Source organism: Lachnoanaerobaculum saburreum DSM 3986 (assembly GCF_000185385.1).
Lineage (GTDB): Bacteria > Bacillota > Clostridia > Lachnospirales > Lachnospiraceae > Lachnoanaerobaculum > Lachnoanaerobaculum saburreum.
On record NZ_GL622296.1, the window covers coordinates 2,821,895 to 2,879,565 of the forward strand.

General features: G+C 35.5%; 46 protein-coding genes (2 of these 46 running past the window's edge). 5 read left to right on the forward strand and 41 right to left on the reverse strand.

Features of this window, described 5'->3' with window-relative positions:
- The 4 genes in view from HMPREF0381_RS13040 to HMPREF0381_RS13055 are tightly spaced (at most 4 nt apart) and all read right to left on the reverse strand, a layout consistent with a single transcriptional unit that may run on beyond the window.
- Nucleotides 1-2,089, reverse strand: the 5' portion of a protein-coding gene (locus HMPREF0381_RS13040) for a glycoside hydrolase family 65 protein (RefSeq protein ID WP_008752477.1). 191 nt of this gene lie to the left of the window's left edge; only the first 2,089 of its 2,280 coding nucleotides appear in the window; it begins with the start codon at nt 2,087-2,089; the stop codon falls past the left edge of the window.
- Nucleotides 2,089-2,910 (reverse strand): carbohydrate ABC transporter permease, encoded by an 822-nt coding sequence (locus tag HMPREF0381_RS13045; protein ID WP_008752478.1) that lies wholly within the window; start codon nt 2,908-2,910, stop codon nt 2,089-2,091. The genes HMPREF0381_RS13040 and HMPREF0381_RS13045 overlap by 1 nt, the downstream gene beginning before the upstream one ends.
- Nucleotides 2,911-2,912: 2 nt before the next feature.
- Complete coding sequence (locus tag HMPREF0381_RS13050) at nt 2,913-3,821, reverse strand: carbohydrate ABC transporter permease (protein ID WP_008752479.1); 909 nt, start codon at nt 3,819-3,821, stop codon at nt 2,913-2,915.
- A gap of 4 nt (nt 3,822-3,825) precedes the next feature.
- Nucleotides 3,826-5,055, reverse strand: a complete 1,230-nt coding sequence (locus tag HMPREF0381_RS13055) for an ABC transporter substrate-binding protein (RefSeq protein WP_008752480.1) — start codon at nt 5,053-5,055, stop codon at nt 3,826-3,828.
- 258 nt (nt 5,056-5,313) lie between these two features.
- Between HMPREF0381_RS13055 and HMPREF0381_RS13060 the strand changes: the two genes are divergently transcribed.
- From HMPREF0381_RS13060 to HMPREF0381_RS13070, 3 genes are read left to right on the forward strand one after another with little or no spacing between them, the layout of a single operon-like run.
- On the forward strand, nt 5,314-8,310 hold the full coding sequence (locus HMPREF0381_RS13060) for a glycoside hydrolase family 2 TIM barrel-domain containing protein (protein ID WP_008752481.1): 2,997 nt from the start codon (nt 5,314-5,316) through the stop codon (nt 8,308-8,310).
- A 17-nt stretch (nt 8,311-8,327) separates the two neighbouring features.
- Nucleotides 8,328-9,191: a DMT family transporter gene (locus tag HMPREF0381_RS13065; protein WP_008752482.1), complete on the forward strand. Its 864-nt coding sequence runs from the start codon at nt 8,328-8,330 to the stop codon at nt 9,189-9,191.
- 19 nt (nt 9,192-9,210) lie between these two features.
- Nucleotides 9,211-10,200, forward strand: coding sequence for a LacI family DNA-binding transcriptional regulator (locus HMPREF0381_RS13070; protein ID WP_008752483.1), 990 nt, complete (start codon nt 9,211-9,213; stop codon nt 10,198-10,200).
- A 48-nt stretch (nt 10,201-10,248) separates the two neighbouring features.
- On the opposite strand, the gene HMPREF0381_RS13075 is transcribed toward HMPREF0381_RS13070, so the two are convergent.
- The 36 genes from HMPREF0381_RS13075 to HMPREF0381_RS13250 form a co-directional block, all read right to left on the reverse strand.
- A complete protein-coding gene (locus HMPREF0381_RS13075) occupies nt 10,249-10,965 on the reverse strand; it encodes a HEAT repeat domain-containing protein (protein WP_040461499.1) in 717 nt (238 codons plus the stop codon).
- Nucleotides 10,966-11,312: 347 nt separating this feature from the next.
- Nucleotides 11,313-12,356 carry a Fic family protein gene (locus HMPREF0381_RS13080; protein WP_040461502.1) on the reverse strand — a complete coding sequence of 348 codons (1,044 nt, stop codon included), beginning with the start codon at nt 12,354-12,356 and terminating at the stop codon, nt 11,313-11,315.
- Nucleotides 12,357-12,609: 253 nt separating this feature from the next.
- Nucleotides 12,610-13,791 (reverse strand): electron transfer flavoprotein subunit alpha, encoded by a 1,182-nt coding sequence (locus HMPREF0381_RS13085; protein ID WP_008752487.1) that lies wholly within the window; start codon nt 13,789-13,791, stop codon nt 12,610-12,612.
- Nucleotides 13,792-13,803: 12 nt separating this feature from the next.
- The gene (gene etfB / locus HMPREF0381_RS13090; RefSeq protein ID WP_008752488.1) at nt 13,804-14,592 is read right to left on the reverse strand and encodes an electron transfer flavoprotein subunit beta; all 789 of its coding nucleotides are present in this window, start codon (nt 14,590-14,592) and stop codon (nt 13,804-13,806) included.
- Between the two features lie 12 nt (nt 14,593-14,604).
- Nucleotides 14,605-15,753, reverse strand: a complete 1,149-nt coding sequence (locus tag HMPREF0381_RS13095; protein ID WP_008752489.1) for an acyl-CoA dehydrogenase family protein — start codon at nt 15,751-15,753, stop codon at nt 14,605-14,607.
- Complete coding sequence (locus HMPREF0381_RS13100; protein ID WP_008752490.1) at nt 15,717-17,264, reverse strand: class I adenylate-forming enzyme family protein; 1,548 nt, start codon at nt 17,262-17,264, stop codon at nt 15,717-15,719. The genes HMPREF0381_RS13095 and HMPREF0381_RS13100 overlap by 37 nt, the downstream gene beginning before the upstream one ends.
- A gap of 83 nt (nt 17,265-17,347) precedes the next feature.
- Nucleotides 17,348-18,580 (reverse strand): CaiB/BaiF CoA transferase family protein, encoded by a 1,233-nt coding sequence (locus HMPREF0381_RS13105; protein ID WP_008752491.1) that lies wholly within the window; start codon nt 18,578-18,580, stop codon nt 17,348-17,350.
- A gap of 23 nt (nt 18,581-18,603) precedes the next feature.
- The gene (locus tag HMPREF0381_RS13110; RefSeq protein ID WP_008752492.1) at nt 18,604-19,755 is read right to left on the reverse strand and encodes a YkvI family membrane protein; all 1,152 of its coding nucleotides are present in this window, start codon (nt 19,753-19,755) and stop codon (nt 18,604-18,606) included.
- Between the two features lie 12 nt (nt 19,756-19,767).
- On the reverse strand, nt 19,768-20,874 hold the full coding sequence (locus HMPREF0381_RS13115) for a 2-hydroxyacyl-CoA dehydratase subunit D (protein ID WP_008752493.1): 1,107 nt from the start codon (nt 20,872-20,874) through the stop codon (nt 19,768-19,770).
- A gap of 11 nt (nt 20,875-20,885) precedes the next feature.
- The gene (locus HMPREF0381_RS13120; RefSeq protein ID WP_008752494.1) at nt 20,886-22,115 is read right to left on the reverse strand and encodes a 2-hydroxyacyl-CoA dehydratase subunit D; all 1,230 of its coding nucleotides are present in this window, start codon (nt 22,113-22,115) and stop codon (nt 20,886-20,888) included.
- 34 nt (nt 22,116-22,149) lie between these two features.
- A complete protein-coding gene (locus tag HMPREF0381_RS13125) occupies nt 22,150-22,920 on the reverse strand; it encodes an acyl-CoA dehydratase activase (protein WP_008752495.1) in 771 nt (256 codons plus the stop codon).
- Between the two features lie 281 nt (nt 22,921-23,201).
- A complete protein-coding gene (locus tag HMPREF0381_RS13130; protein ID WP_008752496.1) occupies nt 23,202-23,903 on the reverse strand; it encodes a GntR family transcriptional regulator in 702 nt (233 codons plus the stop codon).
- Nucleotides 23,904-24,316: 413 nt separating this feature from the next.
- The gene (locus HMPREF0381_RS13135) at nt 24,317-25,642 is read right to left on the reverse strand and encodes an ABC transporter substrate-binding protein (RefSeq protein WP_008752497.1); all 1,326 of its coding nucleotides are present in this window, start codon (nt 25,640-25,642) and stop codon (nt 24,317-24,319) included.
- Nucleotides 25,643-25,718: 76 nt separating this feature from the next.
- Nucleotides 25,719-27,518 (reverse strand): glycoside hydrolase family 43 protein, encoded by a 1,800-nt coding sequence (locus tag HMPREF0381_RS13140; RefSeq protein WP_008752498.1) that lies wholly within the window; start codon nt 27,516-27,518, stop codon nt 25,719-25,721.
- A 3-nt stretch (nt 27,519-27,521) separates the two neighbouring features.
- Complete coding sequence (locus HMPREF0381_RS13145; protein WP_008752499.1) at nt 27,522-28,322, reverse strand: carbohydrate ABC transporter permease; 801 nt, start codon at nt 28,320-28,322, stop codon at nt 27,522-27,524.
- A gap of 4 nt (nt 28,323-28,326) precedes the next feature.
- Complete coding sequence (locus HMPREF0381_RS13150; RefSeq protein ID WP_008752500.1) at nt 28,327-29,199, reverse strand: carbohydrate ABC transporter permease; 873 nt, start codon at nt 29,197-29,199, stop codon at nt 28,327-28,329.
- Nucleotides 29,200-29,267: 68 nt separating this feature from the next.
- Complete coding sequence (locus HMPREF0381_RS13155; RefSeq protein WP_040461506.1) at nt 29,268-30,809, reverse strand: response regulator transcription factor; 1,542 nt, start codon at nt 30,807-30,809, stop codon at nt 29,268-29,270.
- Nucleotides 30,806-32,515 (reverse strand): cache domain-containing sensor histidine kinase, encoded by a 1,710-nt coding sequence (locus HMPREF0381_RS13160; protein WP_008752502.1) that lies wholly within the window; start codon nt 32,513-32,515, stop codon nt 30,806-30,808. Before HMPREF0381_RS13160 ends, HMPREF0381_RS13155 begins: the two co-directional genes overlap by 4 nt.
- Before the next feature lie 77 nt (nt 32,516-32,592).
- Nucleotides 32,593-33,687 (reverse strand): GntR family transcriptional regulator, encoded by a 1,095-nt coding sequence (locus HMPREF0381_RS13165; protein ID WP_008752503.1) that lies wholly within the window; start codon nt 33,685-33,687, stop codon nt 32,593-32,595.
- Nucleotides 33,680-35,275 carry a xylulokinase gene (locus tag HMPREF0381_RS13170; RefSeq protein ID WP_008752504.1) on the reverse strand — a complete coding sequence of 532 codons (1,596 nt, stop codon included), beginning with the start codon at nt 35,273-35,275 and terminating at the stop codon, nt 33,680-33,682. Before HMPREF0381_RS13170 ends, HMPREF0381_RS13165 begins: the two co-directional genes overlap by 8 nt.
- A gap of 3 nt (nt 35,276-35,278) precedes the next feature.
- On the reverse strand, nt 35,279-35,986 hold the full coding sequence (locus HMPREF0381_RS13175) for an L-ribulose-5-phosphate 4-epimerase (RefSeq protein WP_040461509.1): 708 nt from the start codon (nt 35,984-35,986) through the stop codon (nt 35,279-35,281).
- Between the two features lie 10 nt (nt 35,987-35,996).
- The gene (gene araA, locus HMPREF0381_RS13180) at nt 35,997-37,427 is read right to left on the reverse strand and encodes an L-arabinose isomerase (RefSeq protein ID WP_008752506.1); all 1,431 of its coding nucleotides are present in this window, start codon (nt 37,425-37,427) and stop codon (nt 35,997-35,999) included.
- Nucleotides 37,428-37,452: 25 nt separating this feature from the next.
- Nucleotides 37,453-38,370, reverse strand: coding sequence for an ABC transporter permease (locus HMPREF0381_RS13185; RefSeq protein WP_008752507.1), 918 nt, complete (start codon nt 38,368-38,370; stop codon nt 37,453-37,455).
- An 8-nt stretch (nt 38,371-38,378) separates the two neighbouring features.
- A complete protein-coding gene (locus tag HMPREF0381_RS13190) occupies nt 38,379-39,878 on the reverse strand; it encodes a sugar ABC transporter ATP-binding protein (RefSeq protein ID WP_040461512.1) in 1,500 nt (499 codons plus the stop codon).
- A 35-nt stretch (nt 39,879-39,913) separates the two neighbouring features.
- A complete protein-coding gene (locus HMPREF0381_RS13195) occupies nt 39,914-40,882 on the reverse strand; it encodes an ABC transporter permease (protein WP_008752509.1) in 969 nt (322 codons plus the stop codon).
- A 100-nt stretch (nt 40,883-40,982) separates the two neighbouring features.
- Nucleotides 40,983-42,173 carry a sugar ABC transporter substrate-binding protein gene (locus HMPREF0381_RS13200; RefSeq protein ID WP_008752510.1) on the reverse strand — a complete coding sequence of 397 codons (1,191 nt, stop codon included), beginning with the start codon at nt 42,171-42,173 and terminating at the stop codon, nt 40,983-40,985.
- A gap of 431 nt (nt 42,174-42,604) precedes the next feature.
- Nucleotides 42,605-43,888, reverse strand: coding sequence for a SipW-dependent-type signal peptide-containing protein (locus HMPREF0381_RS13205; RefSeq protein WP_008752512.1), 1,284 nt, complete (start codon nt 43,886-43,888; stop codon nt 42,605-42,607).
- Between the two features lie 215 nt (nt 43,889-44,103).
- Complete coding sequence (gene nox / locus HMPREF0381_RS13210; protein WP_008752513.1) at nt 44,104-45,438, reverse strand: H2O-forming NADH oxidase; 1,335 nt, start codon at nt 45,436-45,438, stop codon at nt 44,104-44,106.
- Nucleotides 45,439-45,639: 201 nt separating this feature from the next.
- Nucleotides 45,640-46,935, reverse strand: a complete 1,296-nt coding sequence (locus tag HMPREF0381_RS13215) for a TRAP transporter large permease (RefSeq protein ID WP_008752514.1) — start codon at nt 46,933-46,935, stop codon at nt 45,640-45,642.
- Nucleotides 46,932-47,468 carry a TRAP transporter small permease gene (locus tag HMPREF0381_RS13220; protein ID WP_040461900.1) on the reverse strand — a complete coding sequence of 179 codons (537 nt, stop codon included), beginning with the start codon at nt 47,466-47,468 and terminating at the stop codon, nt 46,932-46,934. The genes HMPREF0381_RS13215 and HMPREF0381_RS13220 overlap by 4 nt, the downstream gene beginning before the upstream one ends.
- 54 nt (nt 47,469-47,522) lie before the next feature.
- Entirely contained in the window at nt 47,523-48,629 is a 1,107-nt protein-coding gene (locus HMPREF0381_RS13225; protein WP_008752516.1) for a TRAP transporter substrate-binding protein, read from the reverse strand.
- A gap of 123 nt (nt 48,630-48,752) precedes the next feature.
- Nucleotides 48,753-49,469: a response regulator transcription factor gene (locus HMPREF0381_RS13230; RefSeq protein WP_008752517.1), complete on the reverse strand. Its 717-nt coding sequence runs from the start codon at nt 49,467-49,469 to the stop codon at nt 48,753-48,755.
- Nucleotides 49,470-49,482: 13 nt separating this feature from the next.
- Nucleotides 49,483-50,949 (reverse strand): sensor histidine kinase, encoded by a 1,467-nt coding sequence (locus tag HMPREF0381_RS13235; protein ID WP_008752518.1) that lies wholly within the window; start codon nt 50,947-50,949, stop codon nt 49,483-49,485.
- Nucleotides 50,950-51,039: 90 nt separating this feature from the next.
- Entirely contained in the window at nt 51,040-51,678 is a 639-nt protein-coding gene (locus tag HMPREF0381_RS13240; RefSeq protein ID WP_008752519.1) for a hypothetical protein, read from the reverse strand.
- A gap of 4 nt (nt 51,679-51,682) precedes the next feature.
- The gene (gene nrdG / locus HMPREF0381_RS13245; protein WP_008752520.1) at nt 51,683-52,231 is read right to left on the reverse strand and encodes an anaerobic ribonucleoside-triphosphate reductase activating protein; all 549 of its coding nucleotides are present in this window, start codon (nt 52,229-52,231) and stop codon (nt 51,683-51,685) included.
- Entirely contained in the window at nt 52,231-53,259 is a 1,029-nt protein-coding gene (locus HMPREF0381_RS13250; RefSeq protein ID WP_008752521.1) for a 3-deoxy-7-phosphoheptulonate synthase, read from the reverse strand. Before HMPREF0381_RS13250 ends, nrdG begins: the two co-directional genes overlap by 1 nt.
- Nucleotides 53,260-53,492: 233 nt before the next feature.
- Between HMPREF0381_RS13250 and tyrS the strand changes: the two genes are divergently transcribed.
- Nucleotides 53,493-54,719 carry a tyrosine--tRNA ligase gene (gene tyrS, locus HMPREF0381_RS13255; protein WP_040461516.1) on the forward strand — a complete coding sequence of 409 codons (1,227 nt, stop codon included), beginning with the start codon at nt 53,493-53,495 and terminating at the stop codon, nt 54,717-54,719.
- A gap of 115 nt (nt 54,720-54,834) precedes the next feature.
- On the opposite strand, the gene nrdD is transcribed toward tyrS, so the two are convergent.
- Nucleotides 54,835-57,003, reverse strand: a complete 2,169-nt coding sequence (nrdD, locus tag HMPREF0381_RS13260) for an anaerobic ribonucleoside-triphosphate reductase (RefSeq protein WP_008752523.1) — start codon at nt 57,001-57,003, stop codon at nt 54,835-54,837.
- A 536-nt stretch (nt 57,004-57,539) separates the two neighbouring features.
- Between nrdD and HMPREF0381_RS13265 the strand changes: the two genes are divergently transcribed.
- Nucleotides 57,540-57,671, forward strand: the 5' end (the start) of a protein-coding gene (locus tag HMPREF0381_RS13265) for a DUF421 domain-containing protein (protein WP_008752524.1). 507 nt of this gene lie beyond the right edge of the window; 132 of the gene's 639 nt are visible here — the first part of the coding sequence; its start codon is at nt 57,540-57,542; its stop codon lies beyond the right edge, outside the window.

The window sequence follows — 57,671 nt, forward strand, 5'->3', positions numbered from 1 at the left end:
TTGCCGCATGTATACCTTCTCTTGTATTTTTTTGCAAGTTAAGTAAATCGATAAAGGCAGCTCTCCTTAAATATCTGTATGCCTTACCCTTATCCCCCGTTCTTAACCCAACAATAGAGTATATAGCGGGACTAAGTGATGAACCATGTAATGTCCTTTTTTCATAGTAATGATAATTATCTTTAATCTCCTCTGCACTAAATTCATTTTCCAAAAGATACATAAGCATAACTACATCCGCCTGCTTTATCAAAGATGTCTTATCAACGGTAAGTTCTTTTAAAATATCCGGTCTTATAGGCCAATCATTTTCATCATATTTCTCTATAATACAATCCTTCAAATCAAAGTATCCTTCAAATTGCTCAAGTATATTTCTACCTGCCATTTTTGGAAGATATATCTTATCCGCAATTGCTTGAAGTTTTGCAGCCTCTTTATCCGAAAACTCTGTCTTTTCAAGAACATGACTGTAAAGACTGTAATTATCTTTTTTCAGCTCATCAAGCTTTCTCTTTACATACAGCAAGTTCCAACGTGCCAAATAATTTGTATAAACATTATTATCCACCGGTTCATGCCATTCATCAGGTCCTGTCACTTTGCGAATCTCATACCTGTCTTCTTTTTCTATATACTCACAGCGACTCGCCCAAAATCTTGCGGTTTCTATAAGTATATAAATTCCTTTATTATAGAAAAATTCCAAATCACCTGTAATACGCGTATAATTATAAATACCGTATGCCACCGCCGCACTCACATGGTGTTCATAATCCGCCACATAGCATCTGTAACAGCTTCCATCAGGCTCTATAGTATAAGCAGGACATTGCTCTGTTCCGTCATCTGCTGATTCCCATGGATATTGCGCACCTTTATATCCGTTTTTTTGCGCATTTTCCTTAGCCGCATCAAGAAGATTAAATCTATATCTTACGAGATTCTTTGCAATATCCGGAAAAACATACGAAAAGAAAGGCAGCATAAAAAGCTCGGTATCCCAAAAAGTATGACCACCATACTCTTCTCCGGTCAACAGCTTTGCCCCTATATTTATACTGTCATTTGTAGAACTTCCGGTACTCATAAGGTGGAATATATTAAATCTTATCGCCTTATTAAGTTCTTTGTCGCAATCAATTTTAATATCTGCCATATCCCACAACTTACTATACTCTAAGCAGTGGTCTACAATCTCTTTGTAAAATCCTTTTTCTGTAAAGTCTGTAATTTCTTTCGTTACATATTTCTTTATCTCTTCTTTGTGTACATCATTCTCTGTGTATACAGCTATATATTTTACAAAGTTTATCTTCTCTCCGGCTTTTACTTTTACATCGGCAAATTCCAGACTCTTTTCTCCGAAAGAATTAAAATTGCGATTGCCAAGTACCGATTCCCCATCTTTGAACGCATCTATATAGCTGCCTACACCAATATGAAGATTTCTGTCTCTTGTAGAAACTTCAATATAGTTTCCGGCAAAATCACTTAGCTTCTCATTTTTTAAAGTCACGGTATGCTTAACTTTAAATCTTGGTGCGTCCGCAAAGTTTATTATACTTCCATCGGTTTCACTCTCCACCTCTATTATTCCGTCATAATTTATCGGTGTAAGATTATATATTATACCAATCCTATGTATGTTTTTTCTGCTTGCAAAACGGCAGCCCTCTATTTTTGTCTCTCTTCCCTTGCTGTCTCTAAGAATCAGACTTTTCCATAGAATACCGTTTTTTATATCAAACTCCCTTAAATATTCCAAGATTTCACAATCTTCTATTCCTATAAGCTCTTTTTCTATATAGAATCTAATTCCCAAAGGATTTGGTAATGTAGCAAGTTCTCTCATAAATGTTTCGGATTTATCGAAAACTCCGTTTATATAAAAGTAAGGCAGAGAAATTTTTGTTCCTTCCTCATGACTTCCCCTTATCCCCAGGTAGGAATTTGACAAAGCAAATAAGCTTTCAAATTTAAGATTCTCTTTCTCATTATACAGACTTTCGGGAATAATGAACTCATTCTCACTCTTAAGTGCTTTTATTTTATCTTCAAAAATATTTATACTATCTTTTATTTCCATTACTTTACACCTCCACCTGTACTTTCAACTATATGCTTTCCCGAGAATATAAATGTAAGCACCGGAGGTATTATCATAATAATCGTAATACAAAGCATAGGTATTATCTTTGTGGAATGTACTCCCTTAAATGCCGCCAAACCAAGGGCAAGAGTATATTTATTTCTTTCCTGTAAAAATATTAACGGCCCTAAATAATCATTCCATACAGTAATCATATTTAATACAGCAACAAGTATCAAAGAAGGCTTAAGTATGGGCATAAACACTTTTAAATATATCTGGAAAGCATTTGCCCCGTCTATTCTTGCCGCCTCCTCAAAGTCCTTGGGTACACTAAGCAAAAATTGTCTCATCAAAAATATATAATAAGCCGATCCGAACCACGCAGGTACAATAAGAGGTTTAAGAGTATTTATCCAGCCAAACATATTAATTTCCATATACTGCGGAATCATTGTAACATCCCAAGGAATCATCATTGTAGCCATAAGTATCATAAAAAGTATATCTCTGCCTTTAAACTCAAATCTTGCAAATCCGTATGCAACCAATGAACAGGAAATGACCTGCCCCAATGTTGTAAGTACTGTTACAAGAACTGAATTAAACAAGTATGTACCAAAGGGCTGCGAATTCCATGCATTTATAAAATTTTCAAAATGCCATTTTGACGGTAAAAACTTAGGTGGATAAGCAATAGCCTCAGCTTCTGTTTTAAATGCAGAAAAAACCATATAAATAAAAGGAGCAGTAAAATAAATTGTAAATAATATCAAAATAAAGTAGATAATAAATTTTGTTTTTTTAGATAGATGCATATTTACGGCTTCCTCCTTTTTTTATTTTTGGCGTTTTCCGATTGGTAAAATACCCAGCTTGATGAAGTTTTGAAAACAAGCATAGTTAATATTAGAATAATAACAAACATAACCCATGCATTCGCACTTGCATAGCCAAGTTTATGATGTTTAAATGCATTGTTATATGTATATAATCCATAGAAATATGTTGATTTTAAAGGTCCTCCACCTGTTAAAAGCATTACCAGAGTTACCTGCTGGAATGAGCTTATTATAGAAGTTATCAAGTTAAATAAAAGTGTCGGAGTTATAAGCGGCAAGGTTATTGAAAAAAACTGCCTGAAAGAAGAGGCTCCGTCAAGCGAAGCCGCCTCATAAAGGGTTGATGGAATACCCTTAATATCTGTATAGAATATAAGCATCATCGAGCCTACTCCGAATGCACTTGCTATTATAACCGCAAGTATTGCATACCCCGGATCCACAAGCCACTTTGGTCCTTTTATACCCAAAAGGGAAAGCAAATAGTTTAAAATTCCGTAGTCACTGTTAAGTATCCAGCTCCAAATTATAGAAACAGCCACCCCTGATATTACAGACGGAATATAAAAAATTGTTCTGAATATCTTTGTGTGTTTTACAGGCTGAGCTATAAGCATGGCTAAAAACAAAGCTATTGCCATATTAAGCGGTACAAAAACCGCCGCATATTTTAAACTTATAATCAAGGATTTTGAGAACTGTTTATCTCTTGTAAACATCTCTATATAGTTTCCAAATCCTACAAACTGAGGTTTACCTGTAAGCGACCAATTATAAAAACTCATTATAAGAGAAAATATTAAAGGTCCCAATGTAAATACCAAAAAACCTATTATCCAGGGTAGAATAAATAAATACGGTGTTATTTTTTTTATTGATTTTTGCATAATATTATTGTTGTGCTGCTTGTTCAAGTGTTTCTTTTACATCTCTGTATGTGCTTGGATTGAACATTTCTTCAAAGCTTAAAGAAAGATTTTCAGAAACCTCAGACCAGTTTTTCTGAATAAAACTTGCAGGAGTATATCCGGCACTTTGCTTAAGCATCTCATAAAATGGTGCATAGGTGCTGTCATCCATTATCTTTTCAGACTCTATTACAGTTTCAAGAACCGGAAGTTCAAGACCTATCCTTGCCTTATTAGCTTCTTCACCTGTCCAATACTTCATAAACTCCCAAGCTGCATCCTTATTCTTACTGTCTTTTGACATTGCAATGCCTGACGAACTGAGTATGCTTACAGACGGCTTTGAACCGAAGTTTGGAAGCTTAGTTATGCCATAGTTCATATTATCTTCATTTAAAGAATTTATAGACCATGAACCGTATATATACATAGCAACCTGTCCTGCTCTGAATTCATCTGTACCATTTCCCTCAGTCACAGCCGCAATCTCTTCTTTTGCCATATCTTGGAACATCTTAAATACTTCCTGAGAACCTTCAGAGTCTATTTTACCCTTCATATCTCCTTTACCATCACAGTAAGCTGTCCCGTTACTCCATAAATACATTTCAAAATCATATGGATCCGGCTTCATTTGGAAGGCAAATCCCTTTGCATTTGTTTTCTCGGAAATTGTCTTAGCTGTAGCTCTTAAGTCATCCCATGTAAAGTTTTCACCCGGCAAGTCAACCCCTGCCTCTTCAAATAAATCCTTATTATAGAATAACGCATGTGTAGTAAATCCTACAGGCATGCCGTAAATATTTCCTTCTATAGAATTGTAATCCCAGAGAGCCGAATAATAATTCTTCTTAAAATCTTCTCCCTCTTTCTCAATATATGAGTCAAGCGGCTCAAGCCCTTCATAATATGCCGGATAATTCCACATATACATAAGATCCGGTGCATCCTTAGAACCCATACCTGCACTTATCTTAGTATCAAAATCTCTTCCATAAGCCTCCAAAACCACTTCAATATCATCATGTGACTCATTAAACTTGTCTACAAGAATTTGTTGCTTATCTATATCTTCCGCAACATCCCAGGAAGCAAATCTAACCTTAACTTTACCGTTCTTGGACTCGCTGCTGTTACCGCCTGATGCACAGGCTGATAAAACCATACTTGCGCACATAAGCGCGATACAACTAATAGCTATTTTCTTTTTCATAAACACCTCACGTAAATTTTAGTAAATTTATTATAACATTTACTTATATAAAAGTAAACAAATACTAGTAAAATCTTATTTACCATCTTTAGCTATACACCTTTTATTCCCTTTATTATATTGCATTTTAAATTAGTAAATTTTTACTAAAAACAATTGACCGAAAACATCTTCTATGCTAATCTCTATTTGTTATATGATAAATTTAAAAATAGGAATTTACCATAGAATATTACTTTACGGTGTTTTGGAGGTTTTATGATAAGACAAAAAAAGCGTTGGGAAAACGAAGAGCTTATTATGATAGGGAGAGAAGAAGCAAGAGCAGACTTTACACATGGCACTACAGTTTCAAGTACTTTAAGCCTTAATGGAGATTGGAAATTTATGTTTTTAGAAGCTCCTGAGTATTCTCCCGATACTTTTTTTGAACCAATCTTTGATGACAGTACCTGGGATGTTACAAAAGTGCCATCTTGTTGGCAAAGACAGGGCTACGGGCACAACCACTATACCGATGTATGGTATTTGTTCCCCATTAATCCCCCATTTGTACCGTCAAAAAATCCAACCGGAATATATAGAAGAAATTTTGATATTGATACAATAGATCCAAACAAAAAAGTTATCCTACGATTTGACGGTGTAAGCAGTGCTTATGATATATGGGTAAACGGTAAGCATATAGGTTACAGCAAGGTAAGCAGACTTGGAAGCTCCTTTGATATAACAGAATATGTATGCTGCGGAAGAAATCAGATTACAGTAAGAGTTTATCAATGGTCTGACGGTTCTTATCTTGAATGCCAGGATATGTGGTGGCTATCAGGAATATTCAGAGATGTATATTTACTTTTTATACCACAAAACGGTGTAAAGGATCTTCAAATAATATCAGACTTTGATGCTTCAACAAATACAGGCTCACTTGATTTATCTATTACAATGTATAAAGAGCAAGATATAAATGTATCGGTTGAGTTGCTTGACCTAAATAATGATACCATTCTAAGAGAAACCGCTCTTTCCGATAAAGAAGTCTTTAGTTTTTTTAAAAATGAACTCATAGTAAGTCCATGGAGTGCTGAAGATCCAAATCTTTATAAACTTAATATAAGAATCAGTTCTAATGGGAAAATTATTGACGAAATCACAAACTATATCGGCTTTCGAAGAGTTTGTATCGAAAACGAAAAAATTTGTATAAATGGAAAGGCCGTACTCTTTAACGGTGTAAATATGCATGACTTTTCACCCGAAGGCGGTTTAACCGTTGATAAAGCTATAATAGAAGAAGATATAAAGCTGATGAAGCGTCACAATATCAATGCTGTAAGATGTGCGCATTATCCTAAGGCTTCTTACTTTTACGATCTTTGTGATAAATACGGTTTATATGTAATTGACGAAGCCGATTTTGAAAATCACGGTTTTGAATGGATAGAACATTATAAATGGATCAATGAAGAAAAGAGCTGGGAAAATGCTTATGTTGACAGAGTTGAGAGAATGGTCAAGGAGCATAGAAATCACCCGTCTATCATCATGTGGTCACTTGGAAACGAAGCATCTACAGGTCCAAATATAGACGCACAGGCAAAAGCTGTACGAAAACTCGATAATAGCCGTCTTATACACTATGAAGGTGATATGAATGCCGATATCAGCGATGTATATTCTACAATGTATACAAGGCTTGATGGAATGCTTAAGATAGCACATGGAAATGATGCACATAATAAGCCGCATATTTTATGTGAATACAGTCATAGCATGGGAATCGGCCCCGGAAATCTTGAGGAGTATCAGGAATTATTTGAAAAATATGACAGACTTCAAGGTGGCTTTATATGGGAGTGGTACGATCAGGGACCGGCTGAAAAAGACGAAAACGGTAATACCGTTTATTGCTATGGTGGTGATTATGGCGATACTCCAAATAACAGCAACTTTTGTCTGGACGGACTGCTTTCACCTGACAGAAGAATTTCTACAGGTCTTAAGAATTATAAGCAGGTCATAAGACCTTTTAAGGCAAGTATATCAGATATCAGTACAGGAGAAATAAGTATAAAAAACAAAAATATATTTTCAGATACTTCCGATATAAGCCTTATCTATAAGATTCACCAAGGTGAACGCTGTATTTTTGATGGTTCGATTACAACACTTGATATAAAAGCAGGATGTGAATCAAAACTTATCATTTCTGATATTGTATCAGCATATAAACATTTTGATAATACTGCCGACTGCTATATTGATATATCATTTATCTACAATAAGGATATGCCGTTTTGTAAAAAAGGATATGAAGTATCCTTTGATCAGCTTTTAATAAAAGCGGCATTAAAGAATGACATACAAATTTATGAAGAAAAGTCCGGAAATTCAGGCTGTGAAATATTTGAAACCAATACATGTTTTGAAGTCAAAGGAAAAGACTACTCTGTAAAATTTGATAAAGTAACAGGAGATTTGCTTAGTTTAGAAAGTAAATGTCAAAATATATTCAATAAAGGTCCTTCCTTAAATATGATGAGAGCCGCTATAGATAATGATATGTATAAGGTTGATGACTGGTACAACAAATATTTTATACAAAAGCAGCAGGAACAATCGGAATATTTTGAATCTAAAGAATGTGAAGGCTTTGTAAAGGTAAATATAGGAAAACATTTCTCACCTTTAAGTATGGCATTCGGTTTTAAAGCCGAATATAATTACTATATTTTCTCGGATAGAAAGATCATTATGAATCTTAATCTAAAGGGATTTAAAAAGACAAGCTTTGCCCCTGAGTTTATTCCAAGAATAGGAATAGAGCTCAGATTGCCTTCAGCATTTACAAATGTAAAATGGTGCGGATTAGGTCCTGATGAAAATTATCCCGATATGAAATCACATGTTAAATATGGAGTATATTCAAAAAACATAGAAGATATGAGCACTGTTTACATAAAGCCTCAGGAAAACGGGCATCGTGAAGGAACAGATATTATAGAGTTAAACAGTAAAGAAGATACTCTTGTTATAAATTCTTTAAAACCGATAGGTTTTAATGTTCATAACTATACTATAGAGGCTTTGGAAAAGGCAAAACATTGGAATGAACTTGAAACAATTGATGAGGTCATCTTACATATAGATGCCAAACATTCAGGACTTGGCAGTAATTCATGCGGTGAGGAACAGACCTATAAAAATAAAGTGCGTTTAAATGACTATCATTTGAACTTAACTTTTGAATTTTAATATATAAAGGGTAAAATATGAAAAAAACTTTAGGAATAATAGGACTTGTAATTGTCACCATTATTTGGGGTGGCGGCTTTGTAGCAAGTGATATAGCCTTAAATGAGCTGAGCCCCTTTGAAATAATGAGCTATAGATTTTTAATTGCAAGTATAATAATGGGAGTTTTTGCATGGAGAAATTTAAAAACTATACGCAAAGATGAGATTATATACGGCTCCATCCTCGGTATCGCCTTGTTTTCAGGATTTGCATTACAAATAATAGGACTTAAATACACTACACCCTCAAATAACGCTTTCCTTACTGCAACAAATGTAGTTATGGTTCCTTTTATAGCATATTTTATCGGCAGAAAAAATCTTAATAAGGCTGATATCATAGGTTCATTTACCGCTTTGATAGGTGTAGGTATATTATCTTTACAAAGTAATTTCTCCATAAGTGCCGGTGATCTGTTTACACTTTTTTGTGCTTTGGGTTTCGCTTTCCAAATATACTTAACAGGTATATTTGGAAAGAAAATAAGACCGTCAATACTGAATTTTTTACAGATGTTTACAGCCTTTTGTCTATCAATTATAGGTCTTTTATTCAGTGGCAGTATTAATTTATCACTTTCAAAGCAGGGATTTTCTGCTATAATCTATCTTGGAGTTGTAAGTACCGCACTATGTTATTTTCTGCAGACTGCTGCACAAAAACATGTAGACGAAACAAAGTCGGCAATCATATTGTCAATGGAAGCGGTGTTCGGAACATTATTTTCAATTATTCTTTTGGGAGAAAAACCAAACCTTAAGATGGTAATAGGCGGAATTATGATATTATCCGCCGTTTTAATATCCGAACTGCAATTTTTTAAAGAAAAACAAGAATAACACATACGGAGGCGGCTGTATGGTAACAATAAAGGACATTGCCAATAAGGCAAAAGTTTCGCCTGCAACGGTTTCAAGAGTATTAAATCATGACGACTCTTTAAATGTCAAAGAAACAACCAGAAAACGCATCTTTGAGATTGCAGAGGAACTGGAGTATTCCGGAAAAAGCACAAAGAAGATTACAAAAAAACTGAAGATTGGCACATTCTACTCATACTCCCCTGAGGAAGAGTTGGAAGATCCTTATTATCTTTGTATTCGCCTGGCTATTGAAAAAAAGATAAAACAGAAGGGACATAAAAAGTCAGTTCTATCTCTCAATGCCCCACAAGATACCATCAACTCTTTAGACGGCGTAATATGTACAGGTACTTTTACAAAAGATATGTTAAAAACAATTGAAGGCTGGAATAAGCCAACTGTTTTTATAGATACATATTCAGGAACTCCACAAAGTGATACAATTACAGTTGATTACAAAGGCGCTGTACAAAACATCTTGGATGAGTTTATAAAGAACGGACACTCTAAAATAGGATTTATAGGTGGAGCTCCGGAAAATCCCGCTGAAAGCAACGAAGAAGATTCCAGATATATTGAATTTTGTGATTATCTTAAAAAAAAGGGATTATATAATGAGAACTATATAAGGATCTGCCCTTATAAAGCCAAGTACGGTAGGCTCCTGTTTAAAGAATTATATGATGAGAACAACCTACCGACTGCTATATTCGCCTCAAACGATTCTGTAGCAACCGGCATATACCGAGCTGCATATGAGCTTGACCTGGATATCCCCGGCGATATAAGTGTCATAGGTTTTAACGATATCCCCGGAGCAAAATATATGATTCCTCCCCTTACAACTGTCAGAGTATATATGGAATTTATGGGCGAGCATGCAGTCGAGGTGCTTGAACATAAAATAAAGGACGGCAGAACCATAGGAGTAAAGGTGCTTGTCCCGACGAAGCTTTATGTAAGAGATAGTGTGAGGAAAATATGATAATAACTTAATACAGGTGGAAGCGAAAACTCGATTCCACCTGTATTTCTACTTATTCAAAAATCTTACCGCTGACTTCCTAGCCTTTTCTATTTTCTCAACTTCAACATCTTCCACAGCCGATGCACTTACCCATTTCTTTCCAAATAAAATCCCTGCCGCCTCTATCATAATACTACAGGCATGTAAATCAGTCTCTGCTGCAATTGCTAAAGTAAAACATGACTTTGTTTTTTCCTGCAACAATTCCTTATCAATTCCGTGAAATGACATTTGCATAAGGCTTGATGCAGACCATGCCCTGCAAAGACTGTCTTTATCTTCCGACATCTGTTTTGTCAAAATATCAATCTCATTTAAAGATCCTATCCATCCAAGGGATATAATAATCTTTTGGCGAAGTGAAGCATCTTTTGTCTCTATAAGTGAGGTTATAAGCGGAATAAGCCTTTTGCAATATTCTGCATAAAAAGTTCTATGTCTTAGTTTCGAAAGAGTTTCAGCCATAAGGTATGTAGTAAGTAATTTTAAATTTTCATCTTTTTGATTGTCCAAAACTTCAAATAGAAACTCTAAGCCCTCTTTATCATGTTTATAAAAGCTGCTGGACAGATTTAAGTTCGTACCTTCATCTCGGTATTTGCAGATTAATTTATAATGATATTCTATTTCTTCACTTGAGCCTAAATCCGCAATAAATTTTATTCTTTCGCCGTCGGAGAAATTTTGTTTTTTTAATTCTTCATATCTTTTTTGTAGGTTCATTATATGTACACTCACTTTTTGTTATCTGTTTTATTTTCATCTTTAAAAAGCTGAAGTGAAATATTCAAATCATCAAAAATCAACATATTTAAAATGACGATTGGAATAGCGAGCATATATTTTATAATACTTCCCGCTTTAGAATTTCTTTTATATTTTGAAATTTTCAATACAAAAAACGCGATAATTAAAAATATAAATATAAAGTAGAACAGTATATCTGCATTAGTGTATATTATTTTTATATTTTTACTCCTTTCCGGTATTGCAGTAGTGTATTAATAAAAAACATATTTATGATAACTTTTTATAGTCATTTTGAAGTATTTTGCTATCAAAACTGATTGCTAAATCATTATGTACTTTGTTGACCGCCCACTACCTACCTGTTTTATTTTACTATTATCATTCAATTCCTTTAAAGCACGTTCTATGGTCCTTTGCGATATATCAGGACAGAGTATCATAATATCCTTTTTAGAAAGCGGCTCTAAAGACCTTTTAATAATAGATAATACTCTTTCAGGTGATGTCAATTTCTCATTTCCAATGAGGTTAAATCTGTCATCACATTCTCTATACGCTTTTAATAAAACTCCCAGTATATATCTTATAAACGGAATTTCATCATTTTCTCCTGTATGCCACCTTTCACTTGATCTTTGTAACTCTTCATAATAAGTTTCTTTACTCTCTTCAATCAGCATCTCTATACTGATATATCTTCCAACAAAATAACCGAACTTATAAAGTAAAAGTAATGTCAGTAATCTACTCATTCTTCCATTACCGTCATCAAAAGGATGAATGCATAAAAAGTCATGTATAAGTACGGGTATTAGAATCAACGAAGGAATATTTGCTTTTACCGCTTTCTTATACGCCTCAACCATTTTATCAAAATACATTTCTGTTTCAAAACTGCTTACCGGCTGAAATCTCACTTTTCTATTACCAAGCGCATCTACTTCCATAATAGTATTGTCTAGGGTCTTAAATTTTCCCTTATAGTTTACATATGAATATGAATACAACTGATTATGGAGAGTTAAAATATCATTTTTATTAAATTCTATATATGCATAATTTTCATGAATAATGTCAAGTACATGTCTATATCCTGCAATCTCCTCCTCATTCCTGTTTTTAGGTTCTGCCTTTTTATTCATCAGTTCATTAAGTCTTGCATCATTTGTATAAATCCCCTCAATAGCATTTGAAGACTTCGTACTTTGTATTTTAGCTACATCAATCATCTTATCCAAAACATCAGGATAATTTTTTACATAAAGTTCCAGCTTCCCCTTATATTCATGAATCTTTGCAATAGTATGATATATATTTACAGGCAAAGACAGTTCCATAAGCTTTAAATAATTAAATTCTCTCAAAATATCGCCTCCATTTTTCGCCATTATAGCACATTTGGCTATGAAAAAACAATAATGGCGAGAATATTCTCGCCATTATTTGAAAATTGGTGTATTAAAATTAAGGTTCTTTTCTTTAAATCTCTTTACCTGTTCCGATAGAATTTTTTACAAGAAAGCATACGCCTATCATAATAACATAATGACACTCAGGCATTCAAAAAAGTCATAGAACCAGAAGCATATTCTGTTTCTATGGCTTTTATATTCTTAATTACACATCTAACTCTTCTAATATATCTGGTATAACCTTGTATAAATCTCCTGTAATTCCAATATCTGCAATATCAAAAATAGGAGCATTTTCATTTGTATTTATTGCTATTATCAATCCCGAATTTTGCATACCGGCAACATGCTGTATAGCACCTGAAATTCCACATGCAAAGTATATATTAGGCTTTACTGTAGTACCTGTTTGACCTACTTGATAAGCATGATCGATCCAGCCTGCATCTACTGCCGCTCTTGAAGCTGCAACAGTTCCTCCAAAAGCTTTTGCCAATTTTTCTAAAAGTTTAAATCCTTCAGCATTTCCAAGTCCCATACCACCTGAAACTATAACTTTTGCATCTGTGAGTGATACTTTTTCTTTTACTGTTTTTATTACTTCTAAAACTTTTGTTCTTATATCTTCATCTTTTAATTTGGTCTGTACTTTTATCAACTCTCCCTTGGAACCTTCAACTCTTTCAGCCCTTTCCATTACTCCCGGACGAACTGTAGACATTTGAGGCCTATGATTCGGACAAACTATAGTAGCCATTAAATTACCGCCAAATGCAGGTCTTGTTTGCATGATACCTTTAGTTTCTTCATTGATTTCAAGCTTTGTACAATCCGCTGTAAGTCCGGTATTGCAATTAACAGCCAAACATGGTCCCAAATCTCTGCCTATATGAGTTGCACCCAACAAAACAATTTCCGGCTTATATTGCTCTATAGCGTCACCTATGGCGATAGAATATCCGTCTGTTGTATATTGGTTTAATCTGTCATCCTCAATATAATATACCTTTTGAGCACCATGAGCAAAAAGCTCATCAACAATATGTGAAAGATTAGATCCGCAAACAACTGCACATAGATCGCAGCCTCTTGCATTTGCAAGCTTTTTTCCTTCTCCCAAAAGTTCCAATGCTACATCCTGTAACTGTCCCTGTCTTTGTTCTGCAAATACCCAGATATCATGGTATAATGTTAAATCATTTTCTTCCTTTTCTATTTCATCTTTCACTATTGCATCAAATGGGCATACTTCGATACAAGTTCCGCAGCTGGTACATGCAATTCCTATCACAGCCTTTTTATTTTCCATTGTAATGGCATCAAACGGACAAGATTTAACACATTTAGTACATCCTCGACAATCCTTTTCGATTACTACAACTGACATATTCTCCTCCCCTTAAATCAAATGTTTTTCCTTAAGTTTAGTCACAAGTTCCTTTGCCATATCTTTGTTACTTCCTTGAAGCATCTCTCCTTTTCCTTTTACAGGAGGAGTAAAAGATCTAAACACCTGTGTTGGAGAAGCATTCAGTCCACAATCCTTTGGATCCAATTTTACATCTTCATGATTGTATATTTTAATATCCTTCTTATAAGCATCAACTATTGAACCTACACTCATATATCTCGGTTCATTTAATTCCTTTACACAGGTTAAGAAACAAGGCAGTTTTACTTCAATAAGCTCATATCCGTCTTCCAATTGTCTTTGAACTTTTATTTTATCTCCGGTATAATCCACAATCTCTTGTACATATGTAACTACCGGAATTCCTAGCCTCATAGCAACCTGTGGTCCAACTTGAGCAGTATCACCGTCTATAGCCTGTCTTCCACCAAAAATTATATCCACATCACCAAGCATTCTAATACCCGCTGCAATAGTTGTAGATGTAGCACAGGTATCAGCACCACCAAAAGCTCTGTCACTCAAAAGCACTGCTTCATCTGCACCCATTGCCAGACATTCCCTAAGCATATAAGTCGCCTGTGGAGGTCCCATACTTATAACAGATATTGTTGTATCTTGATGTTTATCCTTTATTTGAAGTGCCGCTTCCAAGGCATTTGCATCATCGGGATTTAATATTGAAGGAACACCTTCCCTTATCAAAGTTCCTTTAACAGGATCTATTCTTACCTCATTTGTATCAGGAACTTGTTTAGCACATACACATATTTTCATTTGTATCCTCCCTTATTTCTTTAATAATTTTGAGCTAATAACAATCTGTTGAACTTGACTTGTTCCCTCATATATAGTAAATACCCTGCAATCACGGTACATTCTCTCAACTTTATAGTCCTTAATATATCCGTATCCACCATGTATCTGTACAGCTTTTGCAGCTATTTCATTACAAACTTCTGTAGCGTAAAGCTTTGCCATACTTGCAGCCATACCTGAGTCCTGTTTTGTATCCATCATATATGCCGCTCTGTATGTAAGCTGCTTTGCCGCCTCAAGCTTTGTTGCCATATCTGCAATTGTAAATCCTATTGCCTGGAAAGCACCTATATTTTTTCCGAATTGCTTTCTTTCCTTCGCATACTTACATGCTTCCTCTAAGCATCCTTCAGCTACACCTATTGCCTGTGATGCTACTCCGAGTCTACCTGTATCAAGTGTAGCCATAGCAAGATTGAAGCCTTTACCTTCTTCTCCAAGCAGATTGGACTTATGCACCCTGACATTTTCCATTACAATATCAGATGTTGCACAACCGATAAGCCCCATCTTATCCTCATGCTTACCACAGCTTACACCTTCCTGCTTCATATCAATTATAAAAGCACTTACTCCTCTTGTTCCCTTAGTCATATCTGTCTTTGCAAAAACTACAGCATAATCCGATAAAGGCGCCATTGTAATAAAGCATTTTCTTCCGTTTAAAATATAATAGTCACCATCTTTTACAGCCGTAGTAGTCATACCGGCTGCATCAGACCCCGCTCCCGGCTCAGTCAATGCAAAAGATAATTTTTTTTCACCTCTTACAACAGGTGTTAAGTATTTTCTTTTTTGCTCATCATTTCCTGCAAGTAAAAGAGGACCGCCTGAAAGTGAGTTTGGACTTGATACATATATACTTGCAACTCCGGATACTTTTGCTATTTCAGACATTACAAGCACATAACTTCTTGCATCTGCTCCCTGTCCTCCAAGCTCTTTTGGGATTTTTATACCAAAAAAACCGGCTTTAGCCATTTTTTGCAGTACTTCCTCCGGAAAAACTCCGGTTTCCTCCACTTCATCAAGCAATTCCTTTGTAAGCTCCCTTTCAGCAAAATCTTTTGCGAGTTTTCTAATCAATTCATGTTGTTCTGTAAAATAGCATTCTGACATTGATTTTCTCCTTTGTCTAATATTCCATTGATTCTATTTTTTAATGTGGCAATATCAATTTTTCCATTTGATGTGGTTGGAAAAGTATCAAATCTGAATATCTTTTTAGGTAATTTATATTCTGCCAAATACTGCTTTAAATATTCGATTATATATTCATCAGAAATTTCCCTATCGGTAACTATACACAGGGCAACTTCTTCCTGTACTATTTTCTCCGGAATACCACATACCTTTGCATGCTTTATGCCATCTATCTTGTACACAACCTCTTCTATTTCCATTGGAGATATTTTTTCTCCCAATTTGATAATAACATCTTTTTTTCTGGCTTTAATGTATAGATTCCCGTCACAATCCAGATATCCCAGATCTCCTGTTCTAAGCCATCCGTCATCTGTAAATACTTTTTCATTCTCAATCGGATCATTGTAATACCCCTGCATAACATTAACACCTTTTACCAGAATTTCACCACAGAGTATATTTTCTTCTACTTTTAAAACAAAGTTACTATCAATTTTTACACTTACACCTTCTATTGCACTTCCGCTGTTTAACGTCATATTTTCTATATCAGTATCCCAATCAGTTACAGTAACACAGGGAGAAGTTTCTGACTGCCCATAGGAAGTCAACAATTTCATCTTAGGGAACATAGCAAGAATTTTTCTGTAATCTTTTAACAATATTGGAGATCCGGCTATAATTCCACTTTTTAAGCCTGTAAAACTCCTATCCCCGTATTTTTCATAAAAAATAAGAAACATGCTTGGAACACCGCTAAGAATATTACAATTCCCAATAGTTATAGCTTCAAATACCTTTTTATTTCTAAATTCCCTCATTATATACATGCAGGCTTTACTTACAATTCCTGAAAGTAAACCTGCTGTAAGACCGAAGCAATGAAACATCGGTACACATATACACATTTTGTCATCACTATTCCAGTGCAATGCTTTAACAATAGAACTCGAATTACTTAATATATTTTTATGACTTAGCATCACAGCCTTAGGCATAGATGTAGAACCTGAAGTAAAAATTATACATGCAGTATCTGATGGAACAATATTTAACTTTTCCATTTTAAAATCAGCTTTATTAATTGATGTATATTTTATTTCATCAAAACAAATACATTTTATTTTTCCATTATCCAATTTTTTAACTGTATTAATTTGTTCTTCATATACTATACATTCAATATCACAATGCTCCACCATTTTTTTCAGTTCGCATATCTTTAGCTGAATATTTAATAAAATAGGTATACCACCAAATTTTAAAATACCTAAGAAAATCTTTGCCCACTCAACACTATTCTTCCCAGATAATCCGATGTGACAACCTTTTTCATACCCCATCTTTAAAAAAAACCGTGCAATTCTATCCGAGCTTTCATCAAGTTCTTTCCAGGATAAGCTGTTATTTTCATCTTCAATTGCTATCTTATCGGAATATTTTATTGCATTATCTTTTAATACTTCAATAATATTTACAAACATTTTTCTACCTTTAAAGCTAATGAGATACTTGTATACAAGTTTAATCTTGCTAAAAAAGGACTATAAAGTCCTTTTTTGCTATATTATTTTTTCTCCCAGATAAACAAAGCATTACTTTCTATGAGCTTATCCACTTCTGCATCACTATAGCCGATTTCTTTAAGTACCTCTCTTCCGTTCTCACCTATAAACGGACCTCTTTTATAATCCGGTACTCCCATCTCAGTAAACTTTACAGGAAGTCTCACCAATCTTCTTGTGCTTCCATTCTCATATTTCATATCATAGAAACAGTTATTTGCCTCAGCCTGCTTATCATTTCTTATTTCCATCCAATTTTGTGCTAATGCGAAAGGAATATCAGCTTCTGTAAATACGCTTCTCCAATACTCTAAATCTTTCTTATTAATTGCATCCATTACAATATCATATACTTCTGTACCAAGTTTATTGGCCTGTAGATTCTGAACAGGGAAATATTTATCATTTTCCACTATATCTTCTCTACCTATTGCAGCCATAAACTTTTTATAATATGTATTATAATCCGGCATACAAGTCTGAATAAATCTATCGTCTTTTGTTCTCCACGCAGCATTAAACGGATTTGCACTTTCTCTTACATCTATAGGATAGTTTTGTGCAATTCCCTCATAATTGGAAGCCTGAATCATCATTCCGAAATTGAATATTGCACTTTCAAACAATGATGTCTCAACCTTTTCACCTACTCCCCTTACCTTTGCCTGATACAATGCTGCAAGAATTCCCGCAACAAGATTCATTCCTACATTATGATCTCCAAGCCCCGGAACAACATTCATAGGGATACTTCCCTTTTGTCTTAAAGAATCAAGGTAGCCGCCTCTTGCAAAAAATGCAGTGAAGTCAAATCCAGGGAGATCCTTATCAGGTCCGAACTCTCCATATCCTGTACAAATGGCATATACAAGCTTTGGATATTTCTTCTTAAGTGTTTCATAATCAAGTCCTGCTCTCTCAAGTGCCTGTACTCTCCAATTGGTTATAAGTACATCAGCGGTATCAAGAAGTTTAAAGAAAGCTTCCTTTCCTTCCGGATTTCTCATATCAAGCGAAATGCATCTTTTGTTTCCATTTTCAAGATCCCAAGTAGTATTCTCATACATATCAAGCGGTCTTCCCTCACTTGGTGCAGTATATCTTAAAGGATCACCTTTTGCTGTTTCTATCTTTATAACATCTGCGCCCAAATCAGCCATAAATCTTCCTGATGTGGAAGCTGCAATAAATGTTGCCAATTCAACTACTTTTACGCCCTCTAAAGGTTTACTCATATCTCTTCTCCCTCTTCAAATTATTATTTATCAAATTTTGTAATAGCCATATGTATAAGATAAGGTATCATAATTACAGGTATTGTAAGATAGCCTAAATATTTATATCCTACTGCAACAATCTTATTAAGACCAAGTTGTGCAATGAAGAAAGCAAGTAATGTGCATACTAATGTAACAACAATAACATTTACACCCGGCTTATTATTAGGATCAAAGCTCTTATCCATAGATGAACATATTCTATTACTCATTCCTGCAATCATATTTACAGCAGTAGATACTGAACCCAACACAATAAGTATTGAAATCATTGGTCTTAAGACTTCAGGTGCAAAACCTCTGTTTACAAGTATAATCAGAGGAATGGATTCCTTTGCGAAATCAGGCTCATTTATAATAGCTGTAAGCCCGAGAACTGCCAATAAGCATATAAAACCGTTTACAAAAAATCCATATATCATAGATGTTTTTGCCAAGTGATGAGAATCAAACGGTTTAGCATGCTGTACAAGCAAACCTATTGCTCCCAACTGGAAAGCTGCGTACACTATACCCTTTATAAGAGCCGGGCCTACAGGTGCAGGATTAGCAATCTCTGCTGAAATATTTGATACAATATCTCCCCACTGTAAAAAAATATTTGGAATATAAACAAGGAATAAACCTGCTACTATAAGTACAGATAATGTTGATGCAACCTTTCTTACCACATTGGTACCATAAACTGCAACAATAAATATAAATAATCCTGTAAAGACAGTTCCAATCCAATGGTTTATACCGAATGATTTTTCCATTGTTGCTACACCGGTTGCAAAAGCTGCCGCAGGTGCTACACAAATTGTCACTAAATAAACTAATTCATACAATGAACTGAAAACAACTGATAAAACATCCCCCGCTTTTTTTCCGAATTTATCATTGAATCTGTAAAAGCTCTTATTAAAGCTTGCATAATTATATAGTTCATGTTTTCTGGCATACTTTAGTGCATACCATTGATAAAATGCTCCAATTGCCTGTGTTAAAATACAGGTCAAAAAGGCCCATATACCAAAATTCACAAAAAATGCCCTCAACTGATTTCCTGAGGCGAATCCTCCACCGAATTGAGTTGTAAACCATACGAACGCTACGCCTATTACTACCGGCATCTTATCCTTATTAATCATGACAATTACCCCCTAAACCAACATGTCTGCAAATGTTTGTAACATAGTATTTGCCTGTTGATAATTTTTCATTTGTCTATCCACTTCTATATTGATATGTGGAATACCTGCTTCATTTGCCGCCCTCTTTATAGGCACATAGTCAAATTCTTCAGGATCGCAAAACTTGGTCATAAGAACTACTATTCCGTCAGCTCTTTTTTTCTTTGCTTCTTCAATAATAAAGTCAACCCTTCTCTTATCCTTATCATATAAAAGAGTACAGTTGTCCATATTTGAAAACTTCTTTGCAAGAGCATATAAACCATTTCCATCGGGTATATCTGTTCTATACTGTCTGGATTCATAAGCAATATCATCACCTACGATTTGCATATTATTGCTGTCAAAAATATTGAGTAAATCCGGTGCATCCGCCAATATTCCTGTTGTATAAATTCTTAGCTTCTTAGATATTTTACCCTCTTTTTTTATAAGTTCGATCAATTCCCTAACAAGTTCTGTATGTTCCTCCTTAAGCATAAACCAAGCACTTTTAAATACTGCACTTCTATCTGTTGCCGAAACTTCATACTCTTCCGAAACTTTTGTAAATTCTCTCATAACCCTATTATGCTCATTATAAATTTCATAAGTGTTTTTGAGTTTACCTTCATCAAACTTTTCTCCGGTAATATTTTCCAAATCACTGATCACTCTCTTATACATCTCCAATGTGAAATCAACAGCATAATCAGATTTTCTATTTTGTGGATAGGTCATTGGTATAAAAGGAATGTCCTTTACCGCATATTTCCAATTTTGTCCCAAAGTTTTTAATGAGTCACATAGCGAAGGAACCACTATAGCACTAACTCCGTTATAATTTCCCTTTATTCCCAGCTCCAATACTGTCTGCATTATTGAGCAAATAAATGCAGGATAATATTTTTTTGACTCATTAATTTCAATATCTGCGCCCCATACCCCCATAGGTACAAATCCAAAAGCATGGATAATCTCCTCAGGTGTATAAACCGGTGCAACAGCAATAACTTTTTTTCCTTCTTCAAGGTATTTATTAAGCTGTTCCTTTGGAGACGCACTAATCTTTTTTAAAGTTTCTAAACAATGCCACATAGTCTCCCCCTTTAAATTTCCTTATTTGCTTCCATTATCTCTGTCAATCCCTGAACTCTCGTATCATATTGAGCCTCTGAGAAATTTCTTGGATCTGCTTGGTCTCCATCAAAGCTTACAACCGGAATACCACATTCTTCACCTATTTGCCTGCTCATTTCAGACATAAATCCTGACCAAAGTTTACAAGACCTGTTTGTGTGAACGAGAAGCCCTTCAACACTATTGTCCTTACAAAGTTTTATTCTCTTATCTCTTGCATGCTCTATATTCATACAATTAGGAACATTGGCATATGCTCTGCACATTCCGTCAAAGTCATCATAGATAAATCCGAAAGCATCCGCATATATAGTTGTAACCATATTGATTCCACGACTCTTAAGTCCTGTAGCAGTAGCACGAAGCCATGGCCAGCATGCTATACCCTCAAACATTATTCTATATTTTTCTTCTCCCTTGAACGTAGACTCTCCCTTCTCATGATTATCCTTGTACTCCTGCAAAAGTGTTTCCATTGCTTCTGCAGCTTCAAGTTTTCCTCTGGCAGTAACCATAACCGCCATATGATTTAATAAATCAAATCCGTTAAACGGAGATGGTGAATATTTGGCAGTCGCTGTAGCCTCAAGCCATGCTCTGGAGCTTCTTCCTGATATTTTCCTTACCTCTTCATATCTTTCATTACTCCATTTTTTGCCTGTAATTTCCTCCAATTGATGTATTGCATCCCAAAACTGATTTCTGATATATGCTGTCATAGCATCTGAAACTTCATAATCAGGATTAAAAGGTATATCAATCATAATCATAGGAATATTAAGTTCTTTTGCTATATTTTCATACCACTTAATCATGCAGTTGCATATATTATTACAACATAGAACAAAGTCAGGCTGTGGCATATCCTGTTCAGGAGCTTCCTTCAGCTTCATATATGCAAGCGAAATTCTTGCATATGCGCATATATCATTAGAGTATCCGTCACCTTCACTCTCACTGCACATTCGTTCTCCACCGCCTCTGGCAGCAATACCTGCCGCCTGATTCTCAGGGTAACATACGTACAATCCCAAGGTCTCAGGTATCTCCACCGGAAAATTACTTGCACACCATCCTACCAATTCTCCTCGCTTTTTAGCCTCAACACAGTCACTATATGCTTTTGCTGCTATCCTGCCCAATCTAGCCTTTGCGCTGTTTGGATCAACTGTAGGCTTTTGTTTTTTAGCTTCTTCCACTATTTTCCTCCTACTTTTTTATAATATTTTTTATTTATAACTTTTTAAAACCGTATATTGCGGCTCCAAGTGCTCCCATAAGTTGAGCATCCTTACTAAACACTATATCTACACCAAGCTCTTTACTCATAGCATTCCTCACACCCGAGTTTTTTGCCACTCCGCCGCTCATACACACTTCTTCAACTATACCTACTCGTTTAGCCAGGGCGGCAACCCTTACTGCAACAGATTTGCATATCCCTGCAACCAAATCAGGAATATTTCTTCCTGTAGCAAGCTGTGATATGACTTCCGATTCCGCAAAAACTGTACAAGTACTTGATATATTTGCCGGATTATCTGATTTTAAGGCTTCCACCTCCAAATCCTGTATATCAAGATTTAATATATTAGCCATTACATCAAGAAATCTACCTGTCCCTGCCGCACATTTATCATTCATAACAAAATTTGTCATCTTACCGTTTGCCGCAAGAGATATTACCTTGGCATCCTGACCTCCGATATCAATTACAGTTCTGACATTCGGGAACTCCTTATGTACACCTAATGCATGACATGTCAATTCACTAACCTTGTAATCTGCTACATCATAATTCATTCTTCCATATCCTGTAGCAACCACTGCTTTAATGTCATTTAGTTCGAGTTTTGAAAAGTTTAGTACATTTTTTACAGCCTCTTCTACTCCTGCCGTTCCTACAGTTGCTATAACAATTGAAGATGCAACTATATTTTCTCCATCCTCCAATATTACCGCTTTGGATGTAGTTGAGCCTATATCAACACCCAATGTGTACATAATTCTCTCCTTTATATCTTGTCTACTAGTATACAAGTTACTGTAAAAATAAATATGTTAATAATATAACTAACATCTATGTTAGAATATTATCAATTCTACTTGCATTTGTAAATATGTATTTTCACCAAACTTCATCGAATTTTTTTATATATTTTTCTGCTTTTGTATTTTCTTTCTATTGTTTTTATATCTAACTTCTAATTATCTACAGGATAATTTGTTAATTAATTATATAAATGAAAGCCACAAATATTTTTATATTAAAATATTATTTATCCTTACTTCTTAAAATACTTAGGATACTGTTTTATTGCACTCTCATATATATCTGTAATTGTCTCTAAATGGATTGCCATACATTCTTGTGTTCTTGACAAATCATTATTTCTTATTCCATCAGCAATATTCTTATGTTCCTCAATCAGTTCATGTACCCTATCAGCAAATTCTACATCAAAATTTCTCCATCTTGATATGTGCAACATAATATCACCCAATATTACCACTAATGCGTATCTATTTACACTATCTATCATAGTCTTATGAAATTCACTGTCTAAGATTGCAAAATTATGAGAATAATTTTTTTCATTAATATATTTCTCTTCTTCTTTTATATTTTTATCCAATTTTTTTACCAACTCAACTCTAGCTGAATCGTCTAGCTTTGTAAACATCTCATATATAACCTCTTTTTCAACTGCTGTCCTCAACATTAAAAGATCTGATATGTAGTTTAAATCCATTTGCGTTACATATGTGCCTCTTTGAGGCCTAACTTCAATAAATTTAAGCTGAGCCAGCTTTGCAAATGCGTTTCTAATTACCGACCTAGATACACCATAATCTATACTCATTTGATTCTCGCTGATAAGCTGTCCCGGTTCCAATTCAAGCTTTATAATCCTTCTCAATATACTTTTATAAACTTCTTCAGCACTATATGTTTTATTACTATCCAGCATTATCTTACCTTTCATGATACATTACTACTAAATTGTACTTTAACCTTTTTATTCTTTAATAATAGCAAAGTTCCAAGTATCCGATTCTAATCAAATACTTTTTGCAAAAATAACAGTATAAATAACCTAACAAAATTTTAGATATTTACAATATAAAAGTCAATATCAAATTTATATACAATTGCTAACAGTAATTTAAGCATCTATGTATGTCTGGTAAAATCAAATACGATCTCACTAATATAACAATTATAAAATACCGTCTGAGAACAGATATACCTAAAAATAATTATTTGATAGCATTAAAATAAAAACAGCACAGTATGGTTCTCATCATAGATATAAGCAATATTGGGATCGGTAACTCCAATCCCAATATTGCTATACAGTCTTTAAATTTTTATCTTTTTTATATAAATATCCCACTTTTATTTACTGCTATCATAAATCTGTTGCACAGTTTCAAGCTCCTTATTTGGATCTGCACCGGCTGCTACATTTTGCATTGCAACATGAATCGCCTTTTCTACCTCACTGTTTGACAGCTTTCTACTGCCTGCCGCATCTGCAACATACTTGTTTACATCGTCAATTGACTGTTGTTGCAGTTCTCCATCAATGGTACCCTTATACTTTATTTCATTTGATACAGGAGAACCCTGTAAATAGTTCACCCAATACTGCTGACCCCAACCGTCAGACAAATACTCTATAAACTTCATTGCCGCTTCTACATTCTTACAATCTTTATTAATACATACCATCAAATCAACACCTGATGTTCCAAGTCTTTCTACGCTGTCAGACACTGATGGGAATGGCTCCATACCTATGACATCCTTTTTATTTCCAATTTCAGTTCCTACAATCTCGGTATTTGATGTAGATGTCGGTCCCAAGTGCCAAGAACCTGTCATAAAAAATACTGATTTTCTTGCAAAGAAATATTGATCTCTTGCATCAGGATATGTAGCAATTCCTAAGGCTCCATCTTCAAAAATGCCATCATCAAACATCTTTTTCCATGCGTTCATAGTGTCCACAAAGCACTTATCCGTCCATTTTCTATCCCCCTTTTCAGCCTCATATACAGCCCCTTTTTCAAATTCATTTGAAGTCTGAACAAACCAGTCTGTATTAATCCAATCATCAGAAGCTCCTGCTGCGACACATACATACCCCTTAGCCTTTGCCTTATCTGCCGCATCCTTTAGTTCAGCATAGTTTATCGGAACTTTTTCAATTCCACATTCATCCATTAAAGTTTTGTTATACATCAAGGTTGTCATTCCTGCAATAAGCATCGGCATTCCTACCAATGTGCCGCTTTTAGATGTACTCTGAGATACAGCATTTGTATTTATTTTATCCTTCCAACCGCTCCAATACTGATCTGCCGCAGATCCCATATCCATAGAAAACTTTGAGTACTGCTCCATCATCGGTCCTGTTGTCATTCCGAAAAGATCAGGACCGGTGCCTGAAGCCATTGCCACCTGCAGCTTTTCAAAGAAATCATCCTGCTCGGTTCTTGTATACTCGATTTCAATGTCAGGATTCTCTTTCTCAAACTCTTTAATCATCTCATCTGACTGATCATTTGTAGGAAGCCAAGACCAAAATGTAAGTTTCACCTTTCCATCAGATGTGTCTTTGCTATCTTTCTCCTGACTCTTTGCAGCACATCCTGTCATTCCAAACAACATAGTTGCAGACACTGCAATTGCAACAAACCTCTTTAATGTCTTTTTCATTTAACCCTCCTCATAAAACACATATGCCTTTTGGCATTTATTTTCGTACAAATATCTTTATAATATATATAATTAATTAACTTTCAGTGTATATGTAACCCTTTACACTTAGATGTTGCAAGTATAACTTATATACAAAATCACTTTGAACATTTATATCTTCATAAACTTCTCCGTCGACTATAAGTTTATCCACATTACCGCATCTTATTCTATAAATTGAAAAATCCTCTCTATCCGGTTTAACAGATATTCTCCTATCTTCATTATATGCAACAATTAACTCACTGACCTTAGGTTCTGAATGGAAAATAATTTCTTCAGCAAAATCCGTATTTTTCACTTTGTCTGTCAATATGAAAATATCTTCATTTGACTTAATACCTTCTTCCCCGATAAAAGTCTTATCCACATCATAATATTCTCTTAAAAAAGCTAAATTGTTACCTTCTAATTTTACAGTTTTTACAATTGACAAACTGTGGAGCATAACTTCAGTAAAATATGGTTTTATCCCTACCCTAAAGCCTCTATTAAAGCACTCAGACACTGAAAACTTGACCTTAATACAATCATCAATCAATATCCTATAGTTTTGATAAGTCTTATATATCGCAAACAAATGCGGCACTGAATATATAAAGTCCTTTAATAAGTTTATAGTATCTATTAATCTTTCAATTCCTTCAATACATTCATAAATACATAGATTTCTTTTTCCACTATGAAGCTCCATCTTTACATAATTTCTCTCATCAATATATGCCAAGTACAAATCATATCTACATCCGATATGTTGTTTTTTTGCCGAGAGCCATACTTCAGCCTTTAAGCATTTCTCATTTATTCCAAGAAAAACTTGAGAAATTATCTTTATGTTTTCTACCTGTATCCATGCTTTTTTAGGAACTTCAACATCATGCTGTGTCGGTCCAAAACAAATCATCTTATCACCGCTAAAAAGTACCCTGTCAACCCTCATTTCTCTTTGTTCCTTAGTGACAACCAACTCTTCATCGGCTCTTCTTCCATGATAGACAATCCAGTCATCCACCATATTCGGTGCCTTCACAATTACATTGTGTCCGGTGCCTTCCACCACATCATTTTTTCTCAAAACCGGTTTCCATTCATAATCAGACGGTGACTTTTTCCAAGTCATATCCAATAAACTTTCTTTTACTTTTGCAACTGCACATCCGACAAAGTAATCCACATTCAAATATGCATTGGCTGAATATGTCAAAAAGCACTTATCTCCATGTACCACCGTCGCCGCCCCCTCTAAAGTATACCAATCACGTCCGTCGTTAAATCTGTTCTTTTGAAATATCTCCTGCTCAATGCTTGGCAGTAAAACAACTTTTCTTTCACCTGCAAACTCTAATGGGGATAGCATCTTATCCATAACTATAATTGTTCCGGCTTTTTTTTCATCAGTCCCTATAATATTGTTCACAGAATAAAACATATACAACTGACTGTTCCAAATGACAGGATGTGCATCAATTGAAAACTCATCAAAAAATGTCTTCTTCCAAATGAATGGTCCCTTAGGATTATCTGCCACAGCGACCTTAAGCCAAATATTATGTCCTTCTACCTCATCAGTCCTTATATTTGAGTAATACATATAGAAATTACCATTAATATATATAACTGCAGGTGCCCAGTAATCTTTATATCCCTTTTCAGAAATGCAAAGCCCCAGATACTCCCAATTTACCAAGTCACTTGATATACTTAAATTCACTCCTTTTGCATCTGTTGAATAACAATAATATTTCCCGCACCACCTAAGTACAAAAGGATCAGGATTTGTATGCCTTTTACCATCTTTAAATTTAACCGGATTACAAAACTGACTTTCACTCATATTTTATCCTTTCACAGAACCTGACATTACGCCCGATACTAAAAATCTTTGACTTATCAAATATACCAAAACTGAAGGCAATGCCAAAAGCACCATAACAGCATAAATTCTTGCTACATCAACAGGACTCTGGTATGTACTTGACATAAAAAACTGTGCTGCTAAAGTTACAGGATAATTATCAGGTGATCTCATTACAAGTAACGGCATCAAATAATCGTTCCACGAATAAATGAAAGTCAATACCAATACATTCGCAATAATAGGAACACTAAGAGGCATCATAAAGATACACCAAATCATAAATCTACCCGCTCCGTCCATTCTTGCACTCTCAAGAAGTTCATCAGGTATCGTATCAAAATAATTTTTAATCATTAAAAGCATCATAGGTGCATTAAATGCAACAAGCGGCAAGATAACACCAAAATGATTATCCAACAAATTAAAGTTTTTAATTAATGAGAAAAGTGGACTTGTTACAGAGGCCACCGGAACTGCCAAGCACGCCAAAATACTATTAAAAATAACTCTATTACCTGCAAATTTCATCTTTGAAAATGCAAATGCAGCTAATGATGTAATTATTGTTACTGTAATAGATGTAACAATACCTATGAACAGACTGTTAAAAATAACTCTGACATAACTAATCTTTTCATAATTTAAAACATATATATAGTTCTTAACACCCTCTACCTGAAATGATTTTATAAGTGCAACACCAAGTGGCAAAATCCATATAACTGCACACACGATCAAAACTGCATATATAAATATTTTATATAAATACTTGTGCTTCATATAGTTACTCCTTTTCACCAAGTCTTATCTGAATGAACGACATAACTACAGCCAAAATCAAAATTGACACACCTATTGACGCAGCTCCACCTGCATTAAAGTCATTAAATGCCTTTTCATAAAGATAAGTATTCATTACAGTGGTTGATCTGCCCGGACCTCCTCCGGTAAGAAGTTTTACTATATCAAATGTCTTTAGCGAACCTACAATTCCCAGAATAACCAATACATTTGTAGTACCCCTAAGCATAGGAAATGTAATGTGAAAAACAGTTTTAAAAAATCCTGCACCATCTATCCTTGCCGCTTCATATACATCATCCGGCAATCCCATAAGGCCTGCATAATATGTCATCATAGAAAATCCCATCCACTGAAATATATTCACAAGTATCACTGAAAATAATGCCACCTTCGGATCCCCCAGCCAGTTACACGCAAACATATCCAGATGAACACTTCTAAGAAATTGGTTCAACACTCCATTTGTAGGATCCATCAGAATTTTGAATATAGATGTTATTATAGATGTTGCCATAGCAATGGGCATAAAATATACAGCTTTAAAAATTCCTGTTCCGGGTAACTTAGTCTTCAGAAAAACTGCAAGAATAAAGCCGATAAACGCTTGGACAAAAACTGTTCCTACAAAAAATATAAGGTTATTGCATACGGATCCCCAAAAAACAGGATCTTTAAGCATCTTTACATAATTACTTGCCCCTACAATATTAAATTCAGCAGACATACCGTCCCAGTCAGTAAAGCTTACAAATACTGTATCAATTATACAATAATACACTATTGCAAAAGACAAAATCATCAATGGAAAAATATATAAATATGCGATTCTATCACTTTTACCCCTTTTCTTCATTTCTCACCTCTCTACAAATCATTATAAATTTTATATAAGACAGAGGTAATCTAAATTTTTGCTTTTTACTATATTTTTTTGTTTAAAAAATCACTTGGTGTTTCTCCTGTGATATCTTTGAACACTTTAAAAAAATAATTATAGTTTCTAAATCCTGATTTCTTCACGACTTCTTTCATGGATATACTTCCACGAATCAAAAGACTTTTTGCCTTATTCACTCTTTGTAAATTCAAATACTCTACAAATCTCATTCCTGTCTCAGCCCTAAACTCCCTGCTAAGTACTGTATAACCGATATTTGCTATGCCTGCACAGTCTTCAAGTGAAATATCTTCTGATATATTATTATTTATATACGCTATAACCACTTCAATTGCAGCGGAATATCTTTTTTTATTATCAGTAAGAATCTTTTTCATAAAATCTTCAACAAGTTCTCTATATTGAGTGAATAAATCAAAGTATTTCATCCTAAGCTTTGCATCATCAAACATTGTTGCGTCTGTCAACTTATATACTCTCAATAACTCTAATATTTTTTCAGCGGTTTCTCTTACTATTACTTGACTATATCTGCCTTCTTCCAATTTATAAAAAATCTCTTCTACAGTCTTCTTTACATTATTGATATTATTTTGAATTTCAAATTCCAGCTGATCTAAGAATGTTCTTTCAAATTCACTATCCTTATACTTGATTTTTGCCGTAACTGCATCATAAATGATTTTATTTGCTCCATTATAAAATTTATCTTCAATCTTTTTTTGTATACTCTCCTGTGCTTCCATAGCTGACTCTATACTTTCATATGTATCACTGCAAATAATATACAATGTTGTGTCAAGCATACGCACTGACATTCTATACAGTCTACTTGCTATACTGTGAATCGTATTAATAATAATTAGTGTGCTTCTTTCAAGACCAAATGATACAAGTAAAACAATATTATAGCTGTCGGTTATGTTTGCAATATATGAGTACTTGTCACCTAATATCTGACTTATCATATCTAAAATAACTTTGCATATATCTTGCTTAAATTCCAATATATTTACTCCTGACTTTATTTTGATATCAGGGCTTATAACAATTATTCCTATTTTTCCAAATTCAAAATCCAATATGTCTTGTTCACATAATGTCTTTATTTTTGAAGTTTCAAAGTCATTCCTACATAAAGCTACATATCCTCTTTTTTTATAAATTCTATTCTCACTTGGATGTATATTGTATTGATCACATACTTTATCCAGTACACTTTCCAAATATTCTCTTGTCAATTCATGCTTTAAAAGATAATTAGCAGCACCGTTTCTAAGACTGCCTCTGACATAGTAAAAATCATCAAAACTGCTGATTGCAATTATAGGTATATATTCATACAAAAGATGTAGTGCCCTCATAAGCTCCACGCCGTCCATTTCAGACATCCTCATATCACACAAAAGTATATCCACAGAATTATTCTTCAACCAGTCAAGCAATCCCTTTCCATCTATAAATTCCATAACTATTTCATATCTGTCACTATTTTCAAGATATTTTTTTATAGAACTTCTGCTCACCATATCATCATCCACTATTGCTAAAGTAATCATCTTCATTGACAGTTCTCCTTTTTTGGTAATAAAAATTTGCATTTTGTATATTTACCCGGTCTACTTTCATAGTATATGCCATAATCATCTCCAAACAAGGTTTTTATTCTTTCATTAACATTTTTAATTCCTATTTTATTTGATGTATATTTACTGTCATCTTTTGCAAATATCATTTCTATTTCTTCTTTTGTCATACCCACTCCATTGTCACTTATTATAATATTAAGGTATTCTGCTTCAACAAACGCTTTTATAGTTATTTCACTATTGAGGTCTTCTGACTTTCCATGATAAATTGCATTTTCTAAAATCGGTTGTAGAATAAATCTTGGAATATAGAGATTTAATGCTATATTCTCAATATCCTTTTTTACTGTAAAATCATAATTTCCATTATATTCCATAATATTCAAATATCTGTCCACATAATCCAGTTCGTCTTTTAGTAAAACCAATTCCTTTTTCTCTCTAATCACTGAATTAAGCAATGAATTCAGATTATTTACCAAGGGTACTATATTGTCAGCATGCTGTATCTTAGCCATCCAAACAACAGTATTTAATGTATTTGATAAAAAATGCGGATTGATCTGAGCCTGTAAAAAAGATATCTCTGCTTTTCTTTTTTCTCTTTCTTTATATTCAACCGTCTCCATTAAGGTCTCTATCTTATCTATCATACTGTTAAAAACCAAACCCATCTGACCTATTTCATCATTTGCTTTTACTTTATATCTAATATCCATATCACCATTTGCAATACCCTGCATTTTATTCTTAAGCACTGTAATTTCTCTCAGCATCCTTGAAGTCAGTATAATACAGATAATAACAGATATAACTACTATTACAACTATCATAACCCCTGATAAAAGTGCTGTATAATTTATACGTTTTGTGTAATATTCTGTAGGTATGGCTATCTTAAACTCCCAATCCACTTTATCCGCAAAAAAACTACTTTTTATATATCCATCACTTAGATTATTAAAATCATCTTCACTCATATCATAATTTGAATAAATCAAATTTTTTTTACTATCTGTTACAAAAAAAATGCTATTTTGTGGTAGGCTTGTCGAAAACATTTGATCAATTACTCCATAATCAAAATACACTACAACATATCCTATAATATTTCCAAAGCTATCTAATATACCTCGTACCGCAGGGACTACATAGTCACTTTTTGAGTTTGATTTCATACCTTCCATATGAACAGGTTTCATCATAACCACAGAGTTTTTTAGTTTTTCTCTGTCCAATGCCATTATCTCCGATAATACTCCTTCATCACTTGGAACGATATGATTTGATGAAAAGACGCATTCCTTATTTACTACAACAGAAATTCCTGAAATATAATACTTATATCCATCAATGCTTATTATATAGTTTAAAATCAATCTTTTATTTTTCAAATAAACATCATTCCACTGTCCATTTTCCTTTATTACTTTTGTACTTAATGTTAAAACCGGTACTATGACATTATTTCTGTCAATTGCAATCATTGTTGTCATATATGCAGTGTCTGTTAATATATACTCAAACGCATGGTAGGCATCAAGCATTGCACTTTTAGATATATTTTCAGCATAAACTACAGACATCTTTTTGCTTACCCAATACCAAATTCCTGTTACAATAATACCGCTCACTGTCAATATCAATACCATGACAATCAATAACTTATTCTTTAATTTCATACTCTCCTCCGCTGCTTACATAAATTTAATATGCCCTACAACCCGGCAAAACACCTGATCATAGGGCATATAGCTTATCACCTTTCCACTTTTTTTACCGAATTTCCCTCACTGATTATTACCGGGAAGTTGTGTGAATAGTTGTGATTTATCCAGTCACTGTCATTTAGCATCTTTATGATGTTTCTTGCTGCCAGCCTTCCAAGTTTTTCCTTCGGATGAGCTCCTGAAATTATCTTAAAGTCTTTTTCTCCAAGTACCGCATCATCAAAGGAGACCATTGAGAATGTGTTTAAAAACTTTTCAGATTTAATATTAAAAAAATCTGCATACTTATAAGCAATTTCATCATTGTAGGCAATCATAGCGGTACAGTTTTTAATCTTTTTATAGAATGAACTCATACTTGATTTTGAAAATTTATAATCAAAATCCTTTGTAGAATACCACCTTATACAGTCATCATCTATGACGATGTCATTGTCCGCCATACATTCCATAAATCCTTTATATCTCTCAATACCCTGCATATCGTCATACTTGAAAATACCGCAGATTTTTCTATGTCCGTTTTCTATCAGCAATTTGGTCAACTCGTAGCTGCATTTTGCATCACTCATCTTGATACTGTCAAAATCAAGGTTTGAATAGTGGTTATGAATAAATATAATAGGAATGTTCTTTCTTACAAGCTTTTCATACAGTCTGACATTAGGATTTGGAAATGAAGACTTAGTGCCTTCCACTATTATCCCTGATATATTCATATTCAAAAATTTATCAAGATAATGCGCTTCTTCATTCAAACTGTTCCTTGTTACAGCCAGTTCAATCTGTATATTTTCCTCATCCATAATAGACTTTATACCGTCATATAATCTTGGAAAGAAGTAGTCTGACAGATAACTTAGAATCAATCCCACCTTCTTTTTGGAACTTTGCTCCATTTTAAAAGAAACATAGGTTCCGCTTCCTCGAACTCTTCTTATCAGACCCTCATCTTCCAAATGTTCTAAAGCACCTCTTACAGTCTCCCTTGAAAATCCGAACTTTCGCGTAAGTACATTTTCACTTGGAAACTTGGCACCATATTTTAGAACACCGCTTATAATAATGGTCTTGCCCCAATTATATACCTTCATATACTTCAGATTGACGTTTTTTTCATTCATCAAACCTTTCAACACTCAACCTTTCAATATCTAAAGCCTTCATATAGCTTTGTGTAAAGTCTTTGAATCCCTCTATATCATTTTCATCCGCCATAATCTCACTTCCGGTATTATGTACAAAGATTCTTTTTTCTAAAAACTCAGACAAGTCTTTATACTGCGTTGCATACTTTACATATAATGAAAGCAGTGCTATTCCCCATGCACCCCCTTCGCTTGCATTATCAAGTACTTCTACAGGAGCAGCTATAGCAGCGGACAGATATCTTTGCCCGACCACTTTTGTTTTAAAGAAGCCTCCATGCCCCATCATTTTCTTTATCACTACATTTTCCTTCTCTGTAAGGATATCAAGTCCCAACTTAACGGCAGTAAGTGAACTGTATAGATGTGCCCTCATAAAATTTGCCAAAGTAAATTTACTCTTCGGGCTTCTCAAAAATAAAGGTCTGCCCTCACTAAGTTTGGTAATGCCCTCACCTGAAAAATATCCGAATGACATAAGATTTCCACAGTCACTGCTGCCGTTTAAAGAATTTGTATATAGTTTTTCATAGAGTTCACCGTCAGTGATGTTCATTCCGAATAAATTTGCAAATTCTCTAAATATTCCAACCCATGCATTCAGATCACCGGTACCGTTATTGGCATGTGACATCGCCACCGGATCTCCAACAGGAGTAGTCACCATATCTATCTCTTCATAATAGTTGTTAAGTTTCTTTTCAAGAACAAGCATTGCAAACATACTTGTTCCTGCCGACATATTTCCTGTGCCTTTTGCAATAGAATTGGTTGCCACCATTCCGGTACCTGCATCTCCCTCAGGAGGACACAGTATGCTTCCCTCTGCCAAATCACCGTCCTTATCTAAAAGATTGGCACCTGATTTTGTAAGTATACCGGCACATTCTCCGGCCACCATAACCTTTGGCAGTATATCTCTTATTTTCCATGAGAAATTACAGTCTTTGATTTTTTCTTCAAATATATCAAGCATTGTTTTATCATAGTCTCTTACAGTTGAATCTATCGGAAATATACCTGAAGCATCTCCTATGCCTATATTTTTTTTGCCTGTAAGCATATAGTGGATATATGAGGAGAGAGTTGTAACAAATCCAATATTTTTCACATGCTCTTCTTTATCAAGTATCCTCTGATAAAGATGTGCTATTGTCCATCTAAGAGGTATATTGAACTTAAAGCTCTCACTTAATTCTCTTGCCGACCTTTCCGTATTTGAATTTCTCCATGTTTGAAAGGGAGCCAAAAGCCTCATATCCTTATCAAATGCCATATATCCATGCATCATGGCACTGATACCCATATACTTTATCTGCTTTATTGTAATACCGAACTTATCTTTGATATCGGCTTTCAGGCTTTTATAACAATTTGAAAGTCCAAAAAGTATCTCATCAACAGGATATGTCCATATACCGTCTATAAAACTGTTCTCCCAGTCATGAATACCTATACCAAGCACTGTTCCGTTTTCATCTGTAAGTACAGATTTTATCCTTGTAGAGCCGAGTTCAATTCCTAAGAATATATCACCATTTTCTATTATCTGTCTGCTGTCCATATCTCACCTGATTTCCGCCTGATTCCCATAATAGGCATTTTTGCCATGCTTTCTCAAAAAATGTTTATCCTTCAAATACTGTGGAGCTTTGGCCGCATTCGGATTTACAGTCAGTGCAAAAAGATTCATCTTTGCCACTTCCTCCATAACCACCGCATTATGTACCGCCGTATTTGCATCCTTGCCCCAACAAAAAGGTCCATGACTTTTACATATACATCCCGGTATATATTCCGAGTTTATATCTCTTTTTCTGAATGTTTCCACTATAACCTTGCCTGTGTTAAGCTCATAATCCTCATCAAGCTCTTCCTTTGTAAGATGTCTTACACATGGTATATCTCCACAGAAATAGTCACATTGTGTTGTACCCATACAGGCAATATCCGCTCCCGCCTGTGCAAATCCTGTAGCATAAGGCGAATGTGTATGCACTATACCGCCCGCATTTTTAAAGTTTCGGTATATTATGAGATGAGTCTTTGTATCGGAAGAGGGATTGTATCTTCCCTCCACTCTATTCCCTTCCAAGTCCATTACCACCATATCATCAGGTGTAAGTTTGTCATACTCTATACCGCTCGGCTTTATAACAAAGTATTTTCTCTCTTTATCTATACCCGATACATTCCCCCATGTAAATGTTACCAAACCATACTTTGGTAAAAGCATATTTGCATCATATACTTTTTTCTTTAATTCTTCTAACATGCTCCTCCCGTTATAAATGTGATAAGTCTTCTCTTCTTGTATCATTACCTATAGTAATAAGTTCACTGTCTGTAAGTCTTGCAAACATTGCAATATCTTCTCTTGTAAGTGCGGTAGATACAATAGAGTGATGCGCACCGCCTGCATAACACCATGCTGCCGTTCCCAGTTCAAAGTTCGGTTTATGTCTATACATAATTCTTGCAACCGGCAACTTCGGCATAGGATATGGCTGCTTGACAAGTTCTATATCTGCACAGATTATTCTAAATCTGTCTCCCATATCCACCATTGTTACCTGTATTCCGTCACCTGTCACTCCATCAAACACAAGTCTTGCAGGATCTTCCTTACCGCCTATTCCAAGCGGTAAAACCTGTATCTCCGGTTTTGTAGCTGCAAATGACGGCGGAACCTCAAGCATATGACTTGCAAGTTCAAGTTCCTCATCTTCAGTCAAATCATATGTGTAATCCTCTATAAAGCCGGTTGCTCCGCTTCTATGTTTTGCCATTTTCATAAGTACGGCACTGAATGCACTTGTCTTGTAATCTCCTTCAGGTGCAAACCCTATGCCTCTTGCCATCAAGTTTTGTGCCGATATTCCCGGCAACTGTTTTAGCCCATGTAAATCTTGAAATGTATCTGTGAAAGCTCCGATATTATTTTTATCAAGGAATTTATCCAATCCCACCTCATACCTTGCCTGTTCCCTCACCGCTTTTATATTGTCAGTCTTTAGAGTATATTTTGACAAATACTCTTCCATCTTCTTATCTGTCTCAACTTCACTTACATGATTTATTATATCCACCAAATCACCAAGTGCATAGTAGTTACATTCCCAGCCGTACTTTATCTGGCTTTCCACTCTGTCTCCGTCAGTGACTGCAACCTCACGCATATTGTTGCCAAAGCTTGCCACCTTCAGATGTCTTGAAAAATCTATAGCATTTGCCACCTCGATAAATCTCTTTATCTGTGAAATGACTCTTTCATGTTTATAATATCCTGCCACTACTTCATGTACTATTCCCATTCTGGCAAGTATAAAGCCGTATTCTCTGTCTCCATGAGCCGATTGATTCAAATTCATAAAATCCATATCTATACTTTCATAAGGAAGCTTCTCATTATACTGTGTATGTAAGTGTAACAGCGGTTTTCTAAGCAATGACAATCCCTTTATCCACATCTTGGCAGGTGAAAAAGTATGCATCCATGTAATCACTCCGATACAATCTTCATCCACCATCACCTTCTTAAAGTTTTCAATACAGATTTCTGATGTCTCTACTATCGGCATCAGCTCAAGTTTCGCTATATATTCAAGCTTTTCATTTAAGAATTTTACCATTTTTTCACTGTCTTTTGCAACAGTATCTAAACATTCTCTACCATATAGATCCTGACTGCCTACTATAAAGTATACTTTTTTCATATTATTTACTCCTTATATAAAACTGTTATTTGATAACCTGTATTGATTTTCTGTCGGCAAATACCGCTACAAATATAAGGAAAATCACTCCCTGTATAAGTTGCATCATTTGTGTGGAAAATCCCATCATTGTCAATCCGCTATTCAATACAATATATAATAATGAACCTACAATTATATTTTCAAACCTCACCTTTGCACCGCCTGATATAGGCATACCGCCAAGTACCAATGCAATCAAAATCTGAGTTTCAAGCTGACTTCCACCTGATGAAGTAACAGAGCCGACTTTAATCACATTGATAAAAGCTGCAAATCCTGTCATTGCACCTGCAAGTATATATACTAAAAATTTCATCTTATCAGTTCTTACTCCTGCAAACATAGCGGCTTTTTCTCCTGCACCTATCGCCTTTAAGTACCTGCCGAATTTCGTGAATCTAAATACTACAAATGCTGTTACAACTACTAATACTGTGATACCTATCTTTAATCCGATTGTATCAAAACTTACCAGACTTGCGGCTCCGGCAACCGGTGCATTGGTTGTAAGATACTTTATTACTCCTCTTAGCAAAAACATGGTACATATAGTTACAATAAAAGACTGTATCTTCCTGTTTACATAAAAATACCCGTTTATACCTCCGATAACAGCTCCTGTTAAGATTCCTCCAAGTATTGCAATCATTATATTATATTTTGAAAGCACACATACAACTATAGAAGCAAGTCCTAATATAGAACCTTGTGAAAAATCCAATCCACCCATAGTCATAACAAAAAACACCCCTGTAGCGGAAATCATAACAACATAAGCCTGTGATAATACTAAAGGTAAATTTGATATCATTCTCCAATTTGTGAAAATATTGAAAATCACAAAAATGGCACATAGTCCGACTATAGGTAAAAGAGCACGAAAAATATTCTTTCTGTCCATATCTCCTCCTAAACCATCATAGAAATAAGAGTATTCTCACCTATCTCTACACTTCTATCTATTTCTCCTGAAATTTTTCCGTCTTTCATTATTATTATTCTGTCACACATACCGATAAGCTCCATCAGCTCTTCTGAAATCATAATAATAGACTTACCGCTTTTTATCATACCGTTCATAAGATTGTAGATATCTTGTTTCACCTTGATATCTATTCCTCTGGTCGGCGAATCAAGCACCACTATATCTGAATCCTTACCAATCCATCTGGCAAGTACCACCTTTTGCTTATTTCCACCTGATAAGTCGGAAACGAACTGATCTATATTTACCATCTTTACAGACATTTTCTTTGCATACTCATTTGCAAAATTATTCATAGCTCTGTCTGATAAAAATTTCCATTTTAATTTCAACTTATCAAGTGACGGCAAACAAATATTATCTCCGATAGACTCGTTCATTACTACAGATTCATTGTCCCTGTCCTTTGATGTATATGCTATGGAATGTGCAATAGCTGTAGGTATATCATTTATATGTGTTCCGTCAGAAGTTATTACCTCTCCGCTTCTGTCATAGGAAGCGCCGAAAATTGCCTTTCCTATTTCATGCATTCCCGACTCTGAAAGTCCGCCAAACCCCAGAATCTCTCCTTTATGTAAATCAAAACTCACATCTTCCAACAGGCCCGGCACCGATACATTTTTTACCGAAAGGACTACTTCATCTTTAACGGACTCTCCAAATTGTTTTCTGTAATAGTCTCCTTCAAGTTCCCTGCCGACCATCAACTTCCTAAGCCCCTCTTCATCTATATCCTTAGATGAAACCGTATCTATATAAACACCGTCTCTAAGAACAGTGACAGTATCTGATTTTTCAAGGATCTCAGGCAGGTCATGTGATATAAATATTACCGTATTTCCGGCTTTTTTTATTCTTTCCATATGCTTGTAAAGCTCATGCCTTCCCTCATTTGAAAGTGCAGTAGTAGTCTCATCAATTACCACAATCTTCGGTTCAAAATATGTCGCCTTTACAATTTCTATCAACTTTCTGTCCTCAAAATTGTACCGGTCAATTATCTCACCTGCTTTAATTCTGTCAAAACCGTATTTTTTCAAAAGCTCGGTTGCCATTTTATTCATCAGATTTGTATTTTTTATTCCGAATTTTGTAAATTTATCTTCATGTCCTAAAAAAATATTTTCAGCAACGGTAAGCCCTGACAGGGTTCCAAGTTCCTGTACTATAATTGAAATACCTTCTTTGTTTGCTTCAACTTGATTTTTAGGATGTACTTCTCTGCCGTCTAAAATGAACTTACCGCTGTCAATTGTATAAATTCCTGTAAGCATATTTGTGAGTGTGGATTTACCTGAACCGTTTTCACCTATCAGTGCATGTACTTCACCCTTTTTTATACTGAATGAAACATCTGCGACAGCCTTTGTAATACCGAAAGTTTTACATAGATGCTCAATTTTTAATCTTACTTCACCCATCTTATCTCCTTTTGAAAATGTTTGGCAAAAAGCAATCACTTAACTATATCGCCTTTATTTACCTTTGTTGTCAATGTTATTATAATAAGCAATGTAATACCTGTAATGACATCTTGTATTGCAGTCGGTGCGCCTAATGCAATAAAACCGAAGAATATAATATTGATTACAAACTCTCCTATAATAATTGCCTGCAAAGGCATTCCGTATTTTTTAAAAGCCAATCCAAAGAAACATCCCATTGTAGGTATAAAGTTTCTGCTCATAGATGCCATACCGGTTACAGCCACCATAGATGAGCCGTAGCTTATTGTAAGTATTGACATAATTCCTAAAAATGCACCTGAAATAATAAATGCCGCCACTTTATATTTCTTTATATTGATACCCATATTTTTAGCTACAAACTCATTACTTCCTATTGCATATGTGTATGTACCTATTTTAGTATAATTTAATATTAAATATGCTGTTGCAAAGGCTGTTAAAGCCAATATAATGTCTCCCGGCATACGTCCGAAAATTCTCAGTTCAGATGATAATGTTTGCTCAACTCCACCTGATATATAATTGGCAACCGACTCATATATAAGTGCCAATCCGGTAGTTACTATCATTGACGGTATTCTCAAATTTACATATAAAAAACCGTTTAAAATACCTACTATAGTTCCTGTTATTATACATCCAAGTATTAATCCTATATATCCCATTCCGAACTTCCCTGCAAATACACTTCCCACTATTGCAGAAAGCATGATATTTGCACCTATCGAAAAGTCAAACATGCCCATTACCATAACAAAGTAGAATCCTACCGCACCCACCGTCGCTATCAGACTTGCCTGAAAATAACTTAGTAAATTACCGGGTGACCCGAAATTTTTCGGTGTAAGAATCTTAAATACTGCCCATGATAATATTACTAAAAAAACAAGTATGATATACCCTAAGACCTTTGCAGATACTACTTTTTTATTCTTTATCGCTGTAATAAAATCCATTCTACAATCCTTTTCTTCACTTTTAAAATAGCTGCCGTATAAACTACAGCAGCCACACCTTATAATGTAATCTGATTTTTAAATGTCCTTTTTAAACCGTCTACTTTGATCTTTCCATAGCGTCCTGTATAGACAACTTGGATGCAGCTTCCTTTAATTTATCCAAACTAAGTTGTGATATACTGACAAGTTCATCTTTAGTATATGGAAGTTTATCTACGAAGTACTTTTCATAATCTGCATAGTCTTCCGGTGATGAAACATATAAATATGGGAATTGCACATCTTCAAATTTTCCTTCAATACCTGTATAATTTCCCTTTATTGCATTGTAAACCATCATAAATGAAAATAAAGGATCACAGTAATGTCCGCCTGATTCACCTGCCATAGAACCGTTTTTAAGTCTCTCACCGAGATCAGGCAAAAAATCTGTTGAAACTATATCTATATCTTTAGTCTTACCGGCTCTCTCAACTGCCGCTATAGCACCTTGTAAAGGATCACCTCCACCTCCGGCAGGTATAAGCGCATCTAAGCCCGGATCCGCCGCCATCAGTGCTTCCGCCGCCTTTGATCCGCCTTCAGAAGATGTTCCGGCATACTGCGGTTCGGATAATTTGGCTTGATCATCAGGATGATCCTTATTCCACTTTTCTACTCCGGCTTTGTAACCTTCCCATCTTCCAAGCCATGTAGCATCACCTTGCTCCCATCCGATAAGACCTATATTTCTATCCCCCTTATTAAGCAAAATCTCAACCAATTTCTCACCGTTTTCAGGCTCGTTCTCATGAACCGCTCCGATATAATAAGGTGAATCTGTTGCCAACTTATAAATATCGGCATTTTTATCCTTATCTATTATCCTAAAAAACTGTGAAAGGTATACCTTGTTATCATTTGCGGTTTTTATAGCTGATGTCATCTCCGTATCTGAAGAATTACATATTATGATTCCCTGACATCCGGCAGCTACAAGTTGCTCTACAGATGAGGTCACTTTCTCCGAAACATGCCCCTGATCTACATACTGTATCTGCACTCCTAAAGCATCCGCCGCCTCATCAAGTATCCTCTTACACTGTGATCCGAGCACATCGGTTGATGACCATATTGAAACTCCGATCTTGATATCCTTATTATCAATTGTCTTTGCTTCCTTTGTATCCTCCGCCGCACTGCTTTTGCTTGTGTCCGTATTGTCTGTTCCACTACCACATGCTGCCAATGGAAATGCCATAGCCGCTACCATACCGACTGCTACAATCTTTTTAATTACCTTTTTCATTTTTCCTCCTAAAAATACACGAAATATTATGTTCTTATAGTAGTACAATATATCTTATTTAACAATGTACTACATCTTTTTTAACTCTCTAAGTTGTATTAAAAAAGCACAGTCCAAATACCCTAAGTGATTAAATAATTAATTAATTCACAAAAAATATATAATTATATATGTAATATCAAGTATATTACTCTTAAAATACAAAAAATCTCCAATACTATATTCTTGAAAATAATAATTAGAGATTTTTAATAATACAACTTTTAGATTAGCTAAAAATGTATGGTATTCTGTTTTAATATTTGCAGGCTTAACGAAGAGATGTTTAATAATCAGTTTACACACAAAAAAGGCATGTGAAAAATGAAATACCATTTCCCACACGCCCTTTTATATTATTTGGATATTATAACATTTTAAGCTTTATAATATTATCTTCTTCTTCTTCCACCGAAAAAGCCACCAAAGCTTGAACCAACTGAGCTGCCTGCACTTGAACCTGCTGAGCTTCCTGCACTTGAGCCTTTTGAGCTACCTGTACTTGAACCTGTTGAGCTTCCTGTGCTTGAACCTGTTGAGCTACCTACACTTGAACCACCTGTTGAACTACCTGTGCTTGAACCCTTTGAGCTTCCTGTACTTGAACCCTTTGAACTGCCTGTGCTTGAACCTGTTGAACTACCTGTTCCCGGCTTTGAAGAACTATCTGCATTCTGATTTACTAAGATGTTTCCGTTTCCTGCATCCTTACCTGCATTGAACTGATCCCAAAGAAGATCCATTGAAAGCTGGATTCCCTTACCCTGGCTTAACTTATCATCATTATCTTTTCTGTCCTCTACAGTACCTGTTGTGAACTTACCTTCTGCATCAGGATCCATAGCAACACCTACGAACATATCAAGTCTCTGATCTGAAGCAGGAGCACACTTGATAACATTGTTCTGTAATGCTGCCTTTACATCTGCATCATTTAATGCTGACAATCTTACGAAGTCAACACCGCCAACCTTGAAGAACTTGCTTGAATCAACACCGTTGTCTGCAAGTGCCTTAGCAAGCTTAAATGTAGGCTCGTTACCTGTCTTGTTAGGCTCATACTGCTCTCTGTGAAGGAATACTGCAACACCGATCATCTCATCAAGGTTACCTGACTCTTTTCCACCGTCAAGATTCTTTGACTCAAACTTGATATTGCTAAGCTTAGCTGCTATATCACCGACATTTACAATATCTGAACGGAATGCCTGAGCATATCCAGGATACATATTGTCAACTGTCAATACAACCTTACCGCTTGCATCTGTAACAGCCTTCTTATAAGCTCTTCCGATATCCTTTGTTAATTTTTCCTTATCCTTTAACTCAGCGTTAAAGTCAACATTATTGCTGCCCTTAGCTCTCTCCTTATAAGCATCAATGCTACCAGGCTTAGCTATAATGTTGTAATCGCTTGCTCCTCTTAAGAAGAACTGATCACCAACATATGAATTGTCGCCGATACCGTCTACTATAGACCATCCGGCACCCTTGTTTGTCTCATCTCCATACTGTCCATACAGTCCTAAGTCAACAAACTTAACACCGAAATCTCCTGTTGTAGCCTTGGTTGTTACATTAAGTGAATCTGTCCAATAAGCGTATGCTGTACCTGATAATACCAAACCTAATGCTACAACACCGCCAACTAATGTGTTTCTTCTTGATCGTCTCATTTTTTCCTCCTGAGAATTTAATTAATAATATAAATTGTGAGTCATTACACACAATTTCTGAAAAACTTGTTTTTGTCTTTCGTGTGGGACAAGTATACATCATTCATATAACTATAAAAACACCCTCAAGTCATATTTTGAGCTACTACTAAAGTAGTACATTATGTCTTATTCCGTATCTTGCTGTCAGAAATGTATATAAAATCTTTTGATTTTTATTTTGCCGACAATGCAGCCATTGTTATATAGTTGTATGGTTGGTTGAAATGTGGAAGGAAGAATATATCAAGCAGTTTTAACTTGTCTATAGTCACCTTTTCCTGTATTGCAAGTGAGAACATATGTATACCCATTGACATATCATATGTGGATGCCATCTGTGCACCTACTATCACTCTTGTTTTTGCATCATATACTATCTTCAGTTTTACCTTAGGATTGGTTGTTTCTATAAAGGTTGCCTTTTGCAAGTCTTCATATGAAGTAGAAAGCACATCCATACCAAGTTGCTTTGCCTTCTGCTCGCTAAGACCGGTAGATACCAACTTTAAGTCATAGATTGAAATAGCATTTGAACCCTGAACTCCTATGGTTTCAAGCTTCTTACCACAGGCATTGTATGCGGCTATAATACCCGAACGTACAGCATTGGTTGCAAGTGCAATATATGACTTCTCCCCTGTAGCGTTGAAAAGCACACTTGCACAATCTCCTATTGCATAGACATCCTTTATGCTTGTCTGCTGAGTGCTGTCTACTATATATGCACCGTTTTGCATTGTTTCAAGACGACCTTTTCCAAGCTCTGTATTCGGTCTGAATCCTATAGCAAGTATTACCATATCACATGGATATTCATTCTTATCTGTGACAATTGCCTCTACTTTGCCTTTACCCTTTATTTCCTTTACAGCCTCATCAAAAGCAAGTTTGATTCCGTGATCTGAAAGGTTCTTATCCATCATTGCACTGAACTCAGGATCATAGTAGCTTGAAAGTGAAGTTTTTGCAATATCCACCAATATCACTTTCTTATGATGTCTTTCAAATGCCTCTGCAAGCTCCACTCCTATATATCCTGCACCTACCACCGCAATTGTCTTTATATCAGGATTTTTAAGTTTTTCTATTACTTCCTCAGCATTTTGAAAAAGCTTTACCAACTGAACATTCTCTAAATCTCTGCCCGGTATAGGCGGTACTATGGGAAGTGAACCTGTAGCAAGTATCAACTTGTCATAACTCTCTTCTGATTTTGTACCGTCTTCCAATGTTGCACTTACAATTTTTTTATCAAAGTCGATATTTTCAACTTTACTGTTCATATTTACCTTTGCACCCTGTGATTCAAGCTTTGCCTTATCTGAATAAAAAAGTCCGTCAGGTTTTGATATCTGACCGCCTATCCAAAGTGCCATACCGCAGCCTAAGAAACTTATATTTGAGTTCTGATCAAATACTACCACTTCATCTCCCTCATTAAATCCTGTAATTGTATTGATTGCACAAGTACCGGCATGATTTGCTCCAACTACTACTATTTTGCTCATATTTCCTCCAAAATATATTTTAAATATTTATTTTTGATTTACTATACAGTCTTTTATAAAAACTATGTTCTACTTCAAAAATCTGATTGTACTCTATTGGATTGTACTATGTTTTATCTTTTAAAACAAGCCTTTTTAAAATATATTTAATATCAAAAAGAGCCGTTACAATAGAATAATCTTTGTAACGGCCCCCTTTATTTATAGACTACCGAACAGCACCGGAAGACCTAAGCTTATCATCGGTATAAATGTTATCAATAAAAGTGTAATTATCATGCAAAGATAAAACGGCAAGGTTGCCTTTACCACCTTTTCCATCGGCAACTTAGCCACAGCGGAACCGATAAACAGTACTCCGCCGACAGGTGGTGTAAGCAGTCCGATACCGCAGTTTAGAATTACCATTATACCGAATTGTATCGGCCCGATTCCTATAGAATTTGCTATAGGAAGAAGTATCGGTGTGGCAATAAGTATAATCGGTGCCATATCCATTATACATCCGAGTATCAGCAAAATAAGATTAAGCAAAAGTGCCAGAATTATCGGATTGCTTGTAAATCCTGTTATAGCGCTTGCCGCCATATCCGGCACATGAAGTGTTGTAAGGCAATATCCGAAGATACTTGATGTTGAGATAAGAATAAGCACTATTGACAATGTATTTACACACTCCTCAAGTGTCTTCCATACACCTTTCCAATCAAGTCCTTTGTATATGAATACGCTGACAATAAGACTGTAGATAACCGCTATAGCGGCCGACTCTGTAGCTGTAAAGACTCCGCCTACCACACCTACCACCACTATAAGTACTGCCGCCAATGCCCAAAATGACACACTAAGCTGTTTTAGAAGTACCTTTATTGAGAATTTATCACCTTTCGGATATTTCTTTCTTACTGAGATGATATATGAACCGACCATCAGTGATACTGCAAGCAATGCACCCGGTATATATCCTGCTAAAAATAAGCTTCCTACAGATACTCCGCCTGCTGTGGTGGCATAGATTACCATATTATGTGACGGCGGTACCAAAAGTCCCTCACATGATGATGTGATTGTTACCGCTGTTGAAAAATCCGCATCATATCCCTGGTCTACCATCATAGGTATAAGTATTGAACCGAGAGATGCCGTATCTGCCGAAGCCGAACCTGAAATACCTCCGAAGAAATATGAAGCTACGATATTTACCATTGCCATACCGCCACGCATCCAGCCTACACAGGCATTTGCCAGTGCAATGAGCTTTTCCGAAATACCTCCGCTGCCCATCAAGCAACCCATTGTGATAAAGAAAGGCACCGCCATAAGTGAAAATGATGATATACCCTTAACCATCTGCTGACATATGGTAGATAAAGGCTGTCCCTGAGCCAAAAGGCAAAGCAGTGATGAAAGTGCTACCGCATAAGCAATAGGAAAGCGTAAAAATATCATTACAAAAAAACTGATAAGCAATATAGCTATTGCAACCCCTGCACTCATGCCTTTGCCTCCTGTACATCTTCATTCAAACAAACAGCCTTGATATGATTATAAAGTGCCTCAAGTTCAAATATAACCATTGCAACTCCTGCTAAAGGTACAGGAAAATACTGCCAAAACTTTGAAAGTCCCGGCATACTTACATATGTACCCTTTGCACCTATCTTCACAGCATAGCTCCATCCTACAACTATCATAACTATCGCAAGTATAAGTACCGCCAAATCCGATAATATATCTAAAAATCTTACCAACTTCTTCGGCAAGTATGTGTCAAATGCGGTCATTCTTATATGTGCACCTCTTCTTATGGCAAGTGCTGCGGAAAGTACCGCCATATATGCCATAAATGTAAGTACTGTTTCCTCACTCCAGGCAGGATCCGGTATAAATGAAATATATCTTCCTGCAACCGACATAGTCGTAATTGCTATATCTCCAATCAATAAAATCTTACATAGGAACAGAACAAACTTATATGTCGCATCATATGCAGGTTTTATTCTGTCTACAGTCTTAAAAAAATCTGACATATCCACCTCCATTCTGTCAACAAACCTCCCCGAAAGTTCCCAACAGGCAGTTTATTATTTATCTAAATCAAGTATCTTCTGATATAGTTCTTTTTGATCTGCGGTATATTTTTCTACAACTCCCTTTGTTGCCTCTCTCCAAGGTGATTTGTCAGCCACTTCTACAACATTTACCTTATTTGCCTTAAGTTCTTCCAATACCTTGTCCTCAGCCTTTTGTGCAATCTCTCTGTTTACCTGACCTACATACTTTCCCGCTTCAACCAGTACATCCTGCTGCTCCTTTGTAAGTTTGTCCCAAGCCGCATCTGTGATAACTACCTGGAACGCTCCGAGAGTATGTCCATCAAGTATAATATTCGGTGCCACCTCGGGGAAGGCATTTGACTTATAGTTTGTAATCGGCTGCTCCGCACCGTCTACGACACCTGTCTGAAGTGCTGAGTAAAGCTCATTAAATGCAACTACTGTCGGTGATGCTCCCAGACCCTCAACCATACCGTTCATAATAGGATCATTTGACACTCTAAGCTTCATTCCCTTAAGGTCTTCCACCTTGGTCACAGGATTCTTTGTAAAGAAATGTCTGAAACCTTCTTCTCCATAGTATAGGCTTTTAATACCGAGGTTAAGATCTGATGTTTCCTGTAAAAATTCCTTTGAAAGGTCACTGTCTACAAATTTCCAGAAATGTTCTCTTGAGTTGAAAGTATATGGCATTGAAAGAAGTGAGGCCTTCTTTGCACCATAGCTTGTAAGAGCAAATGCCGATATTCTTGACATATCCACTGTACCGGTTCCGCCAAGCATTCCGTCAAGCACATCATTTTCCGAACCGAGTACACCGCTTGCCTGTATATCAATATGAATCTTTCCGCCTGAAAGCTCTTCCACTTTCTCTTTGAATGCGGTTCCGCTCTGTCCCACAATTGTATCAAGCGGGTTTACCTCCGCATATACCAAAGTTACCTCAACACCGTCAGACTTACTGTCCGCTTTACTCTCCGCTTTACTCTCCGTTTTACTATCAGCCTTTGAATCAGTACTCTCTTTAGTATTTGTAGCTGATGTAGATGTCATCTCTGGACTCTTCATAGTGCATCCTGCCAGTGTCGATACCGTTAATGTAGCTAATGCTATCGCTAAAAATTTCTTTTTCATATTTCCTCCGAAAATAAATACTAAGGCCAACTCACATAGCCTCAAAACCTTATATGGATATTTTATATTTAAGGAAATATTATTTAAATAGTAATATTTTAATAAAACAAGTAAATTTTTAATCTAGCCTTTATGTTTTCCTCTATACTCTGACGGGCTCATTCCTGTTGACCTTTTAAACACCTTTGTAAAGTAATTTGAGTCCGCATATCCCACACTTTTCCCGACTTCTTTTATATTAAAACTTACATCTTTTAACAGTTCTTTCGCTCTGTTTATTCTAAGTCCGGTCAGATAGTTGATAAAGTTATCATCAAAGAGTTGTTTGAACACTTTGGAAAAATACACATCCGAATACCCAAGTATACTTGCAACATCTTTTGCACTTATATCCTTTTTATAATTCTTATCTATATAATCTTTTATTACATCTTTTTGAGAATATATAATATCGTCCGTTTTTTGTGACTTTTTTACATTTTCCATTGCCACATGTATAAGTTCATAAAGTTTCTCCTCTTTCCATGGCTTTAACAGATAGTCAAACGCCTTGATATGCATTGCCTCTATAGCATAGTCAAACCTGTCATATGCCGTTATAAATATGATAATACACTCCACATACTTTTCTTTTATATACTTTGCAAGCTCAATACCGTTCATTCCGGGCATTTCAATATCTAAAAGTGCTATATCCGGCTTCACCTCGTCACAGATCTGTACCGCATTTCTGCCGTTGCCTGCAACGAAAATTTTAAGCTCATCTATAAAATATTTTTTTATAGTCTTTTCAAGTACTCTAAGTTCCAAATTCTCATCATCTGCTATCAGTAAATTCATATCTCCTCCACAATTAAATGCTTATCTGCGGTATCATAAAATAAACCACGGTCATCTTACCTTCTTTAGAATAAATCCTTAAATCTCCGGTCTTATAAATATTCTTGATACGCTTATATATATTCCCGAAGCCGATGCCTATCTTGGCGGTAGACCTCTTTTTCATAAAATCACGAAGCTCAAATAATCTCTCCTTTCTCATACCTACTCCGGTGTCGGCCACTATTATATGCAGCATATAATCCCTTTCCCATACTCTTATTACAACCTTTCCGCCCTCCTCCTTCTTTGATATACCATGCACTATGGCATTCTCAACTATCGGTTGCAATGAAAAAGAAGGGATATACACCTTATCATTTTCTACCTTTGAAACTATCTCATATGATATTCTGTCACCAAAACGCATCTTTTGTATATACATATAGTCCTTTACTATACTAAGCTCTCTTTCAAGGCTTACCTGCTTCTCATCAGTCTTTAGACTGTAACGAAAGATATTCCCCAATGCTCTTATCATATCCTCAGTGTCCTTGGCATCTTCAAGGTTTGCGGATGCCGCTATAATATTTAATGTATTAAATAAAAAATGCGGATTTATCTGACTTTTCAACAAGTCGAACCTTGCCTCATTTAACCTCTTTTCCATCTTCATCTTTTCCATAGCTTCCTTATGAAGCAACTCTGAAAGCTCATATCTTTCCTCAAGGCCTGTAATATATCCTGCCGTGGCATGCTTCATCTTATTGAAAGCATTGACCAAATCCCCCATCTCATCCTTATTTTTGACCACAATATCTTTATCAAAAAATATGTTCTTTGCAATATTCTTTGATATTTCCACCATCTTGTTTATAGGTGAGAGTATCAATGCCTGTAACCTGATTGCCATATATATTATCCACACTATAATGGGAATCAACACAATACCTATAATAAAAGGTAATCTCTTAAAAAATTTTGCCTGTTTTTGATAAATCTCATTATTTTCACTTAAGGTAATATCCATCAGTCTTTCGCCATAACTTATCAGATAGTCCTGCATCTCATATATGTCATAGACCTTTTCTATAAAATCCTTTGCATCATAGTCTGAGTCTATAATTTCCCGCCTTTTGCCTGCATATACAGGGTAGCTGTTTTTTATACTCCAAACCCTTGAATACCTCTCCTTATCCATATATCTTATGTCAAGCGGCAGCTTATCCACTATCTCATCTGTTTTCTTACAGCTCTTTAACAGTTCTTCCTTGTTGTCTCTATTTCTTATATAATAGACAAACTGTGACTTCTCAACGCTCAATGCATCCTGTAGCTCATAGCAAACGGAAATTTCTCTAAGTATCTCACCGAATCCTGAAGATGTATACTCAACCACAAAGAAGTCAAAGCAGATATCCACAATAAGTGCCGTAATTACAGCAATTATGAAAATACCTATTTTATATTTTATAGATTGATTAAAAATTTTTCTTTTCATATTCCGCCATCCTAAATCTATATATAAGAAAAGGATACTACAGAAAAATAAATTCTTCTATAGTATCCCCACAACAAAGCTGCATCATAGTTATATCTCTAATATATTTGAAAGTAAAAATCCAAACAGAGTACTTCTTTGGTATCTGTTAAAATCTCTGTAAGAAATCTTATACCTTCTTCCCCATGATGAAATATAAAAAAACGTATCTCCATCCTCATCTTTACAATCATATATCAGCACATAATGTGAACAGAGCTTTATTGTATTGCCGCTATCTATATCAAGAGCATCCACTCCCATGTTTTTAATTAGAAAGCTTGGCCCCACACCAAGTATTACAGGTCTTCCGTTTTGCAAACTCTTTTTTACCTTGTGTATTATATTAAGGCTGTGACCCCATCTCGCCTTCATCTTTATATGATTATCTGAAAAATATCTGTTTATACCGTTTGCAAGTGCAAAACCTGTAAGCCCCTTTATAAAGACATTATTCAGTATGCACAAATATTTCTTATAAATACTCAGTACAAATGAAATAAATGTATCCTTACTTATCTCATATCCGCTTCTGTATTCCGATCTGAAAAAACAAAGTAAAAAATTACATACAGCCACTATACCGCAGCCGTACTTAGATATATCCTTATACCCAAGCGGCAAAAACCAGTTTTGATTGCCGCCTATATATATTATATTTTTGTCTTTGATAATAAGCTCTTTTTCCATCCGCTTACATGCTGTGAGATGCAAATACGGCATCCCCTTCCCAAAGCACTACTTTATTATTTTTCATGCTCCGCTTCACATCTATAAGTCTTTGATTTGAACTGCCTCTAAACCTAAGTGTGATATCATAAAGTTCTTCTACAAACTTTCCGTCAACTATCACATCAATATTGCTCAAAATATCCTGTGTGACCTCACAGTATGCTCTTCCTCCCGGTACCAGATCCACATCAAATGTGTATCCTGAATATATCCAAATGCTTTTAGTCGGAAATCTTTTTTTAAACTCCTCTATCAGCGGCAATATACCTCTTTGATTGACCTTTTCCATAGGTTCCCCCCCTAATATGGTCATACCGGATATATATTCAGGCTTAATTGAATCCAATATCTTTTCCATAGTATCATTCGTAAATGCTTTTCCATATTTGAAATCCCATGCCACCTCATTAAAGCAACCTTTACAGGCATGTGTACAGCCTGATACAAATAGTGATGTCCTTACTCCCGGTCCGTTCGCTATATCATCAAATTTTATATTTGCGTAGTTCATTATAAAATCTCTGCCATCTCCAAAAGAAGTTTCTTTGAATCTTCAAAGCCAAGGCATGGATCTGTGATTGATTTTCCGTATATATGCTCTTCTATTCTTTGATTTCCTTCTTCAATATAGCTCTCAATCATTACACCCTTTACAAAATTTTTAATCTCCTCAGAGTATCTCATTGAGTGCAACACTTCTTTTACAATACGTACCTGTTCTTTATACTTCTTATTTGAGTTGGAGTGATTTGCATCCACTATAACTGCCGGATTGACAATATCCCTTTCCAAGTATAAATCATGTAAGAGTTTCAAATCCTCATAGTGATAATTCGGCAGACACTGACCATGCTTGTTTACAGCACCGCGAAGTATTGCATGTGCAAGCGGATTGCCGTCAGTCTTTATCTCGTAGTTTCTGTATATGAACTCATGTGACTGCTGTGCCGCATAAATTGCATTAAGCATTACTGACATATCACCGCTTGTAGGATTTTTCATACCTACAGGAACATCTGCACCTGATGATGTAAGTCTGTGTTGCTGATTTTCTACAGATCTGGCACCTACTGCAATATAACTGAGTACATCATCTAAATATCCAAGATTGTCAGGATAAAGCATCTCATCCGCAGTAAACATTCCTGTCTCTTTAACTACTCTTAAATGCATCTTCCTGATAGCTATAAGTCCTTCATGTACATTCGGTTTTTTCTCAGGATTCGGTTGATGCAAAAGTCCCTTGTAACCGTCACCGTTTGTTCTCGGCTTATTGGTGTACACTCTCGGTATAACTGTTATCTTATCCTTTATCTCATCCGCTACCTTTGCAAGTCTCACAACATAGTCAAGTACCGAATCTTCATTATCTGCTGAGCAAGGTCCTATAATTGCCAAAAATTTATCGCTTTTTCCTGTGAAAATATCTGCGACAGTTTTGTCAAACTCTTTTTTTCTCTCCTTCAAATCATTTCTTAAAGGATATTCCGATATTATTTCCTCCGGACTTGGAAGATTGCTGATATATTTTATTCCCATAACTTCCTCTTTCTACATACATAGATGCTTTTATATAAATGCTTGGCACCCTGTACTTTTACAATGGTATAATTTGCTGTTGTTTTAAGCCATGTCGGTACTTACCGACACAAACTGTAATTCTAAACAGTATATAGTAATAAGAAAAATTTAGCAAGCTTGACCCTTTCAATTTACTTTGTTATACTTTTATGCAATTTATTAGATTAAGCTATAGAATAAGGATGGATGATATGAATTGTTATGAAGAACTTAAGGCCAGAGGGCTTATTGCTCAGGTCACAAATGAAGAAGAAATAAGCAAAATGATAAATAACGGTGAGGCCACATTCTATATAGGATTTGACCCTACGGCAGACAGCCTGCATGTAGGTCATTTTATGGCACTTTGTCTGATGAAAAGACTTCAGATGGCAGGAAACAAGCCTATAGCACTGGTCGGCGGCGGTACAGGTATGATCGGCGATCCTTCCGGCAGAAGCGACCTTAGAAAAGTTCTTACTATAGAAGATATTGATCACAACTGTGAATGTTTTAAAAAGCAGATGAGCCGATTTATCGAGTTTGGTGAAAACAAGGCAAGAATGGTAAACAATGCCGACTGGCTCAGAGATCTCAATTATATGGAATTTATTCGTGATATAGGTCCGCATTTTTCCGTCAATAATATGCTTAGAGCAAAGTGTTATGAAAATCGTATGGCAAACGGCCTTTCATTCCTTGAGTTTAACTATATGATACTTCAAAGCTATGACTTCTACAGACTTTTCCTTGACTATGGCTGTAATATGCAGTTCGGTGGTGACGATCAGTGGTCAAATATGCTCGGAGGTACAGAGCTTATCAGAAGAAAACTTGGTAAGGATGCACATGCTATGACCATCACTCTTTTACTAAACTCGGAAGGCAAGAAAATGGGTAAGACTGTGGGCGGTGCCGTTTGGCTTGATCCTAATAAGACCACTCCTTTTGAGTTCTACCAGTATTGGAGAAATCTTCCTGATGCCGATGTTCTCACCTGCCTTAGAATGCTTACCTTCCTGCCGCTTGAGCAGATAGAGGAAATGTCTTTATGGGAGGGTGCTAAGCTAAATGAAGCCAAAGAAATCCTTGCAATGCATCTTACAGAACTTGTACATGGCAAAGAAGAGGCTAAAAAGGCTAATGCTGCCGGTAAGTCTCTATTTACAGGCGGCGGTGATATGAGCAATGTTCCTACATACATTCTCCGTCCTGAGGATTACAGAGACGACACTATAGATCTTTCAGGTGTACTTGCGGTATGCGGACTTTCAAAGACAAGATCGGAAGCCAGAAGAAATATAGAGCAGGGCGGAGTATCTATAGAAGGTGAAGTTATAAAGGACATAAAGAAAACTTTCACAAAGGATGATTTTGCAGGTGAAGGACTGCTTATTAAGAGAGGTAAAAAGAATTTCTGTAAGGTAAAATCTGAATAAATTCCGCTATAACATCCTATCTCAACCCCTACAACATAAAAAGGAAGTATCCATGAAAGTGCATTTTGCCTTGCCCCTGATACTTCCTTTTTTATGTATTTTTTTATGATTTTAATTACAAATGTAATACTCTGTCCGCAATCTCCTGTGTTCTGCCCTGATTCCAGAACTGTGTTCCTATATAACCGCAGGTTCTTCTTGCCACATTGAGCTTACTCTGGTCTGTGTTTCCACATTTCGGGCATTTCCATACAAGTTTGCCCTTATCCTTTACAATCTTAATTTCACCGTCAAAACCGCATTCCTGACAGTAGTCCGACTTTGTATTCAGCTCCGCATACATGGTATTGTCATAGATAAATCCAAGCAGACTCATTACAGCCTCGAGATTGTCCTGCATATTCGGTACTTCCACATAGCTTATCGCACCACCCGGTGAAAGCTTTTGGAACTCACTCTCAAACTTAAGTTTTGTAAATGCATCAATGTCCTCAGATACATGTACATGGTAGCTGTTTGTAATATAATTCTTGTCTGTAATTCCCTCTATGATACCGAATCTCTTTTGAAGAGCCTTAGCAAACTTATATGTTGTAGACTCAAGCGGTGTACCGTATGGAGAGTAGTCTATATTCTCCGCTTTCTTCCACTCATTACACTTATCATTCATTTTCTGCATAACACTTAGTGCAAAAGGTTTTGAGGCGTCATCTGTATGGCTCTTTCCCGTCATATACTTTACACACTCATATAATCCGGCATATCCAAGACTTATTGTAGAGTAGCCGCCATATAAGAGCTTATCAATCGGCTCACCCTTTTTTAATCTGCCAAGTGCTCCATACTGCCAAAGTATAGGTGCCACATCTGAAGGAGTACCCTTTAGTCTCTCATGTCTTGCTCTTAACGCCCTGTGACAAAGCTCAAGTCTTTCATCAAATATGTTCCAAAACTTTGTAGTATCACCACCTGATGAAAGTGCCACATCAACAAGATTAATTGTAACAACACCCTGATTGAATCTTCCATAGTACTTTGCCTTACCGTTTTCATCCACATATGGTGTTAAAAAACTTCTGCACCCCATTGGAGTATAGCAATTGCCGTTGCCGTTTTTATCTACCTTATACTCAAACATCTTCTTCTCTGAAACATAGTCGGGTACAAGTCTCTTTGCAGTACATTTTGCAGCAAGCTTTGTAAGATGATAGTATCTGCTTCCCGGACGAACATTATCCTCCTCAAGCACATAAATAAGCTTAGGGAATGCAGGTGTCACCCAAACTCCACTCTCATTCTTTACACCCTGATATCTCTGTCTTATCATCTCTTCTATAATAAGTGCAAGGTCTTCTTTTTCCTGCTCATTCTTTGCTTCATTCAGATACATAAATACTGTAATGAAAGGAGCCTGACCGTTGGTAGTCATCAAAGTGACCACTTGATACTGTATTGTCTGTACACCCTTGGTGATTTCCTTACGAAGTCTGTTCTCTACGATTTCTTCTTTTCTCTCATTGGAAACACCCAAACCATACATCTCAGCTTCCACCTCATCACGGATCTTCTTTCGGCTTACATCTACAAAAGGTGCAAGATGAGTAAGTGAAATACTCTGTCCGCCATACTGGCTTGATGCCACCTGTGCAATAATCTGTGTGGCAATATTGCAGGCTGTTGAAAAGCTGTGCGGTTTCTCAATAAATGTACCTGAAATTACGGTACCGTTTTGAAGCATATCTTCAAGATTTACAAGATCGCAGTTATGCATATGCTGTGCAAAGTAATCCGCATCATGGAAGTGCAGTATTCCCACCTTATGCGCCTCTACCACCTCACTGTCAAGAAGTATTCTCTCTGTAAGATCCTTGGAAACTTCTCCCGCCATATAGTCTCTTTGTACTGACGCAACTGTAGGATTTTTATTGGAATTTTCCTGCTTTACTTCCTCATTGTCACATTCGATAAGTGATAAAATCTTGTCATCTGTGGTATTGTTTTTTCTCTTAATATTTTGAACATATCTATATGTAATGTATCTTCTTGCAACCTCGTAAGCATTCTCTCTCATAATGCCGTCCTCTACCATATCTTGGATTTCCTCCACACTCATGGCACGGTTCATGCTCCAACATTGGTTTTCTACAGTATTTGCAATGCGGTCTACCTGTGATTTCTTTAACTTATCATCTTCACCTACTACAGCATTGGCTTTATATATCGCTGCTATTATCTTTGATATATCAAAATCCACCTCTGCACCGCTTCTTTTTATGATTCTCATATCTGAATCCTTCCTAATATTTACTATATTACTATATATAATCTGCGATAAACTCGCAGTTGATTTTATTAGACCGGGCTGTTCAACTCTATAATAAACAAAGCCCTTTTGACTCCCTTTGCCTTACGAATTCATAGTATACACAATATATAGTGTCGGGTCAATCCGTGAATTACAATATACTGTGTTAGAACTTTCTATATGATTATTCAAAAAAATTATTGATATCTTCAAAACAAGAAATAAAAGTAATCTCCTTATAATTTTTGACCATAAAAAGTTTAACAAACCGGACTTCACTATTGTTTTTATCGGATTTGAAACTATTATACCTTGTATCCAAAATAATTATAAAAACAATCCGAATTACAGATAAGCAAAAAAACTCAAGGCATTTATTAAGCTTCAAATATATATACTGAATTTTATACTTGCAATATTATCTGTAAAATGCTATAAGATACTCAGTTTCACTTTTCAAAGATACTAATCAGATAACAGATAGTATATAGAAATATAAACTAATGAGGTGATTTATGAATATATATTTGTTAGTCGGAATAAAATTTATCTTGGGTATCCTTGTAATGATATTACAAATACATATACTGGGTAAATATGAATTCTCTATAAATACTCCTTTGAATCAGATACAAAACTATGTGCTT

Coding starts and splice junctions, on each gene's coding strand:
- HMPREF0381_RS13045 (WP_008752478.1), bottom strand. CDS start 2,910: ATGCATCTATCTAAAAAAACAAAATTTATTATCTACTTTATTTTGATA.
- HMPREF0381_RS13050 (WP_008752479.1), bottom strand. CDS start 3,821: ATGCAAAAATCAATAAAAAAAATAACACCGTATTTATTTATTCTACCC.
- HMPREF0381_RS13055 (WP_008752480.1), bottom strand. CDS start 5,055: ATGAAAAAGAAAATAGCTATTAGTTGTATCGCGCTTATGTGCGCAAGT.
- HMPREF0381_RS13060 (WP_008752481.1), top strand. CDS start 5,314: ATGATAAGACAAAAAAAGCGTTGGGAAAACGAAGAGCTTATTATGATA.
- HMPREF0381_RS13065 (WP_008752482.1), top strand. CDS start 8,328: ATGAAAAAAACTTTAGGAATAATAGGACTTGTAATTGTCACCATTATT.
- HMPREF0381_RS13070 (WP_008752483.1), top strand. CDS start 9,211: ATGGTAACAATAAAGGACATTGCCAATAAGGCAAAAGTTTCGCCTGCA.
- HMPREF0381_RS13075 (WP_040461499.1), bottom strand. CDS start 10,965: ATGAACCTACAAAAAAGATATGAAGAATTAAAAAAACAAAATTTCTCC.
- HMPREF0381_RS13085 (WP_008752487.1), bottom strand. CDS start 13,791: ATGTCAGTTGTAGTAATCGAAAAGGATTGTCGAGGATGTACTAAATGT.
- etfB (WP_008752488.1), bottom strand. CDS start 14,592: ATGAAAATATGTGTATGTGCTAAACAAGTTCCTGATACAAATGAGGTA.
- HMPREF0381_RS13095 (WP_008752489.1), bottom strand. CDS start 15,753: ATGTCAGAATGCTATTTTACAGAACAACATGAATTGATTAGAAAACTC.
- HMPREF0381_RS13100 (WP_008752490.1), bottom strand. CDS start 17,264: ATGTTTGTAAATATTATTGAAGTATTAAAAGATAATGCAATAAAATAT.
- HMPREF0381_RS13105 (WP_008752491.1), bottom strand. CDS start 18,580: ATGAGTAAACCTTTAGAGGGCGTAAAAGTAGTTGAATTGGCAACATTT.
- HMPREF0381_RS13110 (WP_008752492.1), bottom strand. CDS start 19,755: ATGATTAATAAGGATAAGATGCCGGTAGTAATAGGCGTAGCGTTCGTA.
- HMPREF0381_RS13115 (WP_008752493.1), bottom strand. CDS start 20,874: ATGTGGCATTGTTTAGAAACTTTAAAAAAGATTAGTGCGTCTCCAAAG.
- HMPREF0381_RS13125 (WP_008752495.1), bottom strand. CDS start 22,920: ATGTACACATTGGGTGTTGATATAGGCTCAACTACATCCAAAGCGGTA.
- HMPREF0381_RS13130 (WP_008752496.1), bottom strand. CDS start 23,903: ATGAAAGGTAAGATAATGCTGGATAGTAATAAAACATATAGTGCTGAA.
- HMPREF0381_RS13135 (WP_008752497.1), bottom strand. CDS start 25,642: ATGAAAAAGACATTAAAGAGGTTTGTTGCAATTGCAGTGTCTGCAACT.
- HMPREF0381_RS13140 (WP_008752498.1), bottom strand. CDS start 27,518: ATGAGTGAAAGTCAGTTTTGTAATCCGGTTAAATTTAAAGATGGTAAA.
- HMPREF0381_RS13145 (WP_008752499.1), bottom strand. CDS start 28,322: ATGAAGCACAAGTATTTATATAAAATATTTATATATGCAGTTTTGATC.
- HMPREF0381_RS13150 (WP_008752500.1), bottom strand. CDS start 29,199: ATGAAGAAAAGGGGTAAAAGTGATAGAATCGCATATTTATATATTTTT.
- HMPREF0381_RS13155 (WP_040461506.1), bottom strand. CDS start 30,809: ATGAAGATGATTACTTTAGCAATAGTGGATGATGATATGGTGAGCAGA.
- HMPREF0381_RS13160 (WP_008752502.1), bottom strand. CDS start 32,515: ATGAAATTAAAGAATAAGTTATTGATTGTCATGGTATTGATATTGACA.
- HMPREF0381_RS13165 (WP_008752503.1), bottom strand. CDS start 33,687: ATGAATGAAAAAAACGTCAATCTGAAGTATATGAAGGTATATAATTGG.
- HMPREF0381_RS13170 (WP_008752504.1), bottom strand. CDS start 35,275: ATGGACAGCAGACAGATAATAGAAAATGGTGATATATTCTTAGGAATT.
- HMPREF0381_RS13175 (WP_040461509.1), bottom strand. CDS start 35,986: ATGTTAGAAGAATTAAAGAAAAAAGTATATGATGCAAATATGCTTTTA.
- araA (WP_008752506.1), bottom strand. CDS start 37,427: ATGAAAAAAGTATACTTTATAGTAGGCAGTCAGGATCTATATGGTAGA.
- HMPREF0381_RS13185 (WP_008752507.1), bottom strand. CDS start 38,370: ATGGACAGAAAGAATATTTTTCGTGCTCTTTTACCTATAGTCGGACTA.
- HMPREF0381_RS13190 (WP_040461512.1), bottom strand. CDS start 39,878: ATGGGTGAAGTAAGATTAAAAATTGAGCATCTATGTAAAACTTTCGGT.
- HMPREF0381_RS13195 (WP_008752509.1), bottom strand. CDS start 40,882: ATGGATTTTATTACAGCGATAAAGAATAAAAAAGTAGTATCTGCAAAG.
- HMPREF0381_RS13200 (WP_008752510.1), bottom strand. CDS start 42,173: ATGAAAAAGGTAATTAAAAAGATTGTAGCAGTCGGTATGGTAGCGGCT.
- HMPREF0381_RS13205 (WP_008752512.1), bottom strand. CDS start 43,888: ATGAGACGATCAAGAAGAAACACATTAGTTGGCGGTGTTGTAGCATTA.
- nox (WP_008752513.1), bottom strand. CDS start 45,438: ATGAGCAAAATAGTAGTAGTTGGAGCAAATCATGCCGGTACTTGTGCA.
- HMPREF0381_RS13215 (WP_008752514.1), bottom strand. CDS start 46,935: ATGAGTGCAGGGGTTGCAATAGCTATATTGCTTATCAGTTTTTTTGTA.
- HMPREF0381_RS13220 (WP_040461900.1), bottom strand. CDS start 47,468: ATGTCAGATTTTTTTAAGACTGTAGACAGAATAAAACCTGCATATGAT.
- HMPREF0381_RS13225 (WP_008752516.1), bottom strand. CDS start 48,629: ATGAAAAAGAAATTTTTAGCGATAGCATTAGCTACATTAACGGTATCG.
- HMPREF0381_RS13230 (WP_008752517.1), bottom strand. CDS start 49,469: ATGAATTTACTGATAGCAGATGATGAGAATTTGGAACTTAGAGTACTT.
- HMPREF0381_RS13235 (WP_008752518.1), bottom strand. CDS start 50,949: ATGAAAAGAAAAATTTTTAATCAATCTATAAAATATAAAATAGGTATT.
- HMPREF0381_RS13240 (WP_008752519.1), bottom strand. CDS start 51,678: ATGGAAAAAGAGCTTATTATCAAAGACAAAAATATAATATATATAGGC.
- nrdG (WP_008752520.1), bottom strand. CDS start 52,231: ATGAACTACGCAAATATAAAATTTGATGATATAGCGAACGGACCGGGA.
- HMPREF0381_RS13250 (WP_008752521.1), bottom strand. CDS start 53,259: ATGGGAATAAAATATATCAGCAATCTTCCAAGTCCGGAGGAAATAATA.
- tyrS (WP_040461516.1), top strand. CDS start 53,493: ATGAATTGTTATGAAGAACTTAAGGCCAGAGGGCTTATTGCTCAGGTC.
- nrdD (WP_008752523.1), bottom strand. CDS start 57,003: ATGAGAATCATAAAAAGAAGCGGTGCAGAGGTGGATTTTGATATATCA.